The 55970-nt window shown below is 63.1% G+C and carries 52 protein-coding genes (2 of these 52 only partly in view); 26 read left to right on the forward strand and 26 right to left on the reverse strand.

Annotated features, from left to right (window positions below):
* Together ACK59Z_RS10525 and ACK59Z_RS10530 are read right to left on the reverse strand one after the other, a co-directional pair.
* A protein-coding gene (locus ACK59Z_RS10525) for a hypothetical protein (RefSeq protein WP_108191293.1) crosses the window boundary here: on the reverse strand, positions 1–374 show its 5' portion. Its footprint begins 244 nt before the window's first position; the window shows 374 of its 618 coding nt (coding positions 1–374); it begins with the start codon at positions 372–374; its stop codon lies beyond the left edge, outside the window.
* A gap of 59 nt (positions 375–433) precedes the next feature.
* Positions 434–862 carry a PAS sensor domain-containing protein gene (locus ACK59Z_RS10530; protein WP_003251655.1) on the reverse strand — a complete coding sequence of 143 codons (429 nt, stop codon included), beginning with the start codon at positions 860–862 and terminating at the stop codon, positions 434–436.
* A gap of 115 nt (positions 863–977) precedes the next feature.
* Between ACK59Z_RS10530 and ACK59Z_RS10535 the strand changes: the two genes are divergently transcribed.
* Complete coding sequence (locus tag ACK59Z_RS10535; protein ID WP_003251656.1) at positions 978–1433, forward strand: flavodoxin; 456 nt, start codon at positions 978–980, stop codon at positions 1431–1433.
* Positions 1434–1454: 21 nt separating this feature from the next.
* Here ACK59Z_RS10535 and ACK59Z_RS10540 read toward each other — a convergent pair whose 3' ends face one another.
* Positions 1455–2336 carry a LysR family transcriptional regulator gene (locus ACK59Z_RS10540; protein WP_409292967.1) on the reverse strand — a complete coding sequence of 294 codons (882 nt, stop codon included), beginning with the start codon at positions 2334–2336 and terminating at the stop codon, positions 1455–1457.
* Positions 2337–2433: 97 nt separating this feature from the next.
* On the opposite strand from ACK59Z_RS10540, the gene ACK59Z_RS10545 reads away from it, so the two are divergent.
* The 4 genes from ACK59Z_RS10545 (at position 2434) to ACK59Z_RS10560 (ending at position 8195) form a co-directional block, all read left to right on the forward strand.
* Positions 2434–2820 carry a CidA/LrgA family protein gene (locus ACK59Z_RS10545; RefSeq protein WP_003251660.1) on the forward strand — a complete coding sequence of 129 codons (387 nt, stop codon included), beginning with the start codon at positions 2434–2436 and terminating at the stop codon, positions 2818–2820.
* Positions 2810–3496, forward strand: coding sequence for an LrgB family protein (locus ACK59Z_RS10550; RefSeq protein WP_003251661.1), 687 nt, complete (start codon positions 2810–2812; stop codon positions 3494–3496). Before ACK59Z_RS10545 ends, ACK59Z_RS10550 begins: the two co-directional genes overlap by 11 nt.
* Before the next feature lie 176 nt (positions 3497–3672).
* The gene (locus ACK59Z_RS10555; RefSeq protein ID WP_108191291.1) at positions 3673–4578 is read left to right on the forward strand and encodes an alpha/beta fold hydrolase; all 906 of its coding nucleotides are present in this window, start codon (positions 3673–3675) and stop codon (positions 4576–4578) included.
* A gap of 392 nt (positions 4579–4970) precedes the next feature.
* The gene (locus tag ACK59Z_RS10560) at positions 4971–8195 is read left to right on the forward strand and encodes a DUF6543 domain-containing protein (protein WP_108191290.1); all 3225 of its coding nucleotides are present in this window, start codon (positions 4971–4973) and stop codon (positions 8193–8195) included.
* Here ACK59Z_RS10560 and ACK59Z_RS10565 read toward each other — a convergent pair.
* Positions 8126–8959, reverse strand: coding sequence for an IclR family transcriptional regulator (locus ACK59Z_RS10565; protein ID WP_012053693.1), 834 nt, complete (start codon positions 8957–8959; stop codon positions 8126–8128). The genes ACK59Z_RS10560 and ACK59Z_RS10565 overlap by 70 nt on opposite strands.
* 112 nt (positions 8960–9071) lie before the next feature.
* Here ACK59Z_RS10565 and hmgA point away from each other — a divergent pair, with 112 nt between their 5' ends.
* The 3 genes from hmgA to maiA are packed head-to-tail and all read left to right on the forward strand — an operon-like array spanning position 9072 to position 12314.
* Positions 9072–10373 carry a homogentisate 1,2-dioxygenase gene (gene hmgA, locus ACK59Z_RS10570; RefSeq protein ID WP_108191289.1) on the forward strand — a complete coding sequence of 434 codons (1302 nt, stop codon included), beginning with the start codon at positions 9072–9074 and terminating at the stop codon, positions 10371–10373.
* Positions 10374–10376: 3 nt separating this feature from the next.
* A complete protein-coding gene (gene fahA / locus ACK59Z_RS10575) occupies positions 10377–11669 on the forward strand; it encodes a fumarylacetoacetase (RefSeq protein WP_108191288.1) in 1293 nt (430 codons plus the stop codon).
* A 12-nt stretch (positions 11670–11681) separates the two neighbouring features.
* The gene (maiA, locus tag ACK59Z_RS10580; RefSeq protein WP_019436967.1) at positions 11682–12314 is read left to right on the forward strand and encodes a maleylacetoacetate isomerase; all 633 of its coding nucleotides are present in this window, start codon (positions 11682–11684) and stop codon (positions 12312–12314) included.
* Here the strand turns inward: maiA and ACK59Z_RS10585 are convergent.
* Positions 12308–13114, reverse strand: coding sequence for a SirB1 family protein (locus ACK59Z_RS10585; RefSeq protein WP_004575364.1), 807 nt, complete (start codon positions 13112–13114; stop codon positions 12308–12310). The two genes, maiA and ACK59Z_RS10585, sit on opposite strands and share 7 nt — an antisense overlap.
* 124 nt (positions 13115–13238) lie before the next feature.
* On the opposite strand from ACK59Z_RS10585, the gene ACK59Z_RS10590 reads away from it, so the two are divergent.
* Positions 13239–14258 carry a Glu/Leu/Phe/Val dehydrogenase dimerization domain-containing protein gene (locus ACK59Z_RS10590; RefSeq protein ID WP_003251677.1) on the forward strand — a complete coding sequence of 340 codons (1020 nt, stop codon included), beginning with the start codon at positions 13239–13241 and terminating at the stop codon, positions 14256–14258.
* Between the two features lie 58 nt (positions 14259–14316).
* Here the strand turns inward: ACK59Z_RS10590 and ACK59Z_RS10595 are convergent, their stop codons facing one another.
* Positions 14317–14580 carry a YebG family protein gene (locus ACK59Z_RS10595; protein ID WP_003251679.1) on the reverse strand — a complete coding sequence of 88 codons (264 nt, stop codon included), beginning with the start codon at positions 14578–14580 and terminating at the stop codon, positions 14317–14319.
* 539 nt (positions 14581–15119) lie between these two features.
* On the opposite strand from ACK59Z_RS10595, the gene ACK59Z_RS10600 reads away from it, so the two are divergent.
* The gene (locus ACK59Z_RS10600) at positions 15120–15590 is read left to right on the forward strand and encodes a phosphate-starvation-inducible protein PsiE (RefSeq protein WP_003251685.1); all 471 of its coding nucleotides are present in this window, start codon (positions 15120–15122) and stop codon (positions 15588–15590) included.
* A gap of 3 nt (positions 15591–15593) precedes the next feature.
* On the opposite strand, the gene ACK59Z_RS10605 is transcribed toward ACK59Z_RS10600, so the two are convergent.
* Positions 15594–15884 carry a DUF3509 domain-containing protein gene (locus ACK59Z_RS10605; RefSeq protein WP_003251688.1) on the reverse strand — a complete coding sequence of 97 codons (291 nt, stop codon included), beginning with the start codon at positions 15882–15884 and terminating at the stop codon, positions 15594–15596.
* A 121-nt stretch (positions 15885–16005) separates the two neighbouring features.
* On the reverse strand, positions 16006–16353 hold the full coding sequence (locus ACK59Z_RS10610; RefSeq protein WP_003251689.1) for an HPF/RaiA family ribosome-associated protein: 348 nt from the start codon (positions 16351–16353) through the stop codon (positions 16006–16008).
* 256 nt (positions 16354–16609) lie between these two features.
* On the opposite strand from ACK59Z_RS10610, the gene ACK59Z_RS10615 reads away from it, so the two are divergent.
* The 6 genes from ACK59Z_RS10615 to ACK59Z_RS10640 all read left to right on the forward strand — a co-directional run bounded on the left by ACK59Z_RS10615 (position 16610) and on the right by ACK59Z_RS10640 (position 22962).
* Positions 16610–16915 (forward strand): DUF3649 domain-containing protein, encoded by a 306-nt coding sequence (locus ACK59Z_RS10615; protein WP_108191287.1) that lies wholly within the window; start codon positions 16610–16612, stop codon positions 16913–16915.
* Positions 16912–18489 (forward strand): PepSY domain-containing protein, encoded by a 1578-nt coding sequence (locus ACK59Z_RS10620; protein ID WP_047604366.1) that lies wholly within the window; start codon positions 16912–16914, stop codon positions 18487–18489. Before ACK59Z_RS10615 ends, ACK59Z_RS10620 begins: the two co-directional genes overlap by 4 nt.
* Positions 18489–18815, forward strand: coding sequence for a DUF3325 domain-containing protein (locus tag ACK59Z_RS10625; RefSeq protein WP_108191286.1), 327 nt, complete (start codon positions 18489–18491; stop codon positions 18813–18815). Before ACK59Z_RS10620 ends, ACK59Z_RS10625 begins: the two co-directional genes overlap by 1 nt.
* 5 nt (positions 18816–18820) lie before the next feature.
* Positions 18821–19396, forward strand: a complete 576-nt coding sequence (locus ACK59Z_RS10630) for an RNA polymerase sigma factor (protein ID WP_108191314.1) — start codon at positions 18821–18823, stop codon at positions 19394–19396.
* Positions 19393–20373: a FecR family protein gene (locus ACK59Z_RS10635; protein ID WP_409292972.1), complete on the forward strand. Its 981-nt coding sequence runs from the start codon at positions 19393–19395 to the stop codon at positions 20371–20373. The genes ACK59Z_RS10630 and ACK59Z_RS10635 overlap by 4 nt, the downstream gene beginning before the upstream one ends.
* 198 nt (positions 20374–20571) lie before the next feature.
* The gene (locus ACK59Z_RS10640) at positions 20572–22962 is read left to right on the forward strand and encodes a TonB-dependent siderophore receptor (protein ID WP_409292974.1); all 2391 of its coding nucleotides are present in this window, start codon (positions 20572–20574) and stop codon (positions 22960–22962) included.
* A gap of 29 nt (positions 22963–22991) precedes the next feature.
* Here the strand turns inward: ACK59Z_RS10640 and ACK59Z_RS10645 are convergent, their stop codons facing one another.
* Positions 22992–23867 carry a helix-turn-helix domain-containing protein gene (locus ACK59Z_RS10645; protein WP_060538239.1) on the reverse strand — a complete coding sequence of 292 codons (876 nt, stop codon included), beginning with the start codon at positions 23865–23867 and terminating at the stop codon, positions 22992–22994.
* 185 nt (positions 23868–24052) lie between these two features.
* On the opposite strand from ACK59Z_RS10645, the gene ACK59Z_RS10650 reads away from it, so the two are divergent.
* Positions 24053–24955, forward strand: a complete 903-nt coding sequence (locus ACK59Z_RS10650; RefSeq protein ID WP_108191283.1) for a DMT family transporter — start codon at positions 24053–24055, stop codon at positions 24953–24955.
* A 355-nt stretch (positions 24956–25310) separates the two neighbouring features.
* Here ACK59Z_RS10650 and ACK59Z_RS10655 read toward each other — a convergent pair whose 3' ends face one another.
* Together ACK59Z_RS10655 and ACK59Z_RS10660 are read right to left on the reverse strand one after the other, a co-directional pair.
* Positions 25311–26285, reverse strand: coding sequence for a 2-hydroxyacid dehydrogenase (locus tag ACK59Z_RS10655; protein WP_409292977.1), 975 nt, complete (start codon positions 26283–26285; stop codon positions 25311–25313).
* 173 nt (positions 26286–26458) lie between these two features.
* A complete protein-coding gene (locus ACK59Z_RS10660; protein WP_003251712.1) occupies positions 26459–27406 on the reverse strand; it encodes a LysR family transcriptional regulator in 948 nt (315 codons plus the stop codon).
* Positions 27407–27598: 192 nt separating this feature from the next.
* On the opposite strand from ACK59Z_RS10660, the gene ACK59Z_RS10665 reads away from it, so the two are divergent.
* From ACK59Z_RS10665 to ACK59Z_RS10680, 4 genes are read left to right on the forward strand one after another with little or no spacing between them, the layout of a single operon-like run.
* Entirely contained in the window at positions 27599–29128 is a 1530-nt protein-coding gene (locus ACK59Z_RS10665) for an efflux transporter outer membrane subunit (protein ID WP_054889257.1), read from the forward strand.
* Positions 29125–31302, forward strand: a complete 2178-nt coding sequence (locus tag ACK59Z_RS10670) for an FUSC family protein (RefSeq protein ID WP_108191282.1) — start codon at positions 29125–29127, stop codon at positions 31300–31302. The genes ACK59Z_RS10665 and ACK59Z_RS10670 overlap by 4 nt, the downstream gene beginning before the upstream one ends.
* Positions 31292–31492 (forward strand): DUF1656 domain-containing protein, encoded by a 201-nt coding sequence (locus ACK59Z_RS10675; protein ID WP_003251718.1) that lies wholly within the window; start codon positions 31292–31294, stop codon positions 31490–31492. Before ACK59Z_RS10670 ends, ACK59Z_RS10675 begins: the two co-directional genes overlap by 11 nt.
* 10 nt (positions 31493–31502) lie before the next feature.
* Entirely contained in the window at positions 31503–32363 is an 861-nt protein-coding gene (locus ACK59Z_RS10680) for an HlyD family secretion protein (RefSeq protein WP_064491610.1), read from the forward strand.
* A gap of 71 nt (positions 32364–32434) precedes the next feature.
* Here the strand turns inward: ACK59Z_RS10680 and ACK59Z_RS10685 are convergent, their stop codons facing one another.
* A complete protein-coding gene (locus ACK59Z_RS10685) occupies positions 32435–32887 on the reverse strand; it encodes a universal stress protein (RefSeq protein WP_104962541.1) in 453 nt (150 codons plus the stop codon).
* A gap of 216 nt (positions 32888–33103) precedes the next feature.
* Here ACK59Z_RS10685 and ACK59Z_RS10690 point away from each other — a divergent pair, with 216 nt between their 5' ends.
* The 4 genes from ACK59Z_RS10690 to ACK59Z_RS10705 all read left to right on the forward strand — a co-directional run bounded on the left by ACK59Z_RS10690 (position 33104) and on the right by ACK59Z_RS10705 (position 38227).
* Complete coding sequence (locus ACK59Z_RS10690) at positions 33104–34009, forward strand: LysR family transcriptional regulator (RefSeq protein ID WP_003251728.1); 906 nt, start codon at positions 33104–33106, stop codon at positions 34007–34009.
* Positions 34010–34144: 135 nt separating this feature from the next.
* Positions 34145–35686, forward strand: a complete 1542-nt coding sequence (locus ACK59Z_RS10695; RefSeq protein WP_004575353.1) for an MFS transporter — start codon at positions 34145–34147, stop codon at positions 35684–35686.
* Positions 35687–35714: 28 nt separating this feature from the next.
* Positions 35715–36776 (forward strand): HlyD family secretion protein, encoded by a 1062-nt coding sequence (locus ACK59Z_RS10700; protein ID WP_049587435.1) that lies wholly within the window; start codon positions 35715–35717, stop codon positions 36774–36776.
* On the forward strand, positions 36773–38227 hold the full coding sequence (locus ACK59Z_RS10705) for an efflux transporter outer membrane subunit (protein WP_409292980.1): 1455 nt from the start codon (positions 36773–36775) through the stop codon (positions 38225–38227). Before ACK59Z_RS10700 ends, ACK59Z_RS10705 begins: the two co-directional genes overlap by 4 nt.
* A 373-nt stretch (positions 38228–38600) precedes the next feature.
* On the opposite strand, the gene ACK59Z_RS10710 is transcribed toward ACK59Z_RS10705, so the two are convergent.
* Together ACK59Z_RS10710 and ACK59Z_RS10715 are read right to left on the reverse strand one after the other, a co-directional pair.
* On the reverse strand, positions 38601–39413 hold the full coding sequence (locus ACK59Z_RS10710) for an SDR family oxidoreductase (protein ID WP_003251736.1): 813 nt from the start codon (positions 39411–39413) through the stop codon (positions 38601–38603).
* Between the two features lie 121 nt (positions 39414–39534).
* A complete protein-coding gene (locus ACK59Z_RS10715) occupies positions 39535–39999 on the reverse strand; it encodes a hypothetical protein (RefSeq protein WP_003251738.1) in 465 nt (154 codons plus the stop codon).
* A gap of 346 nt (positions 40000–40345) precedes the next feature.
* On the opposite strand from ACK59Z_RS10715, the gene ACK59Z_RS10720 reads away from it, so the two are divergent.
* Entirely contained in the window at positions 40346–40621 is a 276-nt protein-coding gene (locus ACK59Z_RS10720) for a hypothetical protein (protein ID WP_409292982.1), read from the forward strand.
* 38 nt (positions 40622–40659) lie between these two features.
* Here the strand turns inward: ACK59Z_RS10720 and ACK59Z_RS10725 are convergent, their stop codons facing one another.
* The 12 genes from ACK59Z_RS10725 to ACK59Z_RS10780 all read right to left on the reverse strand — a co-directional run.
* Positions 40660–42114: a mannose-1-phosphate guanylyltransferase/mannose-6-phosphate isomerase gene (locus ACK59Z_RS10725; RefSeq protein ID WP_003251742.1), complete on the reverse strand. Its 1455-nt coding sequence runs from the start codon at positions 42112–42114 to the stop codon at positions 40660–40662.
* A gap of 35 nt (positions 42115–42149) precedes the next feature.
* Entirely contained in the window at positions 42150–42797 is a 648-nt protein-coding gene (locus tag ACK59Z_RS10730; RefSeq protein WP_108191278.1) for an alginate O-acetyltransferase AlgF, read from the reverse strand.
* Between the two features lie 20 nt (positions 42798–42817).
* The gene (locus ACK59Z_RS10735) at positions 42818–43975 is read right to left on the reverse strand and encodes an alginate O-acetyltransferase (protein ID WP_409292985.1); all 1158 of its coding nucleotides are present in this window, start codon (positions 43973–43975) and stop codon (positions 42818–42820) included.
* An 11-nt stretch (positions 43976–43986) separates the two neighbouring features.
* Positions 43987–45444 (reverse strand): MBOAT family protein, encoded by a 1458-nt coding sequence (locus ACK59Z_RS10740; RefSeq protein ID WP_014592311.1) that lies wholly within the window; start codon positions 45442–45444, stop codon positions 43987–43989.
* A gap of 198 nt (positions 45445–45642) precedes the next feature.
* Positions 45643–46746 carry a mannuronate-specific alginate lyase gene (locus ACK59Z_RS10745; RefSeq protein WP_108191276.1) on the reverse strand — a complete coding sequence of 368 codons (1104 nt, stop codon included), beginning with the start codon at positions 46744–46746 and terminating at the stop codon, positions 45643–45645.
* 8 nt (positions 46747–46754) lie between these two features.
* Positions 46755–48194: an alginate O-acetyltransferase gene (locus ACK59Z_RS10750; RefSeq protein WP_019752509.1), complete on the reverse strand. Its 1440-nt coding sequence runs from the start codon at positions 48192–48194 to the stop codon at positions 46755–46757.
* Positions 48195–48207: 13 nt separating this feature from the next.
* On the reverse strand, positions 48208–49767 hold the full coding sequence (gene algG / locus ACK59Z_RS10755) for a mannuronan 5-epimerase AlgG (RefSeq protein WP_108191275.1): 1560 nt from the start codon (positions 49765–49767) through the stop codon (positions 48208–48210).
* A gap of 22 nt (positions 49768–49789) precedes the next feature.
* Complete coding sequence (locus ACK59Z_RS10760) at positions 49790–51268, reverse strand: alginate export family protein (RefSeq protein WP_108191274.1); 1479 nt, start codon at positions 51266–51268, stop codon at positions 49790–49792.
* Positions 51265–52698: an alginate biosynthesis TPR repeat lipoprotein AlgK gene (gene algK / locus ACK59Z_RS10765; RefSeq protein ID WP_108191273.1), complete on the reverse strand. Its 1434-nt coding sequence runs from the start codon at positions 52696–52698 to the stop codon at positions 51265–51267. The genes ACK59Z_RS10760 and algK overlap by 4 nt, the downstream gene beginning before the upstream one ends.
* A 10-nt stretch (positions 52699–52708) precedes the next feature.
* Positions 52709–53875 (reverse strand): PilZ domain-containing protein, encoded by a 1167-nt coding sequence (locus tag ACK59Z_RS10770; protein WP_108191272.1) that lies wholly within the window; start codon positions 53873–53875, stop codon positions 52709–52711.
* 37 nt (positions 53876–53912) lie between these two features.
* Positions 53913–55394 carry a glycosyltransferase family 2 protein gene (locus tag ACK59Z_RS10775; RefSeq protein ID WP_003251762.1) on the reverse strand — a complete coding sequence of 494 codons (1482 nt, stop codon included), beginning with the start codon at positions 55392–55394 and terminating at the stop codon, positions 53913–53915.
* 86 nt (positions 55395–55480) lie between these two features.
* Positions 55481–55970: the final stretch of a nucleotide sugar dehydrogenase gene (locus tag ACK59Z_RS10780; RefSeq protein ID WP_004577139.1), read on the reverse strand. The gene runs 827 nt beyond the window's last position; the window shows 490 of its 1317 coding nt (coding positions 828–1317); its start codon lies off the right edge, out of view; its stop codon occupies positions 55481–55483.

A 55970-nucleotide genomic window follows, 5' to 3' on the forward strand; every position in this document is an offset into this window, starting at 1 on the left:
AAGGAAATCTCGCGCACCCACAGGCCGCTTGCCTTGTCATGGGCGTCGAGCAGAACGCTCGGCTGGTCCAGCGACAAGCGCCATGGGCGCAGCATGGGGCCGTCTTCGTAGATTTCCGGTGAACCCAGCTGCAGGTGCAGGGCGTGGAACTCGTCCTCTACCAGCTGCAGCGGGAAACTGATCTGCTGGTTGTTGAACTGGGCCTGCAAGGTCACCTGCTCGTTAGCCACCAACCGCGTAAGCAAGCTTTGAATGCGGCGGTCGCCATTGACCAGCAGGCTCGACATGGTGTCAGCCAGGTTCAGTTGTGGCGAATGCTGCATGTTCTGTATGAAATCCAGCTCGTCCTGGGTCAGGAGCGCGTCTGCTTGCATGATCGAACTCGGTGGTGGCGATTTCTTCAACGGAATTGACCGTGCGTGGCGGACTTGGTTCAGGCGCGTTCGTCGGGTTTCGGACGAGCGCGCAGTTCCGCCAGCTCCCGTTCCAGTTCGACCTGGCGGCTGACGTCCTTCTGGATGCCGATGAAGTAGGTGCGCTGGTCGAAGTCGCTCTTTACCGGCGTGATCGACAGCTCGTTCCAGAAGGCGCTGCCATCCTTGCGATAGTTGCGCAGTACTTCGCGGCATGGGCGGCCCTCGGCCATGGCCTTGCGGATGCGTGCGCGGCCAAGCTGGTCACGGTCGTCAGCCTGCAGGAACCGGCAGTCCTGATAGAGAATCTCGTCACGGCTGTAGCCAGTGAGGCATTCGAAAGCGGCGTTCACGTAGATCAGGATAGTGTCGTCGCCTTCCTTTTCGGCAACCACGATGCCGTCATTGGACGCATCGACCATCGATTGCAGCAATTGCGCGTTGATCATGTCCGGGCCATAGGTGAAGGAAAACGGAAGATGGCGACTTTGGTAACGGCGGCCTTTTGCCAGCGTTGAATGCTAGTATCCTACGTTTTCACTCAGTTTCGGAATCCTCTACCCGATGAAAGTCGCCATTATTTCCGGCTCGGTCTATGGCACCGCCGAAGAAGTCGCCCGTCACGCTGAATCGCTACTCAAGGCGGCGGGTTTCGAGGCCTGGCATGCTGCGCGTGCCACCCTTCAGGATCTTCAGGGTTTTGCCCCCGACGCCTTGTTGGCCGTGACCTCGACCACCGGTATGGGTGAGTTGCCGGACAACCTCATGCCGCTGTACAGCACACTTCGTGACACACTGCCCGCGGCCTGGCGCGGCCTGCCTGGTGCGGTGATCGCGCTGGGCGACTCCAGTTATGGCGATACCTATTGCGGGGGTGGCGAGCAGATGCGTGAGCTGTTCGCCGAACTGGGCGTGCGCGAAGTGCAGCCAATGCTGCGCCTGGATGCGAGCGAGACGGTGACCCCGGAGGCGGATGCCGAGCCTTGGCTGGCTGAGTTGGCGAGCGCACTGAACGCCTGACCCGGCACCTGCGCAGGCGTGTTAGCCATGGGGGGCGCGCAACAAGGCCAACCACGCCTGCGCCGCCCGTGACAGGTAGGCACCGCGTCGCCAGATAAACGCGATATCCCAACGCAAATCCTCCTGCGCATTCAACGGCACACGCACCACCCCGGGGCGCTCCAGCGCTTTTGCCACCACCCGGGGCAGCATCACCACGCCCTGGCCCGCCGCCACCAGCGCCGCCAAAAAATCCGCCTGGCCGCTGCGCCCGCCTTCCTTGGGGGTGAAGCCCTGCTGCTGGCACGCCTTCAGCAGCCGGTCGTTGAGCACGAAACTGCGCTGGTACAGCAGGAACGGTGTATCGGCCAGTTGCCTCAGGCCCACGGCGTCCAGGCCCGCCAGGGCATGGCCAGCCGGCAGCAAGGCATCCAGCGGTTCGTTGCAGAAGGGCTGGTAGTCGAATGCCTCGTCGGTGGGCGTCAAGCAGCCGCCCAGTTCCAGTTCGCCACTTCTGACGGCCTGTTCGACGTTGCGGCTGCCGCCTTCAAGCAGCTGGATGGCGATGTTCGGATGGCGCCGCCGGTACTCGGCGAACAAGCCGGCGAACAACGTGTCGCTGCCAAGCATCGGCAAGCCCAGGCGTAGTTCGCCACGCTCCATCTGGCTGAGGTCGTCCAGCTCGTTGAGCAGCGCCTGGCGCTGGCGCAGCAGGGCTTCGCCACGCTCCAGCACGATGCGCCCGGCAGCGGTCAGGTGCAGGTGCGACGCCTGGCGCTCCAGCAGCGGCTGGCCCACATCTTGCTCAAGCTGGGCCACCTGCTTGCTCACGGCCGACTGGCTGATGTGCAGGGTCTGTGCCGCCTGGGTAAAACCGCCGCGGTGGACCACTTCGATAAAGCTGCGCAGTTGTTTGAATTCCATTGCTTCGATTCCATTCTGGAATGGCAGGCAGTCTAACAATTCGCTTCTGGCCTAGGCAGCCAAATCTTAAAATGAGGGCCTGTCGAGGAACCCCGCCATGAAACCTGCATCATTGAAAAAAGCCCTGCGCCTGCTCGTCGAGCTGGCGGTTCTCTGTACCCTGTTCCTGCTCGGTGGCCAGATTGCCAGTTGGCTGGGTTGGCCGATCCCCGGCGGTGTGATGGGCCTGGCACTGCTGTTGATACTGTTCGCTTCGGGTGTGCTCAAACCGGCCACGCTGCAATTGGGGGCCGGCTGGCTGATGGCTGAGATGCTGTTGTTCTTCATCCCGGCGCTGATGAGCCTGCTCGACTATGGCGCATTGATCCGTGAAGAGGGCTGGCGCATCTTGCTGGTGATTGCCGTGAGCACGCTGATGGTGATGGTAGTGACCGCCATGACCGTGGAGCTGGTGTGCCGCTGGAGGCTGCGCCGTGAGCCTTGAACCCATGCCGCTGTTCTGGTTGGCCTTGACCCTGCTGGCTTACCTGGGTAGCCGTTGGTTGTACCGGCGCAGCAAGCGCTACCTGCTGTCGCCGTTGATCCTGGTACCGGTGTTGCTGCTGGCTGTGGCCGTGCCGCTGCATACGGCCTATGCCGAGTATGCGCGCAACACCCACTGGTTGATGGGCGTGCTCGGCCCGGTGACCGTAGCCTTCGCAGTGCCGATCTGGCAGCAGCGGGCCATGCTGGCGCGCCATTGGCCGGCCCTGATGGTGGGCATGGTAGCCGGCAGCAGTGCCTCGATCGCCAGCTCCTGGGGGCTGGCGCACTTGTTGGCGCTGGACAGCGCAACCAGCCTGTCGCTGGTGCCGCGCTCGATCACCACGCCCTTTGCCATGCCGCTGGCCCATGACCTGGGTGGGGTGCCAGAACTGACCGCGGTGTTCGTGATGTTCACCGGCGTGCTCGGTGCCATGTTCGGCGGTGTGCTGTTGCGTTGGCTGCCGCTGCGCACGCCGCTGGCACGGGGTGCGCTGTTCGGTGTTGGCGCGCATGGTGCCGGGGTCAGCCGGGCGCAGGAAGTGGGCCGTGAGGAAGGCTCGGTGGCCGGCCTGGTGATGGTCCTGACCGGGCTGCTCAACCTGTTCGCGGCGCCGTTGTTGGCCTTGCTGCTCTGACCGTTCGTGCAACTGACTCGCTCAGTCATCAAGCTGGCTGGCAACGCAAGTTCCAGCCAACAGGCTGCTGACTAGACTTTGCCTCGACATAGAGAGCACATGTAAGTGCCGAGGTGACATGCAATGAACGCAGCCTTGCCCTATTCCGCCAACACCACTACACCGGGACCCTTCTGATGCCTATGGCCGAGATTCCATTGTGCGTCTGGCGTACCCGGTCACAGAGTTTCATGTTCCGGGGCCAGAGCATCCGCTACTGGACCGCAGGGCAAGGAGAGCCTCTGCTTCTGTTACACGGTTTCCCCACCGCCAGTTGGGACTGGCACTATCTGTGGGGCCCTCTGAGCCAACGTTTCCGGGTGATCGCTTGCGACATGCTTGGCTTTGGTGATTCGGACAAGCCCGTCGATCACACTTACAGCCTGATGGAGCAAGCAGACCTGCAGCAGGCATTGCTTGCCCATCTGCAGGTCGCGCAGCCAGTGCACCTGTTGGCCCACGACTACGGCGGCAGCGTGGCTCAGGAACTGCTGGCGCGACACCATGAGCAGCGTGCCGACATTGCCAGTTGCGTGTTCCTCAACAGCGGGCTGTTCCCCGAAAGCTGCCGCATGCTACTGATCCAGAAGCTGCTGCTCAGCCGGTTTGGCTGGCTGGTCGGGCGCTCGTTCGGGCGTGACGACCTGGTGCGCAACGTGATTCAGGTCTACGGCCCCTGCACGCATCCCAGTGAAAGCGCGCTGGATGATTTCTGGAGCCTGATCGCTGCCAACCGGGGCACGCGCATCCTGCACAAGCTGGTGGGCTACATGCCGGAGCGCAGGTTGCACCGCGAACGCTGGGTCGGGGCGATGCAACGTAAAGGCGTGCCGCTGCGCTTGATCAATGGCGTGGTCGACCCGCTTTCCGGCGCGCACATGCTTGAGCGCTACCGGCAACTGATACCGGAGCCGGACACCGTGCAGTTACTGGGCATTGGCCATTACCCGCATACCGAAGCGCCAGTGCAGGTGCTGCGCCACTACCTGGCCTTTCGTGAGCAGCCGCTGAGCTTCTACCCGCCGAAAGTGGCGTGGTCATGACGAGGTTTCAGCGCCGATGAGGTCGGGCGCCGTCCGGGCGGCGCCCGATCTCAACGGCGCTGAAAGTCTTGACGGTCACCTGACGGCCAGGATGCATTTTCAGATTTCAAAAAAAAGGCCGCTGCAAGCCGCAGCGGCCAATCGAGACGTCAGATCAAGGAGCTTCAAAATCTACGTCGGTGAACCTCGCAGGCTTGAAAGGCGGGGGGGAGAGCCCTTCAAGCCGGCCAGTGAGTCAAGAATAAGCGCTTGATCCGTTAGGAAAAATAGCGTCTGTCGACATTCACCTTTACGTTTCAGGCAACAGTGCCAAGTGCGGGGTAAGCTTCCCTGCGCTATTGCCTTTATCATCCGTTCACTCTGCTGCCTCCTTGTATTTTGGAGCGCAGTTCATGTCTTTCGATTTCAATCTCGGCAGCCCCGATTTCGGTGAAGGGTGCCCAGGTGCACGCTCTGTGAAAGAACAGGTGAAGGCCATGATGGCCCACGCCCAGGAGCTGCAACAGCTGATGGCTGCGGTTGCGCAATTGGGCAGCCTGATACCGGAGGCGCATCGACAACAGTTCACCGAGCAGCAGCGTTTGCCGTTGGCGGTTGTCGAGTCGCTTGTGCCGCAAAGGCAGGCGGTTCTTGACCAGTGGTGGAAGCAACAGTCCAGATTAAGTTCGAAACCACTTACCCTGGCGTCCCATTTGATCCAGCTGATGTTTGCTGAAACGCGCCTCAAGGCCCTTAGGTTCAAGGCCTGGGAAGCCGGTATCGAGGCCCTTGAGCAGGACGGGGACGTAAACAAGCATGAGGTGTACCTGGTTGCCGGAGATTTGCGTTTTCGTTTGCCGGGCGTCGTCGCTAGCCGTCATGACCTCGAACAGAACCCGGACGCACCTGCGGATTTTCTGATTTACAGCCTGGCCAGCGGTTGCTGGTTCGACACTGAACGCGCGCGCGCAGCCAGCGCACTCGCCCCAGCCTTTGCTGAAGGCAGCCCGTTGCGTTGGCTGTTGTCTTCGCAAGAGCGGGCGGCGTTGTCTACAGAGGGTTTGACACTCGATTTCGTGCCGCTGCAAGTGCCACTTCACAGGTATTTCATCCGTGATCTGCGGGCTTTCCAGCTTAAGGTCACCCAGCGCAGCCTACGGGTAAAGGTCGATGACGCGCGGCGTCTGGCCCAGCTCGACAGTGCGGCTCGGCTTGAGCCTCTGGTGGCTGCGCTGCAGAAACGTGCGACGCGGCATGTGCGAGCGTACCGCACCAGCCTGCTGCCCGAATGGCGGCGATTCATGCAGGGCGAGGAACTGCAAGCCTATCGACAACTGGAAGATGACCTGCAGGTGAAGGAGCAGCGTTGCACCGAGCGTCTGGCGCAATGGCGCGACCTGCGCAGCTTCGCCAAGAAACAGGTCAAGCAAGCCCTTGGCCTGGATATCGACCCCGAGCAGGTACGCGTGTGTGTCAGTCACGTCGATGACCCTGAGCAGGCGATGAAACACACCCTGCTCGATTGGGCGTTGAGTGGTGGCTACAGCGGGGGCCAGCTCAAGGTCGAGGTCCTGGGGGAGCGGCACCGTTCATTGTTGGGGAGTACCTCTATCCAGAGCGTGATCGAAAAACTGGATTTGCGCGTGAACTACGTCAAACAGATCCGTACGCTCTATGACGACGCTTTGACCATGGCCGCACTGTGCGAGGTGCTTGATGCGCGGCTGGCGCTGGCCAATCAGGCCGCTCGTCATCAAGGGTTTCACCCGGCTGGATTCGATCTGCTGCACCACGCACGCCAGGGGAACATGCAGGCCAATGCCATCAGCGCCGGCCTGGTTTGCCTCAATGGTGCGCAAGCGCCCTTGAAGGATCTGCTGTGTCTGGTGCAGGACGATCAGTACTTGCTCTACGCCCCTGGTGCACCAGGAGGCGATTTTCATCTTTTCGATTCACTCCAGGAAATGGCGCTCGAAATCGGTAGCTGGACCTTGTTGCCGGTAGGCAGTGAGTACCTGCTGGGGCAATGCTCGCGGGCCCAGCATGATTCGCTCAAACGCCATTTGCGCAAGGTCGAGATGCTGCCCACCGACTGGTCCATGCACAGCGTGACGCTCGCGCCGATCAAGTCGCAGCAGTGGCTGGATGTGCTCAATGCCCTGGCCAGGCGCAAGATCACTGCCCTGATCGAGGACCAGCAGGCCACCACGCCAAGCTGGTTCATCAACGCCAGTCGTGCCGAGCAGCAGGCGCTGGTTGATATCGATCAACTGCTCAAGCTTGCGCAGGCCAGGTACCAGTCGCTGATGAAGATGCCGAGTTTTCGCACCTTCGCCCATCGACAGGTGACGGAAAAAATCAACTCATACCCGGGCAATCGCGGCGGCGCAATCAACCCGGATCAGGTATTGATAACGCTGGAAGAGGATGCCATTCGCACACTGACACAGACCGTCATCAAAGGTTATCCCACGTATTACAATTTCTCCGACTTTGCCCGCATCACCTCGGCTACCGGCCAGGATATCTCGCACCTGAGCCCGGCGCTGCTGGGGAGCTACATTCGTGCTGCCGACCTGGGCAACAAGTACATCGAAGAAGTGAAAGCGCAGTTACTCGACCGCTCCAGGCCGGAATATGAAAAGCTCAGGCAGTGTTATCGCACGCTCTTTGCTTTGAAGATCAGGCGTGCCGTGCTCAGCGAGAAACTTCAGGGAAGCTTGTCGGGCCGCCATGCGCAGTGGCTGGAATCGGTGATCGACACTTTTTCGGGAACCTCGATCGACGCGGCGTGCAACCTTTATCCGTTGTGGATGGACGATTGCCCTGTTCAAGGTGCCTACCTGCTGAAGCATGCTCGTGACCGCGAGCTTGAGCCCTTGGTCTATCTGCCAGAAATCGAGCAAGGCTCCACGCTGCGGACCCTCAGCGAGCTGGCAAGGACTTGGCGTGAGCACGACTTGGCAAGTTATTGCCAAGACCGCGTGCCGTTATCGAACCAGTCGCGCTTGAACGCATGGATCGAAGAACAACTGCGCGCCGGGGATGGCATTGAGCTGGTGCTGGACGCCGTTGCCCGAGGCAGGGGCGTGCGGCCGCCGATAGGGGAGACCGGGCGTATCGGGGATCCTGTCCAGGACCTGGAGAAACGTATCAGGCGGATGATCAACGAAGCCGCTGAAGACAGCGCCGACGCTGCCGAGCGTATTTCGGCCGTGGTGGTGGAGTGGGGGATCGTACTGGCCGGCATCCTCACCGTGCCGTTTCCGCCGGCGGCTATGGCCGTCGGGCTGTTCTGTGCGGCCAGGTCCTTTGTCACCGGGGCCATCGCGTGGAGCGATGGCGACCGTTCCGCCGCCTTGCTATCGTTCGCGGCGGGGGTTGCAGGAACGGTGGCCTCCACGGGGGTTTTGGCGCGGTTGTTCGGTGCCGCGCAGAAATACATCACCGTACTTTCCCGTGCAGAGGTGTCGCAGCCCACAGCCTTCTCGCGTGTGATCGGGCGGCTATGCGATGACTACGGCGATTTGGTGAGCGAGGTGGCCCCCGCCCTTTATGACGGCTTCTCTCAGGAACTGCTCTGGCTCGTCGAGGAGGAAACACAAGACGTCGAGGCGCAGTGTGGGTTGTCCGCATAACCCATGCGCCAGCTCACGGTTCGTGCGGCCGTGAGCAGGCGCTGCGCCGCCGGCCCATGTTCATCGGCATGGAAGATCGACGTCGGCCCGACCACAGTCATCACCGCCGCAATCTGCCCCAGGGCGTTGAATACTGGCGCCGACAGTGCATCCACCCCCGGCATCAGCAGGCCATGCACATGGTGCAGGCCCTGTTCGCGGATGCCGGCCAGCAGTGTGTCGTAGTCACTGGCGGTTTGTTGCAAAGCGGCCAGTTCCCTGTCGCGCAGCTCCTGGGTTTCTCGCTCGGGCAGGTAGGCGGCGAATACCAGCCCGGTGGACGAGCTGAGCAACGGCAGCACCGAACCGATCTGGGTCACCACGGTGACTGCGCGCACGGCAGGTTCGATGCTTACCACCGTGGCCCCCTGGTTGCCCCACACAGCGATGAAGCAGCTTTCGTTGAGCTCATCTCGCAACTGCGACAACGGCATTGCCGCCACCTTCAGCACATCGATGCTGCCCAGCGCCGCCAGCCCCACCCGCAATGCCTCGCGCCCCAGCCCGTAATGGTTGGTGGCCGCATCCTGTTCGGCAAAACCACTCGCAATCAGCGCCTGCAGGTAGCGATGCACTTTGCTTGCAGGCATCTGCACGTGCTCGGCCAGGCGTGATAATGACGTCGAGGGCGAGAGTTCGGCGAGGGCCTTGAGGATGTCGGTGCCGACTTCCGCCGAGCGGACCTTCTGCTTGCCGGTGTCGGTGGGGGAGCTGGCTTTGGCCATGGGAGGGGAGGTTCCGGATTTATCGTGTCGCCTTTATAGCTTGACGCCTTGAGCGGAGCAAATTACGTTATTCGTAATTTGATTACGATAAAAACAAAATCCGGAGGCATCGATGAACCGCGACACGTCGCCCGACCTTCACTACCTGAGCGGCTTCGGCAACGAATTCGCCAGCGAAGCATTGCCCGGGGCGCTGCCTGTCGGGCAGAACTCCCCGCAGAAGGCCCCGTATGGCCTGTATGCCGAGCTGCTGTCGGGCACGGCGTTCACCATGGCCCGCAGCGAGCAGCGCCGTACCTGGCTGTACCGCATTCGTCCTTCTGCCTTGCACCCACGCTTCGAGCGCCTGGCGCGCCAGCCGCTCGGCGGGCCACTGGGTGGCATCAACCCCAACCGCCTGCGCTGGAGCCCGCAGCCGATTCCTGCTGAACCGACCGATTTCATCGAAGGTTGGCTGCCCATGGCTGCCAACGCCGCAGCGGAAAAACCGGCTGGCGTGAGCATCTACATCTACTGCGCCAACCGGTCCATGGAACGGGTGTTCTTCAACGCGGACGGTGAGCTACTGCTGGTGCCGGAACAGGGCCGCCTGCGCATCGCCACCGAACTGGGCGTGATGGAGGTCGAACCGCTGGAAATTGCGGTGATCCCACGTGGCATGAAGTTCCGCGTCGAACTGCTCGACGGCCAGGCCCGTGGCTATATCGCGGAAAACCACGGTGCGCCGCTGCGCCTGCCGGACCTGGGCCCGATCGGCAGCAACGGCCTGGCCAACCCCCGTGACTTCCTCACGCCCGTGGCCCACTACGAAGAAGCCGAAGGCCCGGTGCAACTGGTACAGAAGTTCCTGGGTGAATACTGGGCTTGCGAGCTGCAGCACTCGCCACTGGACGTTGTGGCCTGGCATGGCAGCAACGTGCCGTACAAGTATGACCTGCGCCGCTTCAACACCATCGGCACGGTCAGCTTCGACCACCCGGACCCCTCGATTTTCACCGTGCTCACCTCGCCAACCAGCGTGCATGGCATGGCCAACATGGACTTCGTGATTTTCCCGCCACGCTGGATGGTGGCCGAGAACACCTTCCGTCCGCCATGGTTCCACCGCAACCTGATGAACGAGTTCATGGGCCTGATCAATGGCGCCTACGACGCCAAGGCCGAGGGCTTCCTGCCGGGTGGTGCCTCGTTGCACGGGGTGATGAGTGCCCATGGCCCTGACGCTGAAACCTGTGAAAAGGCCATTGCCGCTGACCTGGCGCCGCACAAGATCGACAACACCATGGCCTTCATGTTCGAGACCAGCCAGGTGTTGCGCCCGAGCCTGCAAGCCCTTGAATGCCCGCAATTGCAGGCCGACTACGATAGTTGCTGGGCGACCTTGCCGAGCACCTTCAACCCGAACCGGAGATAACCCATGAACCACACTGCCAATGCCCGTAGTTGGGTCGAGCACGCCAACGGGCACAGCGACTTCCCGCTGCAGAACCTGCCCTTGGGCATCTTCAGCCGGCCGGGTGAAGCCAGGCGCTGTGGCGTGGCGATCGGCGACGCGATCCTCGACCTGGAGGCGGTGCTGGCCGCCGGCCTGTTCGACGGGGCGGCCAAGGCCGCCGTTGAAGCCACCCGCGGCGGGGCTTTGAACGCCTTCTTCGCTTTGGGCCGCAATGCCCGCGTAGCTCTGCGCGAGCGTTTGCAGGTGCTGCTCGATGAGCACAGCGAACACCAGGCGGCCTTGAAGCCGGCGTTGTTCCCGGCCAGTGACTGCCAGTTGCACGTGCCGGCGCAGATCGGTGACTACACCGATTTCTACGTTGGCATCGAGCATGCGAAGAACGTGGGCAAACTGTTCCGCCCCGACAACCCACTGCTGCCCAACTACAAGTACGTGCCGATCGGTTATCACGGCCGCGCCTCCACCATCCGCCCGTCTGGCACCGACGTGCGCCGGCCCAAGGGCCAGACCCTGCCGGCCGGGCACACCGAGCCGAGCTTCGGCCCTTGCACTCGTCTGGACTACGAACTGGAACTGGGTATCTGGATTGGCCAGGGCAATGACATGGGCCAGGCAATTCCGGTAGGCGATGCCGCCGAGCACGTAGCCGGCCTGTGCCTGCTCAACGATTGGTCGGCGCGCGATATCCAGGCTTGGGAATACCAGCCACTGGGGCCGTTCCTGTCCAAGAGCTTCATCACCACCATTTCGCCTTGGGTGGTCACCGCCGAAGCGTTGGAGCCGTTCCGCTGTGCTCAGCCGGCACGCCCCGAAGGTGACCCGCAGCCGCTGTCGTACCTGCTGGACAAGCGCGACCAGGCCAGTGGTGCATTTGATATCGAACTCGAAGTGCTGCTGCTGACCGAGCGCATGCGTGAGCAGGGCATTGCCCCGCACCGCCTGACCCTGAGCAACACACGCAGCATGTACTGGACCGTGGCGCAGCTGGTGGCGCATCACAGCGTCAACGGCTGCCAGCTGCAGCCGGGTGACCTGTTCGGTTCGGGCACGCTGTCGGGCGCCACGCCGGGATCGTTCGGTAGCCTGCTGGAGATCACCGAAGGCGGGAAACTGCCGGTTGAGCTGGCCAGCGGCGAAGTGCGCAAATTCCTCGAAGACGGCGACGAAATCATCCTGCGTGCCCGCTGCACACGTGACGGCGTAGCCAGCATCGGTTTCGGTGAATGCCGCGGCACGGTCATCGCAGCCAACTGAGGAGGCAGGGGTATGGAGCTGTACACCTATTACCGTTCCACCTCGTCCTACCGGGTGCGCATTGCCCTGGCACTGAAGGGACTGGCTTACCAGTCCCTGCCGGTCAACCTGCTCCAGGGTGAGCAGCGCGGCGAGGGCTATGTAGCCGTCAACCCGCAGGGCCGCGTACCGGCCTTGCGCACCGACGGTGGTGAGGTGCTGGTGCAGTCGCCGGCGATCATCGAGTACCTGGAAGAGGTTTATCCACAGCCTGCGTTGCTGCCGGCCACCGCCGAGGCACGGGCCAAGGTACGTGGGGTGGCGGCCATCATTGGTTGCGACATTCATCCGCTGCACAACGTCAGTGTGCTCAACCGGCTGCGCCAGGCCGGTCAGGATGAGGGGCAGGTCAACCAGTGGATCGGCCACTGGATCAGCCAAGGGCTCGCGGCAGTGGAGCAACTGATTGGCGATCACGGTTTCTGCTTTGGCGACACGCCTGGGCTGGCGGATGTGTACCTGATCCCGCAGTTGTACGCGGCCGAACGCTTCAACATCGACCTCGCCAGCTTCCCGCGCATCCTGCGGGTTGCCGCACTGGCGGCCGCGCACCCGGCGTTCGCCAAGGCCCACCCCGCCCAGCAGCCGGACAGCCCGGCTCAGTGAAGTGAACGGTTCGTCGCCGGAAGCTTGCCGATTCGCTCGGACAGCTTCAGGCGCTGGACCGGGTCTTCCGTCAGCAGCAACGCATGCTCCAGGTCGAAGCGCTCGGCCTGTGGGCAATCCAGATGATGGTAGAGCGAGGCGCGGGTCATGTAGTCGCTCACCTGCACCGGGCCCAACTGCATGATGCGCTCTGCGTCGATCAACGCCGCCAGGTGGTTGTCGTTACTGATGTGCAGTTGGCGCAGGTTGCGTGACAGGCGTTGCAGCATCTGCAGCGGGCTGGCGCTGCGCAGGTGCTCGGCGGTCAGCGCCAGGTGCGGGCCGAACTGGCGCGCCAGCAATTCGCGGCAGTCGCTAGGGTACAGGCGCCGGCCGCCGCAGGGATCGAGCAGGTGGTCGGCACCCGGCACGCGCAGCAGGAAATGGCCAGGGAAGCCCACACCCTCCAGCGGTATGGACAGGCGCCTGGCCAGTTCCAACGCGAGGATGGCCAGGGTCAGTGGTTGGCCGCGGCGGCGCTGCAGTACCTTGTCCATCATCGCCGCATGGGGGCGCAAGGGGTGATATTCATCCTGCTGAAAGCCCAGCGCATTGAGCTGGCGCAGCAGTGGCTGGGCCAGTTCGCATAGTGGAAGCATCGGCAGGTTGGCGCTTATCTCGCGCTGCAGGTCGTGCAGCGCAGCAAGGCTGGCCGCGGGCTCGACACCCGGGTCGTGCTCGGCAGCAATCCACAATGCGGCTTCCAGCAGGTCGACAGGCTCGCGTTCCAGGCAGGCCAGGCAGGCTTGACGTGGCTTCATGGGGCATCTCCACACACGTTTGAGTATTAGCCGTGGCGCGTGGTTTCGTCCAGTGGTCCGGCGGCGGCGTCAAGGCTGAGGCCGTGCCTATACTGGAAGGAGCACCTCGTAGGGGAGCCGGTCGATGTTCGCGCTGATGCAAAGCACCCGTACCCAGTCACTGCACCTGTTCAATGACCCGCCTACGGGCCTGAAAGCCGTTGTGGCAATCCACAGTGAGCATTTGGGCCCGGCCATGGGGGGGTGCCGCTACCTGCCTTACGCCGATGACGAAAGCGCCATGACCGACGCGATTCGCCTGGCCCAGGGCATGAGCTACAAGGCAGCACTGGCCGGCTTACCGATGGGGGGTGGCAAAGCGGTGATCATGCGCAACCCGCATGTGGAAAACCGCGCCGCGCTGTTCGAGGCCTTTGGCCGCTTCATCGATACCTTGCATGGGCGCTTTATCATCGCCGTGGACAGTGGCACCTCGACCTTGGACATGGACTGCATTGCCCACAGCACGCCCTACGTGACCAGCACCACTGCGTCGGGCGACCCATCGCCACATGCGGCGATGGGAGTGTTCGCGGGCATACGTGCCACAACCTCGTTCCGGCTGGGCAGCGATGACCTGAGAGGCTTGCGGGTAGCGGTGCAGGGGTTGGGCAATGTCGGTTATGCACTGGCGGAGCAATTGCATGCGGTGGGCGCGGAGCTGCTGGTCAGCGACCTTGACCCGGGGCGGGTGCGGCTGGCGATGGAGCAGTTCGATGCCAAACCGGTGACCAACGATGCGTTGATCAGTACCCCTTGCGATATCTTTGCACCCTGCGGCGTGGGCCCGGTACTGAACGGGCAGAGCGTGATGCAACTGCGTTGTGCGGCAGTGGCGGGGGCGGCCAACAACCAGCTGACGACCTTGCAGGTGGCAGACCAGCTGGAGTCGCGCGGCATATTGTATGCACCTGACTACGTGATCAATGCCGGTGGGCTGATCTATGTGGCACTCACCCACCGTGGCGAAGACCAAGGCACCATTACTGCGCACCTGGCGCGGATTCCTTCACGGCTGACCGAAGTGTTTGGCCATGCGCAGGCGGAGAAGCGTTCGCCGGCAAGGGTGGCGCAGATGTTGGCGGAGCGGTTGTTGTATGGCTGAAGGTTGCTGATGGCGTTGTTGGCCACTTCGCCGGTAAACCCGCACACCTCGGGCGATATCACTCGGCAGCAGTACCCTCAAGCAATTCGGCCAACGCATCCGGCTGGCTTTTGAACGCCCGGGCGAACACATCGCGGTTCTTCGCCATGTAGATACCGGCTTCCTCGACCTGCTGCTCGGTCAGCGACGGCACCGCCTTGTGCAGCACTTCGGCCAGGCGCTCGGCCAGTTCGAGCATTTTGTCGTGACGGTCTGCTTCGGCCTTATCCATGAACAAGCGCTCCGGGTCGCGGCTGCTGCGGTACACCACTTCGACGGCCATTCATCACCTCTATGCCTTTTTGCTGGTTGTGTTGCGGTTTACTGTATCTATATACAGTAATGGCAATGCTGGTTGATTCGCAAGCAGAAATTGTAGCGTGGCACAGACCGAGCGCTGCGGGTGCGCCTTTACCAAGAACAATTGGCCCAAAATAGACGAGCGGGCTTGCCCGCGAATGCGGTGGCGGCTGCGACGGTGAATGACCGGGAGATATTGGCCGGCAGGTCCGGCCTATTCGCGGGTAAACCCGCTCCTACAACGGGTTGTGGGAGCGGGCGAGCCCGCGAAGAGGCCGGCCCTTCCGGCACATTAACCAGCCTTAGTGCGAAGTTCCTGGGCTCAGCGGGCATCTGCACCTGAACCAGTGCCGACTCAAGCAAAGGCCGCAGCGCCTCCAGTTCATGCATCGTGCCACGCCTCAAGGTGTCTTGCGGCAATCGGTCGCCTTCCAAGACAGGGGCTTGGCCCTTTAACTGCATGGCACAAGCGTCACATCAGCGACGCATCATCCTTAAAGACGTATCGGGGAATGGAACATCGTGAACATCAAATGGGCAGAAAAACTGCGCAAGGGCCTGCACGGCTCGGCCGACTCGCTGGGCAACCTGTGCGTCGAGGCGTTCCATTACCTGGCGCTGTTCGGCATTGGCGCGATCACCGCCTACGCGGCGGTGGTGACGTTCCTGGACATGCTGGGCAAGGGCGGGATCAGTGTCGATGACATCCTGCTGTTGTTCATCTACCTGGAGCTGGGGGCGATGGTGGGGATCTACTTCAAGACCAACCACATGCCGATCCGCTTCCTGCTGTACGTGGCAATCACCGCGCTCACTCGCCTGCTGATCGGCGATGTTTCGCACCACAAGGCACCCGATGAAGGGCTGTTGTACCTGTGCGGCGGCATCCTGTTGCTGGCGTTCTCGATCCTGGTGGTGCGCTACGCTTCGTACCGCTACCCCTCGACCAAGGTGCTGGATGCCAACGGCAAGGCAGTGGAGGAGGGCAAGTAGCCCTCAGTTGGCGATGAAATGGCGCGGCTCGTGGCGGGCGTCACGGGTCAGCGCGGCCAGCACTTGCAGGGGGTTCTGGCTGAGTTCGATCGCAAGGCCCAGGCGGATGCTGTCGATCACCCGTTGCAGGCGCACCGGGTCGTTGCGTTGGGCCGGGGTGATGAGGCGCTTGGCGACCACGCCGGCGTCGTCGGACAGGGTCAGCATGATACTGCCGTCGAGGTTTGCAATGCTCAGGTTCACCCGGTATTCGGGCGCGAATGCAGCACTGATTCGTTCGAATGGGTTGTTCATGGTCTTGCTTCTGCGGTGAGTGAATGCAGAGGTTGACCGGGACGTTCGCACGTTGGTTCAGCGCCATTGATCGGCACAAACGAAAACGCCCGGCTCAAGGCCGGGCGTTTTGCATTGCCGATCAGGCGTCCGGGTCACTCAGTTCCAAGACGCCGCGCTTGCTGCGCAGCTTGCCGTAGAAGTGCTCCAGCGCGTGATTGAGCTTGGTGGCGGCACCGTCGACTGCCTGGTCCAGCGAACTGGCGGTGTGGGTCACGGAAATCGGTTGGTGGCCTTTCGGGCGAGCCTCCATCTGGCAGCGTTTGTCATGCGGTCCGGGCTTGACGCCGTTCTCGTCGCGCAGGTGAACCTCGATGCGGGTGAGGTCTTCTTCGTAACGTTCCAGCGAGTTCTGCAGTGTGCTGCGGACCCACTGGTCGAGCCGGGCGTTACCGTCGAAATCGTTGCTGCTGTTGACCTGGATTTGCATGATTCAATCCTTATTCAGCTTGCTCGCATGGAGACGCGCCTAGGCCCTTGAGACCCTTGGAATTTCTGCGCCTCTTGACTCTAAGGTCAGGCAACTGCGGAATGAATTCAAGCCCTTTTTGAAAATAAATTTCTTGTTGCAAATGGGCTTACCGTGACGCGTGGCTCGTACGGCCAAATGGGTAGCGGGGGCTGGGCTTTGCTTATGAGAATTGAAATCATTATTATTGCAGCCCCAAGAACGCCCGGACCTCGCCATGACGTGCAAAACCGCCGGCCTCCCGCTCAGCTATCGCCTGGCCGTGACATCCCGTAGCCTGGCCGCGCTGCTGGGCGGCTATCTGCTGGCGTCCCTCGCGAGCGTCTGTATTGCCTTGCTGGCGCCACTGCCCAAGGTCGATGCCACGCTCACCGGCCTGCTGCTGTCGTTCGTCTTCTACCTGCTGGCGTTCATCTGGTGTTTCGCCTGCCGCAGCGCCTGGCGTGCCTGGTTGGGCGTATTGGCGCCAAGCCTGCTGCTGGGCGTGATCAGCGGCGTTGCCTACTGGATGAAAAACGCATGAAAGAAGGCTTCCGCCAGGCCATGGCCTGGCTGCACACCTGGACCGGCCTGATCTTCGGCTGGCTGTTGTTCGCCATCTTCCTTACCGGCACGCTGTCGTACTTCAAGGAAGAAATCACTCATTGGTCGCAGCCTGAAGTGCGCAGCCATGCCCTGGACCCGATCAATAGCCTGGCGGTCGCTCAACGTTACCTGCAGGACAATGCAGGGCATTCGAGTACCTGGTTCATTCGCATGCCGAACGAACGGGAGGCCGCCTTGAGTGTGGGCTACCGCGACCCCAGTGGCGGCCCGCGTGGCTTTGTCAGGAAAACCCTCGATACCCAGACCGGCCAGCCGGTGGACGCACGTGACAGCCGCGGTGGTGAGTTCTTCTACCGCTTCCACTTCCAGCTTCAGATGCCTTACCCGGTTGGCCGTTGGCTCTCGACGTTCTGCGCTTTCATCATGCTGCTGGGGTTGGTCACCGGCATCATTACCCACAAGAAGATCTTCAAGGAGTTCTTCACCTTCCGCCCTGGCAAGGGGCAGCGTTCCTGGCTGGACGGGCACAATGCCATCGGCGTGCTGGTGCTGCCGTTCCACCTGATGATCAGCTACAGCAGCCTGGTGCTGTTCATGTACATGGTGATGCCGGCGGGCATCATGGCCAGCTACGGCAATGACACCGACAAGTACTTCAATGACCTGTTTGGCCGCAACGATGCGCCCAAGGCGGCCCAAGTGGCCACGCCGCTGGTAGCGTTGCCGAGCCTGTACGCCAAGGTGCAGGCGCTGCAGCCGGGGGCGCGTGTTGGCAGCATCCAGGTACAAAACCCGGGCGACAGCAATGCCCGCGTCACCTTCACCCAATCGGCAGCCGACCACGTGGCTTATCGGCGTAGCGCCAACTGGACATTCGATGGGGCCAGTGGTGCGCTGTTGAGCCAGGGCAAGCCGGAGAGCGGTTTAATGATGACCGCCTTCAGTTTCGCCGGCCTGCACATGGGTAACTTTGCCGGGCCTTGGCTGCGCTGGCTGTATTTCTTCTTTGGTGTGGCCGGTACGGCGGTGATTGGTACCGGGTTGGTGATGTGGTTGGGCAAGCGCCAGCTCAAGCACGCCAAGAGCGGAGCTGTGCCAGGGGAGCTGCGCCTGGTCGAAGTGCTCAATATGGCCAGCATGAGCGGCTTGTTGCTGGCGGTGGCGAGCTTCTTCTGGGCCAACCGCCTGGTGCCCATGGCTGTCGAAGGCCGGGCCGACTGGGAGGTCAATGCTTTCTTCATCGCCTGGGGCCTGTCGCTGGTGCACGCCGTGCTGCGTAGCGGGCGCAAGGCCTGGGGCGAGCAACTGGCGCTGGGCGCGCTGGCCTTCTCCCTGCTGCCGTTGCTCAATGGCCTGACGACTGACCGGGGCTTGAACCATTCGGTACTGGAGGGTGACTGGGCCATGGCCGGCTTCGATCTGACAGCCCTGGGGACAGGCCTGTTTCTGGCCTGGCTGGCCCACAAGATGCTGGCCAGCCCAACCCCCGTAGCCAAGCGCGCGGCGCGTGCGACAAAAAAGTCGAGCATTGAAACGGTGGAGGTGAGCTGATGCTGGGTAACGCACTGATTGCCTTTGCGGGCTTCGTTGCCCTGTGCCTGGCGATGGAAAAGCACTTCAGCGACTTGCTCGGGCGCAAGCCGAGCCCAAGGCACTTGCTCCTGTTACGTGTTGCAGGTTGGCTGCTGCTGATGCTGTCGCTGGTGCTCAGCGTGCACCAGCGTGGCTGGGCCCTCGGCCTGGTGGAGTGGACCGCGGTGATGATGGCCGGGGTAACACTGTGGGTGTTCGGCCTGCCGTACCAGCCTCGTCTGCTGCTGGGCCTGGCCGCCGCCAGCGTGGTGCTGGGCCCGATGCTCGCCGTGTTTGCCGTGTGACCCCCGTGAGCGAGCCAGGGGATATCATCGAGCCTCACGCTGACAGCGCAGGCGCACGTGCACGTTTCGTCCAGGTGTTCCAGGCCCAGCGTGCGCGTATGGAGGCGTTGGTAAGCCGTCGGGTCGGCTGCCGCGCCACCGCTTCGGACTTGGTCCAAGAGCTGTTCCTGCGTTTCTGGCGTCGCCCCGAGGTCAAGGTCGAGGCGCTGGACACTTACCTGCTGCGTTGCGCGGGCAACCTGGCCATAGACCACCTGCGCAGCGAAAGTAGCCGCGAACGCGTGGCCGAAGCCGCTGTGCCGGTGAATGAGGCGAGCCTGGCCCAGGCCCCTGAGCAGGCCGTGGAGGTCGACCACGACTTGCAGCGTATCGAGGCCACCTTGCGTGCCTTGCCCGAACGCACCCGGCAGATCTTCCTGCTCAACCGCATTCACGGCTGCAAGTACAGCGAGATCGCCAAAGCCATGCAGCTGTCCCAGAGCGCCGTGGAAAAGCATATGATGCGCGCCCTCGAAGCGTGCAAGGCGAGTGTTGCCGAGCCCGCGTCCACCCCACGCCGGCCAGGGAGCGCCCGTCGATGAGCCGTTTACCGCCGATCACCGAAGCGCAGTTTCAGGCTGCCCTGCAATGGTTCAACCGGATCAACGAGCAACCCCGGCAAGCCGAAGGGGCGGCATTCAAGCGCTGGTTGCTGGCCGACCCCGCGCACCGCGCAGCTTATGAACAGGCCCAGGTGCTGTGGCAGAGAAGCGCCGCCCCGGCGGCGCGGCTGGCGGACGAAGAGCAGGACGCCCTGCAGCGCTACCTCGATGCCATGGCCAGACCACCGGCGCGTGGCGGCTGGCGGCGGGTGGCAGGGCTGGCGATGGCAGCCTGCCTGGTGCTGGCCGTGGGCGTCGCTGGTGGTTGGCACCCGGGGTACTGGTTGCAGGACCTACAGGCGGACTACAGCAGTGCCGGGCAGATTCGCCAGGTGACCTTGGCCGACCAGTCACAGGTGACGCTTGATGCCGGTAGCGCCATTGCGGTCGATTTCGCCCAGGGTGAGCGCCGTGTGCGGTTGCTGCATGGCGCGGCGTTCTTCGAGGTTACCCATACCGGTGAGCCGTTCCTGGTGGAAGCTGCCGGCGGCGAAGTGCGGGTGCTCGGCACCCAGTTCGAGGTGCGTGAGCAAGGCGAGGGTGCCCAGGTGACGGTGCGCAGCGGGCGTGTGGGCGTCAGCCCCGCGCAGGGCACTGTGGCGCGAGAACTGACTGCCAACCAGCAGCTGACCTACCGCGCAGGCAAAGTAGGCGACACCCTGGCGGTGGACAGTGACAACCGCCTGGCCTGGCGCCAGGGGTGGTTGAACTATTACCAGGTGCCGCTGGCGCAGGTGATCGAAGACCTTGGGCGATATTACCCGGGGCGTATCCTGTTGCTCGATGGTGACCTGGGGCAGCGCAAGGTCAGCGGCAGCTTCCCGGTGGCCGAGCCGCTGCTGGCGCTGGATTCGCTGGGCAAGGTGATGGGTTTTTCACGGCAGACCGTGTTGGGGCGTTTGACCCTGATTCGGTAGTTGCCTGTGCCAGCCTCTTCACGGGTAAACCCGCCCCTACAGCGTTGCGCGCCCCCCCGTAGGAGCGGGTTTACCCGCGAAGAGGCCGGCACAGCAAAAAATATTTCCAGGCACAGGTGAGGTAACAGCACGTGGCATCCGTGTAATGAGTGAAAGTGCGATTGATTCGCAATAATCACCCCTCACAGGTCAGCGTCCATGAAGTTCTCCCCGCGTTGCGTCCCTCTCTGGTTCGGCCTTGCTGCGCTCCCGGCCTTCGCTGTCGCCCCCTTGGCAAGCGCGGCCGAGCAGCTGCAGGCCTATGCCTTCGCCCAGCCGGCCCAACCCTTGGCCCAGGCCCTGAACGCCTTCAGTCGCACCACTGGCCAGAGCGTGGTCTACACCCTCGAGCTGCCGGGCGTGCAAGCGCCGGCGCTGAATGGTCGGTTCAGCGCCGAGCAGGCGCTGCAACAACTGCTGGGCAACGCTGGGCTGGCCTGGCGCCGCGTCGACGCACGTACCCTGACCCTCGAACCTGCAGACACCTCCGGTGCCCTCAACCTGCAGGCCACCACCGTGACCTCGCAACTGGACGACTACAGCTACCAGCCCCCGGCCAGCGCTTCGATCATGCGCGGGCAGGGCCCAAACCAGGACATCCCTCAGGCAATCAACGTGGTACCGGCCCAGGTTATCCGCGACCAAGCCCCGCGCAACCTCGATGACGCCCTGGCCAACGTCAGCGGCATTACCCAGGGCAACAACTTCGGCGGCACATCCGACACGGTGATGAAACGTGGCTTTGGCGACAACCGCGACGGCTCGATCATGCGCGATGGCATGCCCGTGGTGCAGGGTCGCAACTTCAACGCCAGCACCGAGCGGGTCGAAGTGCTCAAGGGCCCTGCCTCGCTGCTGTACGGTATCCAGGACCCGGGTGGGGTCATCAACGTGGTCAGCAAGCGTCCGCAGTTGCAGCAGTACAACGCCCTGACCGTGCGCGGCTCGACCTATGGCAGCGGCAAGAACGGCAGCGGTGGCGGGCTCGACAGCACGGGCGCACTGGGTGACAGCAACTTCGCCTACCGCCTGATCGTCGACCACGAAGACGAGGACTACTGGCGCAACTACGGCGTGCACCGCGAATCGCTGGTGGCACCGTCGCTGGCTTGGCTGGGCGAAGACACCCAGGTGGTGCTGGCCTACGAGCACCGTGAATTTCTCTATCCGTTCGACCGTGGCACCGCGTTCGGCAACAACGGCCACCCGCTGAACATCCCTGCCACGCGCCGCCTGGACGAGCCGTTCAACGACATGGAAGGGCGCTCCGACCTGTATCGCCTGGAAGTCGACCATCAGCTGGCCGATGACTGGAAGCTGCTCTTCGGCTACAGCTTCAATCGTGAGACCTACGATGCCAGCCAGGTTCGTGTGACCGGCGTCAACGAAACCCAAGGCACGCTGACACGCAGCATCGACGGCACCCACAACGCCATGAGCCGTGACCAGTTCGTGACCCTGAGTCTCAATGGCAATGTCGAGCTGGCGGGGATGCAGCATGACCTGCTGTTCGGCATCGACCATGAAGACCGCAAGATCTTTCGCGGTGACCTGATTCGCCAGACGCCACAGTCCACGTTCAGTTATCTGGACCCGGTCTACGGACAGGAAGTGGAGGGCACCAACGTGCGAGCCAGCGACAGCGACCAGACCGACAAGCTGCGCACCGATGCGCTGTTCGTGCAGGACGCGCTGCACCTCGATGAGCACTGGATCCTTGTAGCAGGTGCGCGTTTCCAGCAGTACGACCAGTACGCTGGCCGCGGTCGCCCGTTCAAGGCCAATACCGACATCAGTGGCCAGGCTTGGGTGCCCCACGCCGGTATCGTTTACAAAGTCGACGACCAGCTCTCGTTCTATGGCAGCTACAGCGAGTCGTTCAAGCCCAACTCGACCATCGCGCCGCTGACCGGCAATGTCGTGCTCGATGCCTCGGTGGCACCTGAGGAGGGCAAGTCGTGGGAGCTGGGCGCCAAGCTCGACATGCCAGGCCGCATCACAGGCACCCTGGCATTGTTCGATATCACCAAGCGCAATGTACTGGTCTCGAACTTTGACGCCGTCACAAGCGAAACGGTCTACAGCAATGCGGGTGAGGTCAGTTCACGCGGTGTGGAACTCGACGTGACCGGCCAGATCAGCGAGCGCTGGAGCCTGATCGGCAGCTATGCATTGACCGATGCCAAGGTCACCAAGGACCCTGATCTTGAGGGCAATCGCCTGCAGAACGTGGCCCGGCACAGCGGCTCGCTGTCGGCGGTGTATGACTTTGGCAGCCTGTTCGGGGGTGACCGGCTGCGCTTCGGTGCCGGCGCCCGTTATGTGGGCGAGCGTTCGGGTAACGCGACCAATACCTTCGACCTGCCGAGCTATACCGTTGCCGATGCGTTTGCCACTTATGAAACCAAACTCGACGAACACAACGTGCGCCTGCAACTGAACGTGAAGAACCTGTTCGACAAGGTGTATTACAGCTCGGCGGTGAACCAGTACTTTGTGGCGATTGGCGATGCGCGGCAGGTCAGTTTGTCGAGCACCTTCGAGTTCTAGGCAAATGGGGCCGCAGAGCGGCCCCGGTTTCAGATGAAAAAGGCCTTGCGGTATTCGCCAGGTGTGGCCCCCAGGGCTTGGCGAAACCGGTTGCTGAAATGGCTGGCACTGGCAAACCCGCACAACAAGGCAATCTCCCCCAGCGGCATTACTCCCAGCCGCAACAACTGGCACGCCCGGTGCAGCCGCCGTGCCAGCAGATACTGGTGCGGCGGGAGCCCGAAACTGGCGCGGAACATGCGCGCAAAGTGGTATTCGGACAGATTGCAGCGCAGCGCCAGCTCTTCCAGGGTGATGGGCTGGTCCAGGTGTGCCTCGAGGTAGTCGACCAGCTGTCGGCGCAGGTTTGGCGCCAGCCCGCCTTTCAGGCGCAGGCCTTGGCGCAACCCGACCTGGCTGAGCAGCGCATGGTCAACGATCTCGTGCGCCAGGCTGCTGGCCAGCAGGCGCTCGCCGGGCTCGTCCCAGTCCAGCTGGATCAATTGACGAAAGCGGGCAGCCTGCTGCGGGTCGTCCAGAAAGGTCGCTTCCTGCAGTTGCAGCTCGCGCGGTTCCCGGTCGAGCAGGCGTACACAGCCCAGGGCGAACTGCGCCTCGCTGATATACAGGTGTGCCAGGCGGATCGCGCCATTGACGACCCAGTTCGATTCCTGCCCGGCCGGCATCACGCACAGCTTGTCGGGCGCACCTTTGTCGGCCGGGCGCTGGCGGCGGAAGGTGCCGGTGCCGTCGGCGATGTAGCACGACAGGGTGTGATGGCTAGGCGCCTGGTAGTCGCGCGCATCGTCACGGTTGCTCCACAACGCCGCCGCCAGTCCGTCGCCCAGGTGCGCGCTCAGCTCCAGCCTGGCGTTGGGCGAGGCATGCATGGCGTTGAACACTTGCAACTGGGTGAGTGGCGTCATTGGCGGGTCCTCTTGCCTGCCATCCTACTGCGCCCAGGATCGAGTGACATCCACCGGCGCAAGAAAAGCGCAAGTTCGTGCAAGCAGCCAGAGGCCGATCGAAAGAACACTGGTGATCCCTGTAGGAGCGGGTTTACCCGCGAAGCGCCGGGCACCGATTTCCAAAGGCCCAAGGAATTGCCATCATGAACCTGTCACTCTACCTGCTCACCGTCCTGATCTGGGGCACCACCTGGATCGCCCTGAAACTCCAGCTAGGCGTGGTCGCGATCCCGGTTTCGATCGTCTACCGCTTCGCCCTGGCCGGCCTGATCCTGTTTGCTTTCCTGTTGATTACCCGCCGGCTGCAACCCATGAACCGCCGTGGCCACCAGATCTGCCTGGCCCAGGGCCTGTGCCTGTTCTGCGTCAACTTCATCTGTTTCCTCAGCGCCAGCCAGTGGATCGCCAGCGGCCTGATCGCGGTGGTGTTCTCCACCGCGACACTGTGGAACGCGCTTAACGCTCGCATTTTCTTCGGCCAGAAAATCGCCAGCAATGTGCTTGGCGGTGGTGCCTTGGGCTTGCTTGGCCTGGGCCTGCTGTTCTGGCCGGAGCTGTCGCATCACGCAGCCAGCCGCGAAACCCTGTACGGCCTTGGCTTGGCCCTGTTCGGCACGCTGTGCTTCTCGGCCGGCAACCTGCTGTCGAGCATGCAGCAGAAGGCCGGCCTCAAGCCGATGACCACCAATGCCTGGGGCATGGTCTATGGGGCGGTGATGCTGGCGGTGTTCTGTGTGGTCAGCGGCGTGCCGTTCAGCATGGAGTGGAATGCGCGCTATATCGGTTCGCTGCTGTACCTGGTGGTGCCGGGGTCGGTGATTGCCTTCACTGCCTACCTGACGTTGGTCGGGCGCATGGGCCCGGAGCGGGCAGCTTACTGCACGGTACTGTTCCCGTTAGTGGCGTTGAATGTGTCGGCGGTGGCTGAGGGTTACCAATGGACGGCGCCGGCCTTGCTCGGCTTGGTGGCGGTGATGGCGGGGAATGTGCTGGTGTTTCGCAAGCCCCGGGCCAGGGTGGCTGGGGGGGTTGTGGTCGCCAAATAGGTGATGGGTTGCCTGGGCCGGCCCTTTCGCGGGTAAACCCGCTCCTACAGGGCAGTGCACACCCTTTGTAGGAGCGGGTTTACCCGCGAAGAGGCCAGCACAGGCACTCCAAATCGTAGGAGCGGGTTTCCCCGCGAAGAGGCCACCCCAGCACTCCAAATCGTAGGGGCGGGTTTCCCCGCGAAGAGGCCACCCCAGCACTCCAAATCGTAGGAGCGGGTTTACCCGCGAAGGGGCCAGCACAGGCATTCCAAACTGTAGGAGCGGGTTTACCCGCGAAGAGGCCAGCACAGGCATTCCAATTTGTAGGCACGGGTTTACCCGCGAAGAGGCCGGCCCAGGCACTCCAAAACGGTCAGCCCTTCCACACCTGCGGGTTCACCAGGTCCCGCGGCCGCTCGCCCAGCAGCGCCGCACGCAGGTTGTCGATCGCCCGGTTGGCCATGGCCTCACGGGTTTCGGCAGTAGCCGAACCAATGTGCGGCAGGGTCAGCGCATTGGGCAGCTTGAACAGCGGCGAGTCGCTCAGCGGTTCTTTCTCGTACACATCCAGGCCTGCGCCGCGAATGGTGCCCGCCTGCAGCGCCTCGATCAGCGCCGCCTCATCCACCACCGGCCCACGGGCAATGTTGATCAGGAACGCACTCGTCTTCATCAGCTTCAGCTCGCGGCTGCTGATCAGCTTGCGGGTGGCATCGGACAACGGCACCACGATGACCACGAAGTCGGCTTCGGCCAGCAACTGATCCAGGCTGCGGAACTGTGCGCCCAGCTCCTGCTCCAGCGCAGTCTTGCGGCTGTTGCCGCTGTACAGGATCGGCATGTTGAAGCCAAAGCGGCCACGGCGTGCCACTGCTGCACCAATGTTGCCCATGCCGACGATACCCAGGGTCTTGCCATGTACATCACTGCCGAAGTGGGCCGGGCCCACGGTGGCCTGCCAGTTGCCGGCCTTGGTCCAGGCATCCAGCTCGGCGGTGCGCCGGGCGCAGCCCATGATCAGCGAGAAGCCCAGGTCGGCGGTGCTTTCGGTCAGCACGTCGGGGGTGTTGGTCAGGGCGATGCCGCGCTCGTTGAAGTAGTCGAGGTCGTAGTTGTCATAGCCGACCGACACGCTGGACACCACCTCCAGCCTGGCCGCGCCTTCAAGCTGCGCCCGGCCGAGCTTGCGGCCAACGCCGATCAGACCATGGGCTTCAGGCAGGGCTTCGTTGAACTGGGCGTTGATGTCGCCGAGCTTGGGGTTGGGCAGAATCACGTTGAAGTCTTGCTGCAGGCGCTCGGCCATGGCCGGGGTGATACGGCTGAAGGCCAGGACGGTCTTTTTCATCGGGCAACTTCTCTGCTAGGCGGGGTGGGGCTGTGCCGGCCTCTTCGCGGGCAAGCCCGCGCCTACAGGGGCGCGGTGCCTTGCAGGAACGGGCTTGCCCGCGAAAGGGGCGGAACAGGCGAAATCAATGGTTAGCAACCTACCATTGTCAGCCCCCGCAATGCAGCAGCTTTTTAGTTGGCGATCAGCACCTGGTGGGTTTTCAGGTCTGCCTCATGCGCGGCAAGAATCTCTGGCAGCGAGTTGCGCAGGTACTCGACCCAGGTCTTGATCTTGGCATCCAGATACTGCCGCGATGGATAGATGGCATACAGGTTCAGCTCCTGCAGGCGATACTCGGGCAGCACCCGAACCAGGCTACCGTCCCGCAGGCCCTCGATAGCCGAATAGATCGGCAGCACGCCTACGCCCATGCCACTGCGGATCGCAGTCTTCATGGCATCGGCGGTATTCACCATGAACGGCGAACTGGTGATGTTGACCATCTCTTGGCCTTCCGGGCCATCGAACAGCCATTTCTCCAGCGGTATGACCGGGCTGACCATGCGCAGGCAGGCGTGCTTGAGCAGGTCGGCAGGCTTGTGCGCCACGCCATGCTGGGCGATGTAGGCGGGCGAGGCACAGACAATGCTGTAGGTGATGCCCAGGCGCTGCGAAACGAACCCTGAGTCGGGCAGTTCGGTGGCCAGCACGATGGAGACGTCATAACCCTCGTCGAGCAGATCGGGCACGCGGTTGGCCATGGTCAAATCGAAGGTCACGTCCGGGTGCGTTTCGCGGTAGCGGGCGATGGCATCGACCACGAAGTGCTGGCCGACCCCAGTCATCGAATGCACCTTCAACTGCCCGGCCGGGCGCGCATGGGCGTCGCTGGCTTCGGCCTCGGCTTCTTCGACGTAGGTAAGAATCTGTTCGCAACGCATCAGGTAGCGCTTGCCGGCTTCGGTCAGCGCAATGCGGCGGGTGGTACGGTTGAGCAGCCTTGTTTGCAGATGGGCTTCCAGATTGGAGACCGCCCGCGACACGTTCGCGGTGGTCGTATCCAGTTGCGCCGCAGCGGCAGTGAAGCTGCCGAGTTGGGCTACGCAACTGAAAGCACGCATGTTTTGCAGGGTGTCCATGGGTCACTCTCGAGGTAGAGGACAAAATTGTGTCACGAAGTAACTTGGAAAAGAGAAAAAGTTGCCTTCGACCAAAGGCGGATTATCGCTGTTTTGGTAACAAAGATTCGCAGGAATCTGTGCTTATCGCCAGTGCTGCCGCCCCCTAGAATTGCCCGGCCCCCTTCACCTCTTCCTCGGGAAATCGCAGCTGTGCCGCGTCGCATCATCAGAACGCTCAAGGCGTTCAGTGCCTGTGCCCTTGCCCTCACCTTGAGCGGCTGTATTGGAACCTGGGGCATTGCCCCGCAAAGCAAGACGCTGCAAGCCAATACCTTGACCACCGACGCGGCCATTCGCGAAGCCGCGACCGACGCTCACTGGCCCGACCAGCAGTGGTGGCACGCCTATGGCGACCCGCAGCTGGACCGCTGGATTGCCCTGGCCGTTGCCGGTAGCCCGAGCCTGGCCATGGCTGCGGCGCGGGTGCGCGAAGCCAAGGCCATGGCCGGTGTGGTCGAGTCGGCGGAAAAGCTCCAGGCCAATGGCCAGGCCACGCTCAAGCGCCACAACTGGCCTGAAGACCAGTTTTATGGCCCCGGCGCGTTGTCGGGTGCCAACACCTGGGACAACAACGCCGCCATCGGTTTCAGCTACGCCCTTGACCTGTGGGGGCGCGAGCGCAATGCCAGCGAGCAGGCCGTGGACCAGGCGCACATGAGCGTGGCCGAAGCCCGTCAGGCGCAGCTGGAACTGCAGAACAATGTGGTGCGTGCCTACATCCAGCTGAGCCTGCATTTTGCCCAGCGCGATATCGTCAAGGCCGAACTGGAACAGCAGGAGCAGATCCTGGCCCTGGCCAAGCGTCGCCTGGATGCCGGTATCGGCACCCATTTCGAAGTCAGCCAGGCCGAAGCGCCGCTGCCGGAAACCCACCGTCAGCTCGACAGCCTCGACGAAGAAATTGCCCTGACCCGCAACCAGCTGGCCGCACTGGCCGGCAAGGGCCCGGGGGAAGGCGCGCAGTTGCAGCGCCCGGCCCTGGCCTTGGCCGCGCCGCTGAAACTGCCTTCGAACCTGCCCGCCGAACTGGTCGGCCAGCGGCCTGATGTGGTTGCCAGCCGCTGGCAGGTGGCTGCCCAGGCGCGTGGCATCGACGTCGCTCACGCCGGCTTCTTCCCCAACGTCGACCTGGTCGGCAGCCTGGGCTTCATGGCCACCGGTGGTGGCCCGCTGGAATTCCTGACCGGGCGCAAGTTCAACTACAACGTCGGCCCGGCCATCAGCTTGCCGATCTTTGACGGTGGGCGCCTGCGCTCAGAACTGGGCGTGGCCTCGGCGGGGTATGACGTGGCGGTGGCCCGCTACAACCAGACCGTGGTTGGTGCACTGAAGAACATCTCCGACCAGTTGATCCGCCGCGAGTCGATGAAAGAACAGTCGCACTTCGCCGCCGAATCGGTTGCTGCCGCGCAGAAAACCTATGACATCGCCATGGTCGCGTTCCAGCGCGGCCTTACCGACTACCTGAACGTGCTCAACGCGCAGACTTTGCTGTTCCGCCAGCAGCAGGTGCAGCAGCAGGTGCAGGCCGCCCGCCTGATTGCCCATGCCGAGCTGGTCACCGCCCTGGGTGGTGGCCTGCAGGCCGGTCAGGATGCGCCGAAAGAGGAACGCCAGGCAGCCCCAAAGACCCCGGCCACCCTGGCCATTTTCGACAAGAAGCCGGATAACGCCGAATGAGCACTTCCAGTTTGCCCGTGCGCTGGCTGCAAAGCCTGGAATGGCGCCGGGGCTTCTTTGCCTGGGCGCGCACCGACGGCGTGACCTGGGTGTACATCTTCAAGGTGCTGGCCGCCGCGTTCATTACCTTGTGGTTGGCCATGCGCCTGGAGCTGCCGCAACCGCGCACGGCCATGATCACCGTGTTCATTGTCATGCAGCCGCAAAGCGGGCATGTGTTCGCCAAGAGCTTCTACCGGGTGCTAGGCACCCTGGCCGGCTCGGCGATGATGGTGGCGCTGATCGCCATCTTCCCGCAGAACACCGAGCTGTTTCTGCCCAGCCTGGCCCTGTGGGTGGGCCTGTGCTCAGCCGGTGCCATGCGCTACCGCACCTTCCGCGCCTATGGTTTCGTGCTGGCTGGCTACACCGCAGCGATGATCGGCCTGCCGGTGCTGCAACACCCCGACCAGGCGTTCATGGCAGCGGTATGGCGGGCGCTGGAAATCGCCCTGGGTATTCTGGTGTCGACCTTCGTCAGTGCCGCGATCCTGCCGCAGTCGGCCAGTGCCGCAATGCGCAACGCCTTGTACCAGCGCTTTGGCGTGTTTGCCGGGGTGGTGGTCGAGGCCCTGCGTGGCGACAGTCAAAAGGACCGCTTCGAGAGCAGCAACGTGCGCTTCGTGGCAGAGGCCGTGGGCCTTGAGAGCCTGCGCAACGTCACCGCTTTCGAAGACCCGCACATGCGCCGTCGCAGTGGCCGGCTGGTGCGCATGAACAGCGAGTTCATGGCCATCACCACCCGCTTCAATGCCTTGCACCGCTTGATGGAGCGCCTGCGTGCCCGTGGCCCGCTGCAGATCGTCAGTGCCATCGAACCGGGCCTGAACACCTTGGTGGAGTTGCTGCAGCCCTATGTGGGCCGGGCGTTGACTGACGCCGATGCGCTGCGCCTGACCCTGGAGTTGGCCGCCTACAAGGAAGGCCTGCAGGCCCAGGTGAGAGGGCTGCGGGCTGAGTACCTGGCAACGGACCCCAGCGAATCCGACCTGCTCGATTTTCACACTGCGTTCGAGCTGCTGTACCGCTTCGTCGACGAGATGTTGAGCTACGCCGAAACCCATGCCTCGCTGGCCGCGCACAAGCACGAGCGCGAGCAGTGGGACGAGCCCTACGTGGCGCAGACCAGCTGGTTGGTATCGCTGGCGGCCGGTGTGCGCGCCTCGGCAGTGCTGTTGCTGCTGGGCAGTTACTGGCTGCTCAGCGATTGGCCCAGTGGCGCCATGATGACCCTGATCGCCACGGTCACCGTATGCCTTTCGGCGGCGTCACCCAACCCCAAGCGCATGTCGTTCCAGATGGCTTGCGGCACGGCCATCGGCGCTTTTGTCGGCTTCTTCGAAACCTTCTTCGTGTTCCCCTGGATCGATGGTTTTCCGCTGCTGTGCATGGTGCTGGCGCCTGTGTTCGTGCTGGGCGCTTTTCTTTCGTCGCGCCCTGCCTACGCCGGTTATGGCATCGGCCTGCTGGTGTTCTTCGCGATTGGTTCGGTGCCGAACAACCTCACCGTGTATGACCCGTACACCTTCATCAACGACTACATCGGCATGGTGATCGGCATGTTCGTCTGTGCCGCCGCCGGGGCGATCATCCTGCCGCCCAACAGCCGCTGGTTGTGGAGCCGCCTGGAGCAGGCGTTGCGCGAGCAGGTGCTGTTCGCCATCAGCGGCCGCCTGCGCGGCCTGGGCTCGGCCTTCGAAAGCCGCACCCGCGACCTGCTGCACCAGGCCTATGGCCTGGCGGCCGGCAAGCCGCAGGTGCAAAGCCAGCTGATGGGCTGGATGTTCACCGTGCTGGAGATCGGCCACGCCGTCATCGAGCTGCGCAAGGAGCAAGCCCGCGCCCCGGTGCACCCGGCCTATGCCGAGTCGCAGCCCTGGCGCCAGGCAATCCGTGTCATGGGCCGTGCGCTGACCCGGCTGTTCCTGCAGCCCAGCGCCAGCAACCACGAGCGCGCACTGGTGGCAGTGGACCACGCCATCGCCCGCGTGCAGGCCACCGACGAGCCATTCGCCCGGCACTTCGACACCTCGGTGCTGCGCCGCGTGCAAAGCTACCTGCACTTCATCCGTACTTCCCTGCTGGACCCACAGTCGCCACTGGCACCGGCGAAAGGATTGCACCATGCCCCGTGAGATCGCCTTCCATGGCGTGTACATGCCCACCATGACCTTGATGTTCCTGTTTGCCCTGGGCCTGGCCTGGGGCCTGGACCGGTTCATTGCCAGCCATGATGGCTACCGCTTCTTCTGGCACCCGGCGCTGCTGCGCCTGAGCCTGTTCGTCTGCTTGTTCGGCGCCATGGCGCTGTCTGTCTACTGGTGAGAATCCTTCGATGAAAAAGTTCTTCAGCCTGATCGCCACCCTGCTGGTGCTGGTCGCTGCCGTGGCCATCGGTCGCCAGTTGTGGCTGCACTACATGACCACGCCATGGACCCGTGATGGCCGTGTGCGTGCCGACATCATCAACGTCGCTGCCGACGTGCCCGGCTACGTGGTGGATGTACCGGTCAAGGACAACCAGCGGGTGAAGAAGGGCGACCTGCTGATCCAGATCGACCCTGAGCACTACCAGTTGGCAGTCGACCAGGCCAAGGCACTGGTCGCCTCGCGCAAGGCCACCTGGGAAATGCGCAAGGTCAATGCCAAGCGCCGCGCCGACATGGACAACCTGGTGATCTCCAAGGAAAACCGCGACGACGCCAGCAACATCGCCAATGCCGCCCAAGCCGATTATCAACAAGCCCTTGCCGAGTTGGCCGCAGCCGAGCTGAACCTCAAGCGTACGCATATCGTGGCGACGGTTGACGGCTATGTGACCAACCTGAATATCCACAAGGGCGACTATGCGCGTACCGGTGAAGCGGTGATGGCGGTGGTCGACGAGCACTCGTTCTGGGTTTATGGGTTCTTCGAGGAGACCAAGCTGCCGCATGTGAAGGTGGGTGATCAGGCCGAATTGCAGATGATGAGTGGCGAGCGTCTCAAGGGGCATGTGGAGAGCATCGCCCGCGGCATCTATGACCGCGACAACCCACAGAGCCGCGAGCTGATCGCCGACGTGAACCCGACCTTCAACTGGGTGCGGCTGGCACAGCGGGTGCCGGTGCGCATTCACATCGATGAAGTGCCGGAAGGGTTTTTGCTGGCGGCGGGGACGACCTGTACGGTGGTGGTGAAGCCGAGTTCGCCTTGAGAGGCAGGTCGCCAGACTGATCGAGCGCCGCTCGCGTGGTGCTCGATCTTACAGGCGGCACATCGCTCCAATCATGCACTCGCCGCCCCCACCAACACCGGCACTTCGACCCGATCAATCACCTTCGCGCTGATCGATGGGTCGAGCAACCGCCCCAGCCGCGACAGGTGGCGGTGGCCCATGATGATCAGCTCGCAGTTCAATTCCTGCGCCTTGGCCACAATCGCATCAACCGGCAGCCCGGCCACCATGCAGCCCTGACTGGCGAAGCCGGCTTGCTGCAGTTCGCGCACGGCCTCGGCTACGGCGTGGTCGGCATGCTGCTGTTCCATGCAGGCGGCGGGGTATTCTTCCAGTTCCTCGGCGGTGTAGGGCGCGGGTTGCTCGTGCACCGCGAAGGTCGAATCGATGGCCAGCAGCACGTGCAGTTCGTGCTCGCCCGGGCGGCAGTAGCGGCGGGCGAGGGCAAGCAGGGCGGCAGATGCGGGGGAGGCGTCGATGGCGATCAGGACGGGGCTGGGCATGCAGGATCCTTGATGTATTTGGGGGCTGGGGCGGCCTCTTCGCGTAGACCAACGTAGGCGCGGGTTTACCCGCGAAAGGGCCAAACCTGCGATGCATCATTCTTGACCTAACCCTTCCCCTGAATAAATGGCCCACCACGCACAAGCGCATTGCGTCCGGTGCAATCCATCTACCTGATACCATCGCATTCCCTACAGCTGTAACGGAAAACGGCCATGCAACTTCCGGACATGAACCTGCTTGTCGCCCTCGATGCCTTGCTCGACGAGGGCAGCGTGGTCGGCGCGGCGCAACGCATGAACCTGAGCCCGGCAGCCATGAGCCGAACCCTGGGGCGTATCCGCGAAGCGCTGGGTGACCCGATCCTGGTGCGCGCCGGCCGTGGCCTGGTGCCGACGCCGCGTGCGCTGGCCCTGCGCGAGCAGGTGCATGGCCTGGTGGAGCAGGCCGGGCAGGTATTTCGCAGTCGCGACGATGTCGACCTGGTGAACCTGGACCGTGCCTTCAACATCCGCACCAATGACTTGTTCATCGCCCTGTATGGCGCTCAGTTGTTGCGCATGATGCTGGCCCAGGCACCGCATACGGTGCTGCGTTTTGTGCCGGAGGGCAGCGGCGACGATGATGCGGTGCTGCGCAATGGGCAAATCGACCTGATCATCAGTTCAGCCATTGAACTGGGCCCCGAAATCAAGGTTCAGAGCCTGTTCAACACCTACTTCGTGGGCTTGGCGCGTGAAGGGCACCCGGTTTTCGATGACGAGATCACCCCTGAGCGCTTCGCCGCCTACCCGCACATCAGCGTGTCACGCCGTGGCCGTGCCAATGGGCCTATCGACGTGGCGCTGGCCAATTACAAGGTGGAGCGCCGGGTAGCGCTGATCACGACGAGTTTTCACTCCGCGATGTTTTCGCTGCCGGACTCGGACCTGATCTTGCCGATACCCGCCAATATCCTGAACAGTGTGAACCGGCTGAAACTGCCATTGCGGTCCTTCGAGATCCCTGTGCCACTGGAAAAGGTCAACGTCATGCAGGCATGGCACCCGCGGTTCGATAACGACCCGGCCCATCGCTGGCTGCGGCAGACGTTGAAGGCGTGCGGCAGGATGGACCCTTGAGGCGTATGGCACGTGCGCGCCCGTTGCCCGATTGCGTTTGACGCAATATAAAACTGCCAACAAGTCAGTTTTCGTAAGCATTCGACCTTTTTAGACTTGCTCCGGTCGCAAATTTGTTGCCGGAGATGTCTGCCCATGAGTTCCCTGTCCGCCCCGTCTGCCGCCATTGCCGCCGCCCCCGCGCCGGCTGCGCCCGTGCAGGCGGCGTTCGGCCTGCAGGTAGTGGTCGGGTTGTTCGGTGTATTGCTGGCTGTGCTGTGCGCCGGCCTCAACGAGTCGGTAACCAAGATTTCCCTGGCCGATATCCGCGGCGCCCTGGGCATCGGTGCCGACGAAGGTGCCTGGTTGCTGGCGGTGTACAGCGCCGCTTCGGTCTCGGCCATGGCCTTTGCGCCGTGGCTGGCGACGACCTTCTCGCTGCGCCGCTTCACCATGAGCGCTATTGGTCTGTTCGCCGTGCTTGGCCTGCTGCAACCGTTCGCCCCCAACCTGCACAGCCTGATGTTGCTGCGTGTACTGCAGGGCTTTGCCGCTGGCGCCTTGCCGCCGATGCTGATGAGCGTGGCCCTGCGCTTTCTGCCGCCAGGTATCAAGGTCTATGGCCTGGCCTGCTACGCCCTGACCGCCACCTTTGGCCCCAACCTCGGCACGCCGCTGGCGGGGTTGTGGACCGAATACGTCGGCTGGCAATGGGCGTTCTGGCAGATCATCCTGCCCTCGCTGCTGGCCATGGTCTGCGTAGGCTGGGGGCTGCCGCAGGACCCGCTGCGCCTGGAGCGTTTCAAACAGTTCGACTGGCGGGGCGTACTGCTGGGCCTGCCCGCCATCAGTTGCACTGTGCTGGGCCTGTCGCTGGGCGACCGCTGGGGTTGGTTCGACTCGCCGCTGATCTGCTGGCTGCTGGGCGGTGGCCTGCTGTTGCTGGTGTTGTTCATGTACAACGAGTGGTCCGAGCCGTTGCCGTTTTTCCAGTTGCGCTTGTTGCAGCGGCGCAACTTGAGTTTCGCCTTGGTGACCCTGGCCGGTGTGCTGGTCGTGCTTTCGGGTGTGGGCAGCATCCCGTCGGCCTACCTTGCGCAGATCCAGGGCTACCGCCCGGCGCAGACCAGCCCGTTGATGATGCTGGTGGCCATGCCGCAACTGATCGCCCTGCCACTGACGGCGGCACTGTGCAACATCCGCGCAGTGGACTGCCGCTGGGTGCTGGGCATTGGCCTGGCGATGCTGGCGGTGTCCTGTGTCGGCAGCAGCCTGCTGACCAGCGAGTGGATCCGTGGCGACTTCTACCCGTTCTACCTGCTGCAGGTGTTCGGCCAGCCGATGGCAGTGCTGCCGCTGCTGATGCTGTCCACCAATGGCATGACCCCGCAGGAAGGCCCGTTCGCCTCCAGCTGGTTCAACACCGTCAAGGGCCTGGCCGCCGTCATCGCCGGTGGCCTGTTGGATGTTCTTGGCACCCTGCGCCGGCATTTCCATTCCAATCACCTGGTGGACAGCCTGGGCAACGCGCCGCTGGTTGACGGCAACGCCGCTGGCCTGGCCAAGCGCATTCACGACCAGGCGCAGGTATTGACCTCGGCTGACCTCTATCTGGTGCTGGCCTGTATCGCCGTGGCCCTGATCTGCCTGATTCCTTTCGTGCCTACTCGGGTCTATCCGCCGCGTGCGGTGGCTTGAACCCTGGATGATTTCGAGAACCATTGAAATGACCAACAACCGCAAAACCCTTTTCATCGGCTCGGTGCTGGCCGTGGCCGTCCTGGCCGGCATCGTCGGCCCCTGGATGTTTGGCAGCGATCACCGCCAGAGCACCAATGACGCCTATGTGACCGCCGACTACACCGTGGTCGCGCCCAAAGTCGCCGGTTTCATCAAGCAAGTGCTGGTGGAAGACAATCAGCAGGTCACAGCTGGCCAGTTGCTGGCGACCATCGACGCGCGTGACTACCAGGCCGCGCTGGATGCTGCGCAGGCGCAGTTACTGGTAGCCCAGGCACAAAGCGCCGATGCCCGCGCCACGCTTGAACGCCAGGACGCGCTGATTGCCCAGGCCGAAGCGGCAGTGAAGGCGGCCCAGGCTGAGGTGGCGTTCGCCGACCATGAAGTCAACCGTTACAGCCGCCTTGCCGAGCAGGGCGCGGGTACCGTGCAGAACGCCCAGCAGGCGCGCAGCGCTGTCGATCAAGCCCGTGCTCGCCTGGCCAACGCTCAAGCTGCGCGGGTGGCGGCGCGCAAGCAGGTGGACATCCTCACGGCTCAAGTGGCCAGCGCCGATGGCCAGCTCAAGCGTGCCGAAGCAGGCCTGGAAAAGGCCCAGCTCGATCTGTCCTACACCCGCATCACAGCGCCGGTGGACGGTATGGTCGGCGAACGCGCCCTGCGCGTGGGGGCCTACGTCAACCCGGGCGCTCGCCTGCTGTCGGTGGTGCCGTTGCAGCAGGCCTATGTGGTCGGCAACTTCCAGGAAACCCAGCTGACCCACGTACAACCGGGCCAGCCGGTGCGCATCAGCGTCGACACCTTCTCCGGCGAAACCCTGCAAGGCCATGTGCAGAGCATTGCCCCGGCTACCGGCGTCACCTTCGCCGCAGTCAAGCCAGACAACGCCACCGGCAACTTCACCAAGGTGGTGCAGCGCATTCCGGTCAAGATCGTTCTCGATGATGGCCAGCCACTGCTCACCCGCCTGCGTGTGGGCATGTCGGTCGAAGCCACCATCGACACGCGTGGCGACAAGCTGGACGGCAAAGAGGTAAGTGCGCGATGAAACCGGGATTACGCTTGAGCCCTTTGCTGCTGGCTGTGCTGCTGACCGGTTGCACCCTGGGCCCGGATTTCCAGCGCCCAGATAGCCAGGCCCCGCAGCAGTGGGCGCCGCTGCAAGGCGAGGCAGCGGCCAGTCAGCCGCAGGCCGAACCGCTTGAACTGCGCTGGTGGGAAACGTTCCACGATGCCCGCCTGAGCGCGTTGATCCAGCGCGTTGCCGAACGCAACCTCGACCTGCAGATGGCCAGCGCGCGGTTGCTGCAAAGCCGTGCCCTGCGCAGTACCTTGGCTGCCGACGAAGTACCGTCGGTGGACGTGAACGCCGGTTACAGCCGCGCTCGTAACAGCGCCGATGGTTTGAGCGATCCGTCCGGCAAGGCCGGGAAAGAAGCCTTCAACCTCTGGCAGGGCGACCTGGTGGCCGGTTGGGAACTGGATCTGTGGGGCCGTGTGCGGCGTCAGGTCGAGGCTGCCGATGCCACGGTCGAAGTGGCCGAGAATGACCGCCGCGGTGTGCTGTTGGCACTGCTTTCGGAAACCGCCGGCAATTACATCCAGCTGCGTGCCGTGCAGCACACCCTCGATGTGACGCAGGATAACCTCAGGGTCGCCCGGCACAGCCTGAAGCTGTCCCAGGACCGCCAGGCCGAAGGCGTTGCCACGCGCCTGGATGTGGCCCAGGCCAGCGCCCAGGTCGCGTCTATCGAGTCGCGCCTGCCAAGCCTGGAAGCGCAGCGTGATGACCTGATCAATGCCCTCAGCCTGCTCGCTGCCGAGCCGCCGCGCAGCCTCCAGGCCGAATTGCTGCCAGGCGGCGAGCTGCCTGCGCCGCAGCAGAAGTTTGCCATCGGCTTGCCGTCCGAACTGGCCGAGCGCCGCCCGGACATCCGCCAGGCCGAGGCCCGCCTGCATGCCGCCACCGCCAGCATTGGCGTGGCCAAGGCGGAATTTTACCCCAGCATCCGCCTGTCGGGCAGTGTCGGCTTCCAGGCCCTGCAGCTGTCGGATTTCGGTGGCTGGGATTCGCGCCGGTTCGCCTTCGGTCCACAGATGTCGCTGCCGATTTTCGAAGGCGGCCGGCTCAAGGGCACCCTGGAACTGCGCGAGGCGCAACAGCAGGAAGCCGCGCTGAACTATCGCAAGGTGGTGCTGGGGGCCTGGCATGAAATTGACGATGTGCTACGCCTGTACAACGCCAGTCAGTTGCGCCGTGATCACCTTGCCGAGGCCGTGCGGCAAAACCGTATCGCCCTGGAAACCGCCCAGCGCCAGTATGTGGAAGGGGCGGTGGACTTTCTCAATGTGCTGACGGTGCAAGGCGCGCTGCTGGCCAGCGAGGAGCAATGGATCGACAGCTCGGCGGCGGTGTCGCAGGCGCTGGTGGGGCTTTACAAGGCACTGGGCGGTGGCTGGCAGGCGTTTGACGAGCAGCTGCCGAATGCTAACGGTTAGAGAGGACGCGCAGCATCTGGAGGGCGGGGTACTGCGGTCCATGGCATGATGCTCTACAGCCTGTACTGGCCTCTTCGCGGGTAAACCCGCTCCTACAGCGGCCTGTGTCCAACCACCGATGCGTGTGTGTAGGAGCGGGTTTACCCGCGAATACGGTAGCGGCGGCAACGGTGAACGGCGGGTGGAAATTGGCCAGCAGGCCCGGCCCTTTCGCGGGTAAAAGGCGGCCTGTGTCCAACCACCGATGTGTGTCCACCACCAATCTGTGTAGGAGCGGGTTTACCCGCGAATACGGTAGCAGCGTCAACGGTGAACGGCGGGTGAAAATTGTCCTGCAGGCCCGGCCCTTTCGCGGGTACAGGCAGGCGATCACTCAGAGCGGGCGCAGCAGGCCAAAGCGCTTGCGCAGCGCCCAGTCCAGCAACCGCCGCGGCAGCAACCGTGCCATCAGCGGCAAGGCTGTACTGCCATTCCCCAAACGTACCACTGCGGGCGCCGGCGACTTGCCGACTGCTGCCAGCACGCCTTGGGCAAATACCGCCGCCGACGTTGGCTTGTCCTGCGATGCCCGCGCCCGCGCCTGCACATGCTCACGCAAAGGCCACCACGCCGAGTCGACCGCCAGCACCTGCTCAGCCTGGCGCTGGGCATTGCTGGCGAACTGCGAGGCAATTGCACCCGGCTGTACTTCCATCACCTGCACACCGAACGGCGCCAACTCCAGGCGCAAGGCATCGCTCAGGGCATGCACAGCCGCCTTCGAGGCGCAGTACGCGCCGGCGAATGGCGTGACCAGCACGCCCGATACACTGCCGATATTCACCACCAGGCCGCGTGAGCGGCGTAGCAGCGGGAACAGCGCCCGGGTAACGCCGACCACGGCGAAGACGTTGGTTTCGAACTGCTGGCGCAGGGCGTCGACGCCACCATCGAGCAGTGGGCCCATGGCACCGTAACCCGCGTTGTTGATCAGGATATCGAGGGTTTGCAGTTCCTCTGCCAGGCGGGCCAGTGCCTCGCCGTCGTTTACATCCAGCTGCCGGGCCGTGTAGCCGGCGGCACTCAGTTGCTCGACATCCTCAGGCTTGCGGGCGGTGGCCCAGACATGGTGGCCCGCATCGCGGAAGGCGTCGGCCAGGGCGCGGCCGATGCCGCTGGAACAACCGGTGATCAGGACGGTGGGCATGGTAGGGGCCTGTTGTCATGGAGGATTGGTTGTTGCCTGTGCCGGCCTCTTTGCGGGTCAACCCGCCCCTACACCCTGCAGGAGCGGGTTGACCCGCAAAGAAGCCGGCATAGGCAACACATCAATTGGCAAATGTACCTTGCAGGTGCTCTACCCGGAATTCCAGGGTCTGCGGCCGATAGCCGGAACGCAGCGGCGGCAATGGCAGGCAGTCTTGCCACTCGGCCCCCGGCTGCAATTCACCTGGCCCTCGGTATCGCGGTGCATTGTAGGTGTTCTCGGCCAGGTTCACGGTATCGCCCGGTGCGTACGCCGCCACGCGCCAGCGCAGTTCGGTCAGCGGCACGTCGTTGCCGTTCTTCATGCGTACCTGCAGGGCACGGTCGGCGGGACAGTGTTCGGGGGCGTAGGTCAGGCGCAGGTCCAGGCGTGCCAGTCGACTGCTTTCGCGGCTGTCTTGCCAGACCACGAACAAGGCCACCAGACCCAGGCCAAACACGGCCGCCAGGGAGATGGGAAGAGCCTTGGCTGGGTAACGCAACAACAACACCAGCCAGGTGAGGATCAGCAGGGCACCGATCAGCATCGCGTAATCGCCTCATTCGCGCGCAGGGATGGCTACAGCCTATCTAAAACCCAGCGGTCAGGTAACCGGTGAGCAACTATGCCAGAGGCCAGACCTGGCAATACTGCGAGTAGTGGAAAGGGTACATCCATTCTAGATTCCGCCATGCCTAATCAAAAGGAGCATGGCCATGAGTGACACATCGGTTGAGCAAAACCTGTACAAGAAATGAAAAAAGCGCCTGCCAAGGGCACTGTTACGGCTGTCATCAGCCTTGCGGGTCAAAGAGAGGATTTCGTTTCGCAGGGCGTGGATTTCGGGACCACTGAACAAAACGCGTGGTTGTATGCGTACAAGGGGCAGGCCGATGATGCAGGACGTCTACATTGACTTCGACCTGCAGTTACAGGCGGGCGTGCGGGATGTCGTTATCGGGGGGGAGGCGAACCGGGCGCTTGTTCACAAGCGCGGCACAACCTATGGCGGCTATGCGAAATCCGGACGTATCCGGAAACTCGAGATGACCGCCACAAGCATCAGGGCTGAATCCTTCGAATTTGAAGGGGAGGATGATTTGCAGCGACCTTTCAGGGTGGTGGGTGGCCCATTCGACATCTCCGTCATAGCCCCGACCCTTGAATGAGCAGCTCGCCCCTGGTCAGCCCAGGGGCGAGCCAGCATTTACTGCGCGATGGTCTTCACCGAAACGCCGCGCTCGATGGGGGTGGACGTGCGCCCATACACATCCTCGAAGCGCTCGATGTCATCCTCGCCCAGGTAGCTGCCGGACTGCACTTCGATGATCTCCAGCGGGATCTTGCCCGGGTTGCGCAAACGGTGCACCGAAGCGATGGGGATATAGGTCGACTGGTTTTCGGTCAGCAAGAACACGTTCTCGTCGCAGGTCACCTCGGCGGTACCGGATACCACGATCCAGTGCTCGGCGCGGTGATGGTGCATCTGCAGCGAGAGGCTGGCGCCCGGCTTGACGGTGATGTGCTTGACCTGGAAGCGGCCGCCCATGTCCACCGAGTCGTACGAGCCCCACGGGCGATACACTTCCAGGTGGTTCTGGGTTTCCGTGCGGCCCTGTTCGTCGAGGGTCTTGACCATCTGCTTGACGCCCTGGACCTTGTCCTTGTGGGCAATCATCATGGCATCCTTGGTCTCGACCACCACGATGTTCTCCAGGCCGATCACCGACACCAGTTTGCCGTTGCCGTGGATCATGCAGTTGCGGCTGTCTTGAACCACCACGTCGCCCTTGGTGACGTTGCCGTTGTCGTCTTTCTCGTGCACTTCCCACAGCGACGACCAGCAGCCTACATCGCTCCAGCCCGCCGACATCGGCACCACGCAGGCACGCTGGGTTTTCTCCATCACCGCATAGTCAATGGAATTGTCCGGGCAGCAGGCGAAGGTGGCTTCGTCGATGCTCAGCACATCGCCGTCTTCCTGGCTGCGCTCCAGGGCCAGTACGCAGGTATCGTAGATGTCGCCGTCGTGCTTTTTCAGCTCTTCGAGGAAGCGGCTTGCGCGGAACAGGAACATACCGCTGTTCCAGAAGTAACCACCGGCCTGGACGAACTCTGCGGCGCGTTTTTCGTCGGGCTTCTCGACGAACTGCGCAACCCGCGCCACGCCTTCGGGCAGCAGCGCATCCTGGCTGGAACGGATGTAGCCGTAGCCGGTTTCCGGCTTGGTCGCCGGCACGCCGAACAGCACCATCTCGCCACGCTCGGCGGCCACGGTGGCCAAGGCCAAGGCACGTTGCAGGGCTTTCTGGTCATCGATCACATGATCGGCAGGCAGCACCAGCATCAGCTCGTCGCGGCCTTCGTTGACCAGCTTCATGGCAGCCATGGCCACGGCCGGCGCGGTGTTGCGGCCGAACGGTTCCATGAGGATGCCTTGGGTTTCCAGCTTCAGTGCGGCCAGTTGCTCCTGGACGATGAACTTGTGGTCCTTGTTACAGACCACGATCGGGGTGTCCATGCCCTCGAATACAAGGCGCTCGATGGTTTGCTGGAACAGCGTGTGCTCACCGGTCAGGGCCAGGAACTGTTTGGGGAACTGCTTGCGCGACAGAGGCCACAGACGGGAACCGCTACCACCAGAAAGAATTACCGGGATCATCATGTTTCTCCAATAGTCGTTGAGAGGCAGGGGAATCAGTTGCTAGCCACGGGGCGAGTTACCCACACCGGCGACAAGGCGTTGCCGGAACCCGTTACGTACAGCACTGCGGCTTCGCCGCGCTCCAGGGCGACGGGTTTCACGTCACCCACTTTCTTGTCTCCTTGGTACAGCGCCAGGTTGACCTTGACCGGGTTGATTTCGCGTTCGCCACGGCCGTTGGCGGCCACCGGCTTGACCACTTCGGTCTTGCCGTCGGCGGTTTTCAGGGTCAGTTGCTGGTCGCTCAGGTTCTGCACGCGCACCAGGGCTTTCTGCTTGTTCTTGAACGGTGGTTCTTCGATCAGTTTCGGGGTGCCGGTGTTGCTGTTGACTAGGGTGTAGTACTTGTCCGAGGCCAGCTTGACCGGCACGCTCTTGCTGCCGACCTGGGCGGTGTAGTCGCCACCTGGCAGGAAGCTGAAGTCGCTGCTGGCCTGTGCGCCAACCTGTTTGATCTGGGTGTTGCCGACCGACGCGGCGGCCGGTGCGCTGGTCGCGTTGTACAGGCGTACGAAGGTCGAGCCTTTCGGCGCGCTTGGGCCATACAGTGCGGCGTCGGCACCAGCAAAGGCCTGCATCGAAGCAAGGGAAAGGCCGGCCGCGAGGGTGAGGGCTTTGGCAATGGAAGTCTTGGTAGTCATGTGCGTTTCCTCTCTATCAGTCAGTGGTCTGTCCGGGTGGACGACAAGGCCAGGTTTTCTTCGGATTTACGGGCGTTTTTCAGCTGCGCGATCCACTGCGGATCGAAGCTGCTGAGGTCGTTTTTCATTGGCAGATAACGTTCGGGGAATTCCCACACCACCACTTGTGGTGCGGCGTTTTTAAAGGCATCGCTTTGCAGGTACTTGAGCATCGGCAGCAGCGGGCCATGGCCGTCTTCGGCGTAGTTGGCGACGTCACTGCGCAGGGCCTGCTGCAGCGCGCCGAGGAAGTTCCAGTGCGGGTTGGCGCTGTAGCTGGTGCCTACCAGTGCAACCGGGATCTGCTTGTCGGCGAACAACGCGTTGCCGGCGTCACCCTCGGCATCGACCGGCCGGGTGGTGCGTTTCTGCAGGTTGTCCGGGGCCGGCAGCAGGTTGCTGAACAAGGGGTCCAGTGGCAGGAAGTTGGTCAGGTCGCCCTTGTAGGGGGCGGTGTTGCCGGCTTCGGTGATGAAGGCTTGTGGGTCGCCGTTGAGCAGGCTCTGGCGGCTGACCGCTTCGGCCAGCGCCTGCGCCGCCACTTCGGCACCCATAGGCGTCCAGTGGGTATCGGTACGCAGGAATACCTGGCCGCGGGCCTTGGCCTGCTCCATCGGCGCCATCAGGTCCGGTGCGAACACGTTGGCCTGGCGTGCCTGGGCATGGAACTGGTTGTACAGGTCGTCATGCAGGCTGGCAGGCCGCTCTTTGCCCAGGTACTCGGCGTAGACCCGTGCCTTGGCCGGCACGATCGCCAGCACCAGCTGGCTACCGTGTTGCTGCAGGGTGTCGCGTACGCCACGGATCAGTGCCAGGTTTTCCTGCATCAATTGCTCGGCACCGGCGGTGGGCTTGAACTCTTCGTCGCTGAACAACCACTGGTCGCGGCCCAGTACCACACCCGGGCGGCCTTCGTTGAACAGCTTGAAGTCCATGGCCGCCCACAAGTTGGTACCCAGGCGCTTGATCGGGAACTCGGCGTCGTAGTGGGTCTCGGCGGCCTTGGCCAGCTTGCCGTTGAGCAGGGTCATCTGCTCGGTGCGCTGGAAACTCTGCAGGCCACCGGTGGACCAGGCGCCCATGCCGACCAGCAGGCCGAGGAACGACAGGGAGTAGGTGATGCGTAATGTCCGGGTCATGGTCATCAACCTCAGAACTGGAAGTAAAGGAACGGCGAGTAGCTTTGCGCCGAAAGCTTGAGGATCGAGGCGACGAACAGCAGCAGGATCAGTGCGCGGGTCATCACCCGGGTCCAGTCCAGGCCGATCGAGCCGTCAGCGTTGACCTGCACCGGGGTCGCCTTGGGCGTCGGCCTGGCATTGCGGTAGAAGTCGCGCAGGCCGAAGAACGCCAGGGTGAGGTAGGCGATGACCAGGGTGGCCACCTGCAGACCGGTGAGCTGGGCGCGGTTGAGCTCCGACAGCTGCCAGTCGCCGAAGCTGAACATGGCGCCGTACATACGGGCGGCCACCTGCAGGTTTTCGGCGCGGAAGATCACCCAGCCGACTACCACCAGCAGGAAGGTGAAGGCCCACTTCACCGGGTTGAAGCGCTGCGGGTTGGTGTCGAGGCCCAGCGCGCGCTCGATGGCCAGCCACATGCCGTGCCAGGCGCCCCAGATGATGTAGGTGAAGTTTGCACCGTGCCACAGGCCGCCCAGCAGCATGGTCAGGAACAGGTTGCGGTAGGTATTGAAGGTGCCTTTACGGTTACCGCCCAAGGTGATGTACAGGTAGTCGCGCAGCCAGGTCGACAGGCTGATATGCCAGCGCCGCCAGAACTCGGTGATCGACTGGCTGATATAGGGCTGCTTGAAGTTTTCCATGAAGCGGAAGCCCATCATCAGGCCCAGGCCGATGGCCATGTCGCTGTAGCCGCTGAAGTCGAAGTACAGCTGTGCGGTGTAGGCCAGGGCGCCGAGCCAGGCATCGCCCGTGGTGGGGTTTTGCAGGGCGAAGCAGTGGTCGGCGACCACGGCCAGGGTGTCGGCGATGAACACTTTCTTGATGAAGCCCTGCATGAAGCGGGTGCAGCCTTCGGAGAACTTGTCCAACGTGTGGGTGCGGTTGTTGAACTGGTCGACCAGGTCCTTGAAGCGCAGCACAGGGCCTGCGATCAGGTGCGGGAAAATCGCCACGAACGCTGCGAAGTCGATCAGGTTGCGGGTAGCTGGGGTGTCACCGCGGTATACGTCGATGATGTAGCTGATCGACTCGAAGATGTAGAACGAAATACCGATCGGCAGCAGCACGTGGGTGAGAATGAATGGCTCCAGGCCAAACGACGTCATGATCGCGTTCAGGCTGTCGACGCCGAAGTTGGCGTACTTGAAGTAGCCGAGGATCGCCAGGTCGACACCCACGCCGAGCAGCAGCCAGCGCTGCGCCGGCTTGGTGCGCACACCGGCGGCACCGACTTTCAGGCCGATCCAGTAGTTCCACAGGGTGACGCCGGCGAACAGTGCCAGGAAGTCCACCCGCCACCAGGCGTAGAAGATGTAGCTGGCGACCAGCAGCAGCAGGTTGCGATAACGTTGCCCGCTCAAGTAGTACAGGCCGAGGAAGATCGGCAAGAACAGGAACAGGAACACGTTGGACGAGAAGACCATCCCGGTTCTCCTAATTTGTTCACAGCATCCAGGGCAAAGCGCCCCCCAAACCCCCCAGTGCAAGACTGGAAGGCAACTTAGATTCCTGTGGGAGCGGGCAAGCCCGCGAACAAGGGCGAAGCCCTTGCCATGCACCGCGGTGGCTTCTTCGCGGGCATGCCCGCTCCCACAGGTTCCGCCCCCGCAATGGGGGTCAATTCATTTCTTGCTCTCTGCACTCGGGTCATAGACCCGGGTCACATCGCCCCCCAGCCGGAAGCTGTTGAACGGCTGCATGTCGTGCTTGCGCTCAAGCGTGTCGCCAACGCAGTGGTACAGCGCACACCAGGGCTCGAGCCAGGAGTACTTGCTGTCGACCTTGAGGTCGGTCATGTCCTGTTTCTTGCCCGCCCGCGCCTTGAAGTGGCTGGGATCGCGGGCGCCGGCCAGCACGCCTTCACCCAGGCGCTGCAAGGCGAAGTTGTTCTCGGCGCGCAGGTCGACGCCATTGGCCTGGGCGAAGCTGGCAATCATCGCCAGCGGCGGCAAGGCGTAGTTGTGATAGGCCAGCGCGCGCTGCTTGCGCTTGATTTCGTTGGGCAGGAAGCCTTGGTCATCCACCTGGTTGGCGCCCACCTTGTATTCCTTCACGGCCCAGTCGAACAGGTCGCGACGGTCGGTGGCGACGGCGGTAGCCATGACTGACCAGGCCGCCCAGTAGCTGTGGTTGTTGATCTTCTCCAGCGGCAGGTCGCTCCAGTCACGCACAGTCTGCTCGGCCAGGCGGCTGAGCCATTTTTCGATCAGGTCGGCCTCGGCCTGGTGTGCCGCCAGCGGCTGCGAGTTGGAGAATTTCAGCCGCAACCATGAACCGCTCATGCTGCCCAGCGCCCATTTGCGCATCGACTTGCCGGTATGGTTGTAGTCGGTGGACAGCAATGCACCGGCGCGTGCCCAGGTACCCAGCCAGGTCAGGGTGCAGTCGAGTTGCGCCGGGCGGCCGTCGCGCATGTACTGGCCGACCATCTTGCTCACGCCTTTCTCCAGCGTGGTGATGTCTTCGGTCGACGTGCGGAAGGCTTTTTCCGAGGCTGCGTTGAGCGTTGCCCGTGCCTTGTCCGAGCCTTCGTACTTGCTGCGAAACTGCAGCGGGCCGGTGTATGGCTTGGGCGCCGCTTCGCAGCGGAAGTTACCCTCACCGGTTTTGAGCTTTTCGATCCCCTGGTAGTAACCCTGCGGCGGTACCAGCGCGGCGTGCGCGGCACCGCCAAACAAGGCCAACGCGAGCAGGGCGGGGCTGGAAATTCGCTTGAAAAGGGTCATGGTTCGCCTCACTGGCCAGCCTGCGCGGTCTGCGCAGGCACGGCGAAGTTGTTGCGTTTGCAGAGCTTGGCTTCGACCTTCTGGGTGCCGCTTTCCGGCCCTTGTACCTCGAACGCCAGCAGGCTCTGGCTGGCCCAGTCCTCGTCTTCGCGCATCTGGAAGACGAAGCGGCCGTCGGTGTCGGAGGTTTCCGGTTTTTCCAGCTTGATGTCCTCATGGCGGCCGTTGAGGTACCAGAGGGTGGCCTGCAACACCTTCACCGAGGGGTCTTCGAACTTGACGTCCATCTGCAGGTTGCGGTTGATCAGGTCTTTGATCACGCCGCCCTTGCCGTTGACCATCAGCTCGTTCTTGCCAGGCTTGAGGGTGGCGCTGGCGCTCATCAGGGCTGGGCGGTCATCGCAGCCGTCATCGAGCAGGCCAAGGATTTGCCGCCAGATGGTTTCCTGGTCCAGGCGGTACAGCGGGGAGAATTCCCAGATCAGGATCTTCGGCGGGTTCTTCTGGAATTCCTCGCTGCCCAGGTACTGGATCATCGACCCTTCCAGGCCGCCGCCAGGGAAGGCGACGTTGAGCACGTCGGCGCCGATGTATTGCTCGAGGAAGCCCGAGAAGTTGTAGTTTTTGCCGCTGTGGCTGGTACCGACCAGGGTGATCTGCGCATTGCCGCTGTCACCGAACAGGTCGTCGCCACCGCTCGCGCCTTTCGGCTCGGTGGCGAACTGGTCCATGTACTGGACGGCGTAGCTGGTGCCGCACAGTTGGCCGGCAACGTTGTGCAGGGTGCCGGTCTTGCCCATGCGCCCGGACTTCTTGGTCTCGAATTCCTTGCGCGGGATGCCTTCGAAGGCCGGCATCTTGTGCACGGTGTCGGCCACGATCTTCGCCGCGCGCTCGGCACCGTACGGCGTCCAGTGCTGGTCGCCACGGAAGTAGAAGTCCTTGCCCTGGTCAGCGGCGGCCAGTTGCTCGTTGGTCAGCGGTGACAGGTCGGGCACGTTGTAACCCATGCTGGCGAAGCGCTTGAGCATGGCCTGGTAGTTGCCCAGGGCCTTCTGGTAGTCGAACGCGGCTTTTTCGGCCGGGTTGAGCATGTTGCGGTTCACCAGGCCACGGGTCGGCTGGTACACCACCACCAGTTCCACACCACGTTTCTTGAACGCGTCGTGCACTTGCTGCAGGCGTTTGTAGCCGGCTGGGGTGGTGTTGAACTCGGTGCGCAGGTCTTCACGGGTGCGGAACAGCCAGTCGCCCTGGGCCTGCACCAGCGTGGTGAAGTTTTGCTGATAGCGGGTGGTGTAGCGGCTGGCATCGTGCGCTTCAGGGCACAACTGGCAGCAGGGCTCGGCGTTGAAGGTCGGGGCCTTGACGTCTTCGGCGCGCACGCCCTGGCTGATTGCCAGAAGGGCGGCGGACAGGCCCAGCAGTTTCATCAGGTGTGGAGTCATGGTCTGGGCTTCCTTAATCGATCATTTCGGTCTGGCGTTCGACCGGGTCGATCAGCACAGCCTTCTGCTGGCGTACCAGCAGGTCGAGGATTTCGTCCTGGCGCTCACCCAGCACACCATTGAGGCTGATGCCGCTGGCCTTGCGCGGGGCGAGCATGGACACCTTGTACAGCTCGACCGACAGCGGCGAGTCGATCGACAGCGGGCCGGAGCCGTTGGCCGACAGCTCGCCACCCACCACGATCAGCGACACCTTGGTGTCGAATGGGTCGAGGGCGATGTCGCGGTCGGTGTCGGACAGGTCCTTGATGTGGCCGTATACGCCGACCAGGCCGTTGGCCATGGCGACGTTTTCGTACAGGCGGATGTTCACGCTGTTGCGCACGCGGATGCCGTGGCGGCGGTTGTTGACCAGCTTGTTGCCCCAGATCAGGTTGTCGCCGCTTTCGTACAGGGTGATGCCGTCGGTGTGGTTGCGGTAGATCTCGTTGTAGGCCACCAGGTTGTTGACGCTGTTACGGTCGATCACCACGCCCGAGAGCTTGTTGTTGTAGCTCTTGTTGTTGATGATCCAGCTGTCGTTGACCTCACGCGAAACGATGATGCCGTGCTTCTTCTTGGTGCCGTACACCGTGTTGCCGGCGATGATCAGGCGATGCGAACGGTCGTGCGGGTCGATGCCGTAGACGATGTTGTCGCGGTAGGTGCTGTCCTTGATCACGAAGTCCTGGGTTTCGTAACAGTAGAAGCCGTACCACATGTCGCTGAACTCCGAACCGATGATCCAGCCGGTGGGCTCCGGGCGGCCCATGCGCTTGGCCATGTTCGGCGTGTACTGCGAGATGCTCACGCCATACGACTTGGACTTGGCGTAGCCGAAGCTGGCCATTTTCGTATTGACGATGTAGGTCTCGGTACCGCCCCACGACAGCAGAAACGGGCGGAATTCCTTGGGCGAGCGGAAGGTCGCCGGGCCGTTGTCCTTTTCCCGCCAGCCGGTCACCTGGGTATCGGTTACGAACAGCTTGCCGTCATTGACCAGAAATGCGCCGCCCTCCTGGGACAGGCGCAGCTGTTTGACCTTGCCGTCGATCTCGAGGATGCCCTTTTGCCCGACCACGATCGGCAGGCGTGCCAGGTAAACCCCAGGCTCGACTTCGCTGAAGTACTGTTTGGGTACCTTCTTGCTCAACTCGGTCAGGTCGACATGGCCGTCTTCGACGAAGATCGCCTGTGGGATGCCGTGCTGGCGCTGCACCCACTCGGCGGCCTTGTTGTCGCCGCCGACGAACTCCTTGAGGGTGTCCTCCTGGAACATACGGCGCAGGCTGACCTTGCCCTTGTGGCGGCGGTCGATTTTCTTCTGCACCGCCTCGGCCGTGAAACCGGTCAGGTCGGGCAGCTTTGGCGGGTCCATCTGCAGCGGCTCGATCGGTGCGCTGGCCACCGTATAGGTCTTGGCCTGCTGCAGCTCCTTGGCGATCACCTGGGGCTCTGCGGCAGTGGCCAGGCCGCTTGCCAGCAGCAAGGCACTGGCCAACAGGCTGTGACGTAAGTGCGGGTGAAGGTTCATCACGGTCAGTCCCCTACCAGCCTCAGAAGCGCCAGATGACGTCGACGAAGGCGCGGTGCATGTACGAGTCCGCTTCCTTGCCGTAGGCGTCGCCCGGCTTGAATACACCGGCACGCAGGCGCACCAGGGCTGACGGCTCGTCGATGGCCTGGCTCATCGAAGCCGGCAGCAGGCCTTGCTTGAAGTACTTGGTCACGACCACGTCCATTTCCTGGCCGAGGTCTTTTTCGCCATCGACCAGCGGGCGATTCACGCCGTTGTCGTTGACCACCGCGTTGATGCCACTGGAACCGATGTTCTGGTTGCCATCGACCCGCCAGAATTTGTGGTAGATCAGACTCGCGTCATAGTCGTCACGCAGCTGCCACGAAGCGAACAGGGTGGCGGCCTGCAGGTTGCCCAGCTCGCCGCGGAACGCTTCGCCGAAGCGGTGCACACGCGAGCGGGTGCCGGTGAAGTTGGAGCGGTTGCTCTCCAGGCCGGTCTGCTCGAAGTTGTTCGAGCCGTCATCGCCGCCGCCGCCGCTACCGCGGGCGTACGCAGCGCCGACCTGCCATTGCGGGTCCAGACGCAGGCGGATACCGAGGTCGGTTGCCCAGGCGTTGACGTCACCGCTCTGCTTGCCGGTGGCGACTTGGTCGTCACCCACCTGCTGGGTGCTCAGCTTGTCACGGTCACCGGTCAGCCAGGTGACGCTGCCCCAGTAATTCACGGTGTGGTCGTTGCGCCAGTTGTAGGCGTCGCTGTTGGCCTCCAGACCCAGCCAGGTAAGGTCGCCAGTGCGGGTCTTGTCCAGCGCGTCGACCGTTTCGCCGGGGCTCTTCAGGCTGCCGCTGTCATGTGTGTGGTGAGCGCGCAGGCCAACCCAGTGGCCAGGGGTCCACTGTGTGGCGACGTTGCCGTAGATGTGGGTGCGGTCCTTGTCTTCCGGCGCCAGTTCGGTGAGGTCGGTGCGGTATTCGCTGAAGCGCTGGGCGACGCCCAGGTCGGCCTTGAGCAAGGTGGTATCGAAGGTCCAGTTCAGCGCTTCGATGTTGGTATCGCGCCACATGCCATCGTCGCTGCGCAGGCGCTGGCGACCGAAGCGCAGTTGCTCGCCTGGGTAGGCGGTAAGGCCGCTGTAGCCGACCCAGAACTCGCGCATGGCCAGGTAGCTTTTGTCTGGTTGACGGCTATCGTCGCCGGTTTCGGTGCTGGTGCCATCGTCGTTCTGGCGCAAGGTGTCGGTTTCGATGGTGTCGGTCGCAGCGACCGCCTGGCCCATGGCGTAGGCACTCCAGTTACCGCGCTCGCCGTACACCCACGGGCGCAGATCCAGGCCCAGGCCGTTGACGTCGCCGCCAGAGCGGGTGCCCAGGTCACGGTCGTCTTCCGACTGGCCGGTGATTTTCACGTCCAGGCCGAAGTTTTTTTCAGCGGTCATTTCCGCCAGGGTCGGGCAGGACCACAGCAGGGCGAAGCTCAGGCCGATGCCGGCTTTCACGAAGGGATTGAGCGTCATAGCGAGTCCTCACCGTCTACTTCTTTTTCGTCGTCTTGCAGGGCTTCTAAGGCCAGGGTGCTATTCGCGCCCTGCGCCAGGCTGCCGCGTGCACGCTTTTCCTGGTCCAGCAGTTGCTGGGCCTGGTTGCGCTGATCAGGTGTCAGTTGCTGGTCGAGCTGCTGCAGCAGTTCGGCTGATTGCGGCGTCGGGTTGGCCTGCGACAGCTGGGCGAACACCCAGGCGTTGCCCGGTTGCGGGCGGATGCCGTGGCCCTCGCTGAACAGCTGAGCCAAGGCATAGTCGGCGCTGTTCTGCCCGCCACGGGCGGCGGCCAGCAGGTGGTCGACGGCTTTCTGCGGCTCGACATTGCCCAGGTAGCCGCGGCGGTAGAGCTGGCCCAGGTAGTAATGGGCGCTGATCTCACCGGCTTCGGCAGCGGCTTGCAGGTGCTGCTCGGCTTTTTGAGCGTCGGCTGGCAGGGTTTTGCCTTCGTAGTACAGACGGCCCAGCAGCAGTTCGGCGCGTGGCTGTTCAGCTTCGCGGCCTTTGTCGATGTAGGCCATCAACTGGTCGGTGTCGCCCAGTTCGGGGAAGTCGTATACCAGCTGTGCCAGGCTGACCCAGGACGCCGGGTTGGCCGGGGCTACTTGCTCGAGCAGGTCCTTGGCGGTTTTTTCGTCGGTCTGGCCAAGGCTACGGTCGGCCAGCACGCGGGCCACGCTGTCAATCCGGGTGGCCGGCACTGCGCCACGGGCGTAGGCGGCCTTCAACTGGCCGAGCAGGGCGGCTTGCTGGTCGGCCTGGCCGCGTTTCTGGTATACGGTGGCCAGTTCGACGTAGCAGATGTCGGTGCTGTTGAGCGCCGCCTTGCAGATCTTTTCCACTTCGCCCAGGTGCTGGTCATAGGTGCCCTGGGTGCGGTACAGCAGCACCTGGGCCAGGCCCGCTTCCGGGTTGCCGGCGGCGCGCCACTGGTCGATCTGCTGCTGCGCGTTGACCTTGGGGAAGCTCTGCGGGTAGCTGAGGTAGAGCATCGCCAGTGGGATCAGGGTGTTGCTTTCGCCTTGACTGGCCGCTTGCTTGAGCAGGGTCTCTGCTTCTTCGCGCTCGGCCTGGGTGCTGTCCGGCTTGGCCACCAGCAGGCGGCCAAGGCGCGCCTGGGCGCGTGGCGACGTGGCGGCTGCAGCGCGATAGGTGGCTTCGGCTTCCTTGATTTGCGAGGGGTCGCGGGTGGCCACCTTGATGTCCGCAAGGCCGACTTGCGCTTCGCTGTAGCCCAGGTCGGCCAGCGCCTTGTAGTTGCGCTCGGCCAATGCCGTGTCACCGCGCTTCATGGCCTCGTTGGCCAGACGCTGGTCGGGCAGGCCGGCACACCCGGCCAGGGTGATGGCGGCGGCCAGTGCACACAATCCCAGGTTCACGCGGACCTTGTAGGTATCAGAGATCATTGTCTGTCCCTCACAGGCCGCGGGCCACGGCTTTGTCGATCAGCCAGTTCAGCGAGGGGCCACGGTCGCTGTTGACCGAGGCCGGGCGGCCGGCCAGTTCGGCGGGCAGGCCGGTGTCTGGCTTGATCTGCACGCGGATGTCGGAGGACAGGTCTTCGCTGTTGAGGCTGGCGCTGCTGACGATCTGGCCGGTGCGCACTTCGTCTTCGCCGGCCACCTGGAAGTTGACCCGGGTACCCGGCTTGACCTCGTCGAACTGGCGGTAGCTGAAGCGCGCCTCGACCATCGGGTTGGTGGTGCGTGGGATCAACTGGAAGATCGGCTGGCCCTTGGCGGCGTACTGGCCGTCGTCCACCAACTGGCGCGCGACCACGCAATCGCAGGGGCTGGTGAGGGTGCCGGACAGTTGCTTGCCAAACAGCTCCTCGATCTTCGCCGGCTCCAGCTGTGCGTCTTCAAGGTTGCCCTTGAGCATGTCCAGCATGCTGGTGGTGAAGCTGGCCAGTGGCGCGCCCTTGGCGATCTGCCCACCGCTTTCGACCAGGCTGCTCACGGTACCGTCGCGCGGCATGGTGACGTTGGTGGTCGGCACTGCGACCACACCGGCTTCGGCGTGGCTGACGAAATACATGCCATACAACGATTTGGCGACGAAGCCAAAGGCCGCAACGCCGACCACGAACACGCCCAGTGTGACGGTGACTGCCTTGAAGCGGCCGAAGGCGCTCAGGCCCGACCCACCGTCCTTCTGCTTGCGCGCCTTGGTGAAGTTGTCACGTTGCAGGGTGCTGAGTACGTCGCCGATGCTGATCAGCTCACCCGACAGGTGGCTGGTGATGATGTGCCGCAACGTGGCGATGTCGCGAGGTTCAAGGTTCTGGAACTGCGCACCGATACGGCCATTGTCCGGGTTGTACGAGCGCACCTGGAACTCGATGTCCATCGACAGGCCCAGGTTGTCGACCACGAACTGCAGGCGCCCGCGCAGCACATCGCCCACCGACTGCGGTTGCTTGGCGTGGAAGCTCAGGCCGCCGGCAGAAAGGTCTTCGACCTTGACCTCGTGGACCTGGCGCTGGGCGTCCAGGAACCGCAGCTTGGCGGGAATGCGTACCCGGGCGTGTTGGCGCTGGGCTTCGGACTCATGCACGACATTGACGTTCACGGCGGTATTCATGGTGGTTTGTTCCTGTTAGATCCGATCCGGGTTGGGCTCACACGACCATGAACAGCACAGCAACGAAGATGCTGGCAGCCGAGAAGGTCATGGTCCGCGAGGACCAGGTGTTGAACCATTGTTGAAAGCTGGCGAGGTCACGCTTGAGGGCAGTGGGCTGACGCGTCCACGACTGCTTGTCGAGGCGGAAGAACACGTAGATCTTCATCAGCGCGCCGATGATCTGGTTGTAATAGAGAATCAGCGGGTAGGCTGGGCCTACGTTGTGGCCTGAGCACAGCAGCATGATGGTGAGGATCAGGCGCGTAATGCCGATCCACAGCAGGTACACCAGCAAGAAGGCCATGCCGAACTTGAGGCTGGCGATCACCGCCACGGTCAGGCCCAGCAGGCTGGTCCACATCGACACGCGCTGGTCGAACAACACGATGCTGGTGAACAGCCCCAGGCGACGCAGGCCAAGGCCCAGTGCCCGTGAGTTCTGCCGCAGGTTGTTGCCGTACCAGCGGTACATCAGCTTGCGGCTGGCCTTGAGGAAGCTTTTTTCCGGCGGATGCTCGACCGTGTTGATGGCGGCGTCCGGCACGTAGAAGGTGTCGTAGCCCAGCCGCATCAGGCTGAACCAGCTGGACTTGTCGTCCCCGGTAAGGAACTTGAAGCGGCCCAGGCGCCAGTGCATCAGCGAGTCGCTTTCGACGTCGGCGATGAACTCGGGGTTGGTCACCACACTGGCGCGGAACATCGACATGCGCCCGGTCATGGTAAGCACGCGCTTGGACAGGGCCATCGAGCACATGTTGATGTGGCGCTGGGCGAAGCGCAGCTTGTGCCACTCGCTCATGATGTAGCCGCCACGCACTTCGCAGAATTCATTGGTGGTCAGGCCGCCCACATTGGGGAACAGCTTGAACCACGGCACGGTCTTGCGTACCACGCCGTCGGCCAGCACGGTGTCACCGTCGATTACCGCCACCACGGCGTTCTCGTCCGGCAGCATGCGCGAGATGGCGCGGAAGCCGTAGGCCAGGCCATCGCGCTTGCCGGTACCGGCGATACGCACGATGTCCAGCTTCACGTGGGCCGGCGGGTTGTACTTGGCCCACAGGCTCTTCACCAGCAGTTCATCGGACATTTCCACCAGCGAGCAGACCACGGTGGTGGGGAAGCCGCAGTTGATCGCCTCGCGGATCACCGAGCTGTATACCTGGGCGGTGGTCAGCGCTTCGATACGGAAGCTGGTGACCATCAGGTAGACATGCGACGGGTCGGTGGCGTTACCCATTTTCTGCACCTTGCGGCGCAGGTACGGGTACACGCCGTAGAGGAAGATCATGCCGCGGATGAAATGGGTGGCGCCCATGGAGTAGCGCCAGATGCCGACTGCGCCGACCAGGAAGATGAAGTGCTTCGACTGCGAGTCGAAGATATCAGCTGGCAGGGCCAGGGCGATCAGCATGAGCAGGCTCATGTAGAGCAGCCACCCGGCGCACTGCAACAGCACTGTCTGGAGCCTTTGCATGTTCAGCATCCGTCGAGAATTCGGGAAAGGGTGGGCAGCGAGGAGGCGGCTCTTGTCGAGTGCCTCATCGCTGCCCGGCCGGGCACTTACCAGCAGATGCCTTCGGTACGGGCGGTAGTGCTGGTCGGTTTGTTCATGAAGCCGACCAGGTCGATCACCTGCTTGCCGGCTGGCGCTTGCAGGGCCAGCGCACGGAACTGCTCGTCACGGTTGCCGAGGACGATGATGTCGGCGTTGTCGATCACCTGCTGCAAGTTGGCGTTGAGCAGCGACGACACGTGCGGGATCTTCGACTCGATGTAGTCCTTGTTGGCGCCGTGAACACGGGCGTACTGGACGTTCTCGTCGTAGATGTCCAGCTGGTAGCCCTTGCCGATCAGGCGCTCGGCCAGTTCCACCAGCGGGCTTTCGCGCAGGTCGTCGGTGCCGGCCTTGAAGCTCAGGCCCAGCAGGGCGACCTTGCGCTTGTCGTGGGCTTCGATCAGCTCGAAGGCGTTCTGCACCTGCGATTCGTTGCTGCGCATCAGCGAGTCGAGCAGCGGTGCACGGACATCGAGGCTGGCGGCGCGGTAGGTG

The organism is Pseudomonas sp. KCJK9058 (genome assembly GCF_046230975.1).
Lineage (GTDB): Bacteria > Pseudomonadota > Gammaproteobacteria > Pseudomonadales > Pseudomonadaceae > Aquipseudomonas > Aquipseudomonas alloputida.

Bases quoted from the DNA above. Each gene is read 5' to 3' on its own strand.
- ACK59Z_RS10615 (WP_108191287.1), top strand. From the start codon at position 16,610: ATGACGTGCAAAACCGCCGGCCTCCCGCTCAGCTATCGCCTGGCCGTG.
- ACK59Z_RS10545 (WP_003251660.1), top strand. From the start codon at position 2,434: ATGAAACCTGCATCATTGAAAAAAGCCCTGCGCCTGCTCGTCGAGCTG.
- ACK59Z_RS10595 (WP_003251679.1), bottom strand. From the start codon at position 14,580: ATGGCCGTCGAAGTGGTGTACCGCAGCAGCCGCGACCCGGAGCGCTTG.
- ACK59Z_RS10585 (WP_004575364.1), bottom strand. From the start codon at position 13,114: ATGAAGCCACGTCAAGCCTGCCTGGCCTGCCTGGAACGCGAGCCTGTC.
- ACK59Z_RS10690 (WP_003251728.1), top strand. From the start codon at position 33,104: ATGCAACTTCCGGACATGAACCTGCTTGTCGCCCTCGATGCCTTGCTC.
- algG (WP_108191275.1), bottom strand. From the start codon at position 49,767: ATGAACCTTCACCCGCACTTACGTCACAGCCTGTTGGCCAGTGCCTTG.
- algK (WP_108191273.1), bottom strand. From the start codon at position 52,698: ATGATCTCTGATACCTACAAGGTCCGCGTGAACCTGGGATTGTGTGCA.
- ACK59Z_RS10635 (WP_409292972.1), top strand. From the start codon at position 19,393: ATGAGCCGTTTACCGCCGATCACCGAAGCGCAGTTTCAGGCTGCCCTG.
- ACK59Z_RS10775 (WP_003251762.1), bottom strand. From the start codon at position 55,394: ATGCAAAGGCTCCAGACAGTGCTGTTGCAGTGCGCCGGGTGGCTGCTC.
- ACK59Z_RS10530 (WP_003251655.1), bottom strand. From the start codon at position 862: ATGATCAACGCGCAATTGCTGCAATCGATGGTCGATGCGTCCAATGAC.
- fahA (WP_108191288.1), top strand. From the start codon at position 10,377: ATGAACCACACTGCCAATGCCCGTAGTTGGGTCGAGCACGCCAACGGG.
- ACK59Z_RS10705 (WP_409292980.1), top strand. From the start codon at position 36,773: ATGAAACCGGGATTACGCTTGAGCCCTTTGCTGCTGGCTGTGCTGCTG.
- ACK59Z_RS10670 (WP_108191282.1), top strand. From the start codon at position 29,125: ATGAGCACTTCCAGTTTGCCCGTGCGCTGGCTGCAAAGCCTGGAATGG.
- ACK59Z_RS10700 (WP_049587435.1), top strand. From the start codon at position 35,715: ATGACCAACAACCGCAAAACCCTTTTCATCGGCTCGGTGCTGGCCGTG.
- ACK59Z_RS10590 (WP_003251677.1), top strand. From the start codon at position 13,239: ATGTTCGCGCTGATGCAAAGCACCCGTACCCAGTCACTGCACCTGTTC.
- ACK59Z_RS10565 (WP_012053693.1), bottom strand. From the start codon at position 8,959: ATGGCCAAAGCCAGCTCCCCCACCGACACCGGCAAGCAGAAGGTCCGC.
- ACK59Z_RS10605 (WP_003251688.1), bottom strand. From the start codon at position 15,884: ATGAACAACCCATTCGAACGAATCAGTGCTGCATTCGCGCCCGAATAC.
- ACK59Z_RS10710 (WP_003251736.1), bottom strand. From the start codon at position 39,413: ATGCCCACCGTCCTGATCACCGGTTGTTCCAGCGGCATCGGCCGCGCC.
- ACK59Z_RS10745 (WP_108191276.1), bottom strand. From the start codon at position 46,746: ATGACCCTTTTCAAGCGAATTTCCAGCCCCGCCCTGCTCGCGTTGGCC.
- ACK59Z_RS10675 (WP_003251718.1), top strand. From the start codon at position 31,292: ATGCCCCGTGAGATCGCCTTCCATGGCGTGTACATGCCCACCATGACC.
- ACK59Z_RS10760 (WP_108191274.1), bottom strand. From the start codon at position 51,268: ATGACGCTCAATCCCTTCGTGAAAGCCGGCATCGGCCTGAGCTTCGCC.
- ACK59Z_RS10655 (WP_409292977.1), bottom strand. From the start codon at position 26,285: ATGAAAAAGACCGTCCTGGCCTTCAGCCGTATCACCCCGGCCATGGCC.
- ACK59Z_RS10770 (WP_108191272.1), bottom strand. From the start codon at position 53,875: ATGAATACCGCCGTGAACGTCAATGTCGTGCATGAGTCCGAAGCCCAG.
- ACK59Z_RS10555 (WP_108191291.1), top strand. From the start codon at position 3,673: ATGCCTATGGCCGAGATTCCATTGTGCGTCTGGCGTACCCGGTCACAG.
- ACK59Z_RS10650 (WP_108191283.1), top strand. From the start codon at position 24,053: ATGAACCTGTCACTCTACCTGCTCACCGTCCTGATCTGGGGCACCACC.
- hmgA (WP_108191289.1), top strand. From the start codon at position 9,072: ATGAACCGCGACACGTCGCCCGACCTTCACTACCTGAGCGGCTTCGGC.
- ACK59Z_RS10750 (WP_019752509.1), bottom strand. From the start codon at position 48,194: ATGACTCCACACCTGATGAAACTGCTGGGCCTGTCCGCCGCCCTTCTG.
- ACK59Z_RS10740 (WP_014592311.1), bottom strand. From the start codon at position 45,444: ATGGTCTTCTCGTCCAACGTGTTCCTGTTCCTGTTCTTGCCGATCTTC.
- ACK59Z_RS10685 (WP_104962541.1), bottom strand. From the start codon at position 32,887: ATGCCCAGCCCCGTCCTGATCGCCATCGACGCCTCCCCCGCATCTGCC.
- ACK59Z_RS10540 (WP_409292967.1), bottom strand. From the start codon at position 2,336: ATGGAATTCAAACAACTGCGCAGCTTTATCGAAGTGGTCCACCGCGGC.
- ACK59Z_RS10610 (WP_003251689.1), bottom strand. From the start codon at position 16,353: ATGCAAATCCAGGTCAACAGCAGCAACGATTTCGACGGTAACGCCCGG.
- ACK59Z_RS10715 (WP_003251738.1), bottom strand. From the start codon at position 39,999: ATGCTGATCGGTGCCCTGCTGATCCTCACCTGGCTGGTGTTGTTGTTG.
- ACK59Z_RS10680 (WP_064491610.1), top strand. From the start codon at position 31,503: ATGAAAAAGTTCTTCAGCCTGATCGCCACCCTGCTGGTGCTGGTCGCT.
- maiA (WP_019436967.1), top strand. From the start codon at position 11,682: ATGGAGCTGTACACCTATTACCGTTCCACCTCGTCCTACCGGGTGCGC.
- ACK59Z_RS10695 (WP_004575353.1), top strand. From the start codon at position 34,145: ATGAGTTCCCTGTCCGCCCCGTCTGCCGCCATTGCCGCCGCCCCCGCG.
- ACK59Z_RS10735 (WP_409292985.1), bottom strand. From the start codon at position 43,975: ATGACCCGGACATTACGCATCACCTACTCCCTGTCGTTCCTCGGCCTG.
- ACK59Z_RS10725 (WP_003251742.1), bottom strand. From the start codon at position 42,114: ATGATCCCGGTAATTCTTTCTGGTGGTAGCGGTTCCCGTCTGTGGCCT.
- ACK59Z_RS10620 (WP_047604366.1), top strand. From the start codon at position 16,912: ATGAAAGAAGGCTTCCGCCAGGCCATGGCCTGGCTGCACACCTGGACC.
- ACK59Z_RS10625 (WP_108191286.1), top strand. From the start codon at position 18,489: ATGCTGGGTAACGCACTGATTGCCTTTGCGGGCTTCGTTGCCCTGTGC.
- ACK59Z_RS10535 (WP_003251656.1), top strand. From the start codon at position 978: ATGAAAGTCGCCATTATTTCCGGCTCGGTCTATGGCACCGCCGAAGAA.
- ACK59Z_RS10660 (WP_003251712.1), bottom strand. From the start codon at position 27,406: ATGGACACCCTGCAAAACATGCGTGCTTTCAGTTGCGTAGCCCAACTC.
- ACK59Z_RS10645 (WP_060538239.1), bottom strand. From the start codon at position 23,867: ATGACGCCACTCACCCAGTTGCAAGTGTTCAACGCCATGCATGCCTCG.
- ACK59Z_RS10730 (WP_108191278.1), bottom strand. From the start codon at position 42,797: ATGACTACCAAGACTTCCATTGCCAAAGCCCTCACCCTCGCGGCCGGC.
- ACK59Z_RS10720 (WP_409292982.1), top strand. From the start codon at position 40,346: ATGATGCAGGACGTCTACATTGACTTCGACCTGCAGTTACAGGCGGGC.
- ACK59Z_RS10560 (WP_108191290.1), top strand. From the start codon at position 4,971: ATGTCTTTCGATTTCAATCTCGGCAGCCCCGATTTCGGTGAAGGGTGC.
- ACK59Z_RS10640 (WP_409292974.1), top strand. From the start codon at position 20,572: ATGAAGTTCTCCCCGCGTTGCGTCCCTCTCTGGTTCGGCCTTGCTGCG.